Source organism: Streptomyces sp. NPDC058469 (genome assembly GCF_042721125.1).
Lineage (GTDB): Bacteria > Actinomycetota > Actinomycetes > Streptomycetales > Streptomycetaceae > Streptomyces.
In genome coordinates, this window is sequence record NZ_JBHXME010000070.1 from 1 (window position 1) to 50,353 (window position 50,353).

Annotated in this window: 47 protein-coding genes and 1 pseudogene; 21 read left to right on the forward strand and 27 right to left on the reverse strand. The window is 70.9% G+C overall.

Annotated elements, in window-relative coordinates; genetic code table 11:
• Positions 1-449: 449 nt before the first annotated feature.
• The 5 genes from ACFWP5_RS27230 to ACFWP5_RS27250 all read left to right on the forward strand — a co-directional run bounded on the left by ACFWP5_RS27230 (position 450) and on the right by ACFWP5_RS27250 (position 3,930).
• Positions 450-1,934, forward strand: a complete 1,485-nt coding sequence (locus ACFWP5_RS27230) for a toluene monooxygenase (protein ID WP_384161780.1) — start codon at positions 450-452, stop codon at positions 1,932-1,934.
• A 14-nt stretch (positions 1,935-1,948) separates the two neighbouring features.
• A complete protein-coding gene (locus ACFWP5_RS27235; protein WP_033279816.1) occupies positions 1,949-2,203 on the forward strand; it encodes a toluene-4-monooxygenase system B family protein in 255 nt (84 codons plus the stop codon).
• Entirely contained in the window at positions 2,196-2,546 is a 351-nt protein-coding gene (locus tag ACFWP5_RS27240) for a Rieske 2Fe-2S domain-containing protein (RefSeq protein WP_384161783.1), read from the forward strand. Before ACFWP5_RS27235 ends, ACFWP5_RS27240 begins: the two co-directional genes overlap by 8 nt.
• Positions 2,543-2,857, forward strand: a complete 315-nt coding sequence (locus ACFWP5_RS27245) for an MmoB/DmpM family protein (RefSeq protein WP_384161786.1) — start codon at positions 2,543-2,545, stop codon at positions 2,855-2,857. Before ACFWP5_RS27240 ends, ACFWP5_RS27245 begins: the two co-directional genes overlap by 4 nt.
• A gap of 65 nt (positions 2,858-2,922) precedes the next feature.
• On the forward strand, positions 2,923-3,930 hold the full coding sequence (locus ACFWP5_RS27250; protein ID WP_384161789.1) for a toluene hydroxylase: 1,008 nt from the start codon (positions 2,923-2,925) through the stop codon (positions 3,928-3,930).
• Between the two features lie 88 nt (positions 3,931-4,018).
• On the opposite strand, the gene ACFWP5_RS27255 is transcribed toward ACFWP5_RS27250, so the two are convergent.
• The 4 genes from ACFWP5_RS27255 to ACFWP5_RS27270 form a co-directional block, all read right to left on the reverse strand.
• Positions 4,019-4,570 carry a YciI family protein gene (locus tag ACFWP5_RS27255; RefSeq protein ID WP_384161791.1) on the reverse strand — a complete coding sequence of 184 codons (552 nt, stop codon included), beginning with the start codon at positions 4,568-4,570 and terminating at the stop codon, positions 4,019-4,021.
• An 83-nt stretch (positions 4,571-4,653) separates the two neighbouring features.
• Complete coding sequence (locus ACFWP5_RS27260; protein ID WP_384161794.1) at positions 4,654-5,658, reverse strand: alpha/beta fold hydrolase; 1,005 nt, start codon at positions 5,656-5,658, stop codon at positions 4,654-4,656.
• Between the two features lie 50 nt (positions 5,659-5,708).
• On the reverse strand, positions 5,709-6,353 hold the full coding sequence (locus tag ACFWP5_RS27265; RefSeq protein ID WP_384161797.1) for a molybdopterin-dependent oxidoreductase: 645 nt from the start codon (positions 6,351-6,353) through the stop codon (positions 5,709-5,711).
• A 253-nt stretch (positions 6,354-6,606) separates the two neighbouring features.
• The gene (locus tag ACFWP5_RS27270; protein ID WP_384161800.1) at positions 6,607-7,026 is read right to left on the reverse strand and encodes a molybdopterin-binding protein; all 420 of its coding nucleotides are present in this window, start codon (positions 7,024-7,026) and stop codon (positions 6,607-6,609) included.
• Positions 7,027-7,335: 309 nt separating this feature from the next.
• Between ACFWP5_RS27270 and ACFWP5_RS27275 the strand changes: the two genes are divergently transcribed.
• From ACFWP5_RS27275 to ACFWP5_RS27290, 4 genes are all read left to right on the forward strand, one after another.
• Positions 7,336-8,613 carry a methyltransferase domain-containing protein gene (locus ACFWP5_RS27275; RefSeq protein ID WP_384161803.1) on the forward strand — a complete coding sequence of 426 codons (1,278 nt, stop codon included), beginning with the start codon at positions 7,336-7,338 and terminating at the stop codon, positions 8,611-8,613.
• A gap of 162 nt (positions 8,614-8,775) precedes the next feature.
• Positions 8,776-9,465, forward strand: a complete 690-nt coding sequence (locus ACFWP5_RS27280) for a M24 family metallopeptidase (RefSeq protein ID WP_384161806.1) — start codon at positions 8,776-8,778, stop codon at positions 9,463-9,465.
• A gap of 93 nt (positions 9,466-9,558) precedes the next feature.
• Entirely contained in the window at positions 9,559-9,849 is a 291-nt protein-coding gene (locus ACFWP5_RS27285) for a hypothetical protein (RefSeq protein ID WP_384161809.1), read from the forward strand.
• A complete protein-coding gene (locus tag ACFWP5_RS27290) occupies positions 9,827-10,015 on the forward strand; it encodes a hypothetical protein (RefSeq protein WP_384161812.1) in 189 nt (62 codons plus the stop codon). The genes ACFWP5_RS27285 and ACFWP5_RS27290 overlap by 23 nt, the downstream gene beginning before the upstream one ends.
• A 16-nt stretch (positions 10,016-10,031) precedes the next feature.
• Here ACFWP5_RS27290 and ACFWP5_RS27295 read toward each other — a convergent pair.
• The 3 genes and pseudogenes from ACFWP5_RS27295 to ACFWP5_RS27305 form a co-directional block, all read right to left on the reverse strand.
• Positions 10,032-10,654, reverse strand: a pseudogene (locus ACFWP5_RS27295) (dihydrofolate reductase family protein).
• Between the two features lie 41 nt (positions 10,655-10,695).
• The gene (locus tag ACFWP5_RS27300; RefSeq protein ID WP_384161815.1) at positions 10,696-10,875 is read right to left on the reverse strand and encodes a hypothetical protein; all 180 of its coding nucleotides are present in this window, start codon (positions 10,873-10,875) and stop codon (positions 10,696-10,698) included.
• A 147-nt stretch (positions 10,876-11,022) separates the two neighbouring features.
• The gene (locus ACFWP5_RS27305; RefSeq protein WP_384161818.1) at positions 11,023-11,649 is read right to left on the reverse strand and encodes a response regulator transcription factor; all 627 of its coding nucleotides are present in this window, start codon (positions 11,647-11,649) and stop codon (positions 11,023-11,025) included.
• 500 nt (positions 11,650-12,149) lie between these two features.
• On the opposite strand from ACFWP5_RS27305, the gene ACFWP5_RS27310 reads away from it, so the two are divergent.
• Entirely contained in the window at positions 12,150-13,091 is a 942-nt protein-coding gene (locus tag ACFWP5_RS27310; RefSeq protein ID WP_384161821.1) for a hypothetical protein, read from the forward strand.
• An 87-nt stretch (positions 13,092-13,178) separates the two neighbouring features.
• Here the strand turns inward: ACFWP5_RS27310 and ACFWP5_RS27315 are convergent, their stop codons facing one another.
• The gene (locus tag ACFWP5_RS27315; RefSeq protein ID WP_384161824.1) at positions 13,179-16,040 is read right to left on the reverse strand and encodes an AAA family ATPase; all 2,862 of its coding nucleotides are present in this window, start codon (positions 16,038-16,040) and stop codon (positions 13,179-13,181) included.
• Positions 16,041-16,269: 229 nt separating this feature from the next.
• Between ACFWP5_RS27315 and ACFWP5_RS27320 the strand changes: the two genes are divergently transcribed.
• Both ACFWP5_RS27320 and ACFWP5_RS27325 read left to right on the forward strand, forming a co-directional pair.
• Positions 16,270-19,212 (forward strand): AAA family ATPase, encoded by a 2,943-nt coding sequence (locus ACFWP5_RS27320; protein WP_384161827.1) that lies wholly within the window; start codon positions 16,270-16,272, stop codon positions 19,210-19,212.
• Between the two features lie 92 nt (positions 19,213-19,304).
• Positions 19,305-19,808, forward strand: a complete 504-nt coding sequence (locus ACFWP5_RS27325; RefSeq protein ID WP_384161829.1) for a MarR family winged helix-turn-helix transcriptional regulator — start codon at positions 19,305-19,307, stop codon at positions 19,806-19,808.
• Positions 19,809-19,836: 28 nt separating this feature from the next.
• Here the strand turns inward: ACFWP5_RS27325 and ACFWP5_RS27330 are convergent, their stop codons facing one another.
• The 13 genes from ACFWP5_RS27330 to ACFWP5_RS27390 all read right to left on the reverse strand — a co-directional run bounded on the left by ACFWP5_RS27330 (position 19,837) and on the right by ACFWP5_RS27390 (position 33,772).
• Positions 19,837-20,967 (reverse strand): homoserine O-acetyltransferase, encoded by a 1,131-nt coding sequence (locus tag ACFWP5_RS27330; RefSeq protein ID WP_384161832.1) that lies wholly within the window; start codon positions 20,965-20,967, stop codon positions 19,837-19,839.
• Between the two features lie 11 nt (positions 20,968-20,978).
• Complete coding sequence (locus ACFWP5_RS27335) at positions 20,979-22,337, reverse strand: bifunctional o-acetylhomoserine/o-acetylserine sulfhydrylase (RefSeq protein WP_384161835.1); 1,359 nt, start codon at positions 22,335-22,337, stop codon at positions 20,979-20,981.
• Positions 22,338-22,643: 306 nt separating this feature from the next.
• Positions 22,644-23,201, reverse strand: a complete 558-nt coding sequence (ssuE, locus tag ACFWP5_RS27340) for an NADPH-dependent FMN reductase (RefSeq protein WP_384161838.1) — start codon at positions 23,199-23,201, stop codon at positions 22,644-22,646.
• 55 nt (positions 23,202-23,256) lie between these two features.
• Positions 23,257-24,006, reverse strand: coding sequence for an alpha/beta hydrolase (locus tag ACFWP5_RS27345; RefSeq protein ID WP_384161841.1), 750 nt, complete (start codon positions 24,004-24,006; stop codon positions 23,257-23,259).
• Between the two features lies 1 nt (position 24,007).
• Positions 24,008-25,042, reverse strand: coding sequence for an LLM class flavin-dependent oxidoreductase (locus tag ACFWP5_RS27350; RefSeq protein WP_384161844.1), 1,035 nt, complete (start codon positions 25,040-25,042; stop codon positions 24,008-24,010).
• Between the two features lie 15 nt (positions 25,043-25,057).
• On the reverse strand, positions 25,058-26,398 hold the full coding sequence (locus ACFWP5_RS27355) for an LLM class flavin-dependent oxidoreductase (protein ID WP_384161847.1): 1,341 nt from the start codon (positions 26,396-26,398) through the stop codon (positions 25,058-25,060).
• Positions 26,399-26,435: 37 nt separating this feature from the next.
• Entirely contained in the window at positions 26,436-27,287 is an 852-nt protein-coding gene (locus ACFWP5_RS27360; RefSeq protein WP_384161850.1) for an ABC transporter ATP-binding protein, read from the reverse strand.
• Positions 27,284-28,312: an ABC transporter ATP-binding protein gene (locus ACFWP5_RS27365; protein ID WP_384161853.1), complete on the reverse strand. Its 1,029-nt coding sequence runs from the start codon at positions 28,310-28,312 to the stop codon at positions 27,284-27,286. Before ACFWP5_RS27365 ends, ACFWP5_RS27360 begins: the two co-directional genes overlap by 4 nt.
• Positions 28,312-29,223, reverse strand: a complete 912-nt coding sequence (locus ACFWP5_RS27370; protein WP_384161856.1) for an ABC transporter permease — start codon at positions 29,221-29,223, stop codon at positions 28,312-28,314. Before ACFWP5_RS27370 ends, ACFWP5_RS27365 begins: the two co-directional genes overlap by 1 nt.
• Before the next feature lie 2 nt (positions 29,224-29,225).
• On the reverse strand, positions 29,226-30,257 hold the full coding sequence (locus ACFWP5_RS27375) for an ABC transporter permease (RefSeq protein WP_384161858.1): 1,032 nt from the start codon (positions 30,255-30,257) through the stop codon (positions 29,226-29,228).
• A gap of 45 nt (positions 30,258-30,302) precedes the next feature.
• Positions 30,303-31,862, reverse strand: a complete 1,560-nt coding sequence (locus ACFWP5_RS27380) for an ABC transporter substrate-binding protein (RefSeq protein WP_384161861.1) — start codon at positions 31,860-31,862, stop codon at positions 30,303-30,305.
• A 486-nt stretch (positions 31,863-32,348) separates the two neighbouring features.
• A complete protein-coding gene (locus ACFWP5_RS27385) occupies positions 32,349-33,218 on the reverse strand; it encodes a DsbA family protein (protein ID WP_384161913.1) in 870 nt (289 codons plus the stop codon).
• A 101-nt stretch (positions 33,219-33,319) separates the two neighbouring features.
• Positions 33,320-33,772 (reverse strand): RrF2 family transcriptional regulator, encoded by a 453-nt coding sequence (locus tag ACFWP5_RS27390; RefSeq protein WP_384161864.1) that lies wholly within the window; start codon positions 33,770-33,772, stop codon positions 33,320-33,322.
• A gap of 151 nt (positions 33,773-33,923) precedes the next feature.
• Between ACFWP5_RS27390 and ACFWP5_RS27395 the strand changes: the two genes are divergently transcribed.
• The 3 genes from ACFWP5_RS27395 to ACFWP5_RS27405 all read left to right on the forward strand — a co-directional run bounded on the left by ACFWP5_RS27395 (position 33,924) and on the right by ACFWP5_RS27405 (position 35,588).
• Positions 33,924-34,430: a cupin domain-containing protein gene (locus tag ACFWP5_RS27395; protein WP_384161867.1), complete on the forward strand. Its 507-nt coding sequence runs from the start codon at positions 33,924-33,926 to the stop codon at positions 34,428-34,430.
• A gap of 181 nt (positions 34,431-34,611) precedes the next feature.
• Complete coding sequence (locus ACFWP5_RS27400) at positions 34,612-35,229, forward strand: TOPRIM nucleotidyl transferase/hydrolase domain-containing protein (protein WP_384161870.1); 618 nt, start codon at positions 34,612-34,614, stop codon at positions 35,227-35,229.
• Positions 35,230-35,285: 56 nt separating this feature from the next.
• On the forward strand, positions 35,286-35,588 hold the full coding sequence (locus tag ACFWP5_RS27405) for a PadR family transcriptional regulator (protein WP_384161873.1): 303 nt from the start codon (positions 35,286-35,288) through the stop codon (positions 35,586-35,588).
• 441 nt (positions 35,589-36,029) lie between these two features.
• On the opposite strand, the gene ACFWP5_RS27410 is transcribed toward ACFWP5_RS27405, so the two are convergent.
• Positions 36,030-36,992, reverse strand: a complete 963-nt coding sequence (locus tag ACFWP5_RS27410; RefSeq protein ID WP_384161876.1) for an NAD(P)H-dependent flavin oxidoreductase — start codon at positions 36,990-36,992, stop codon at positions 36,030-36,032.
• Between the two features lie 89 nt (positions 36,993-37,081).
• Here ACFWP5_RS27410 and ACFWP5_RS27415 point away from each other — a divergent pair, with 89 nt between their 5' ends.
• Complete coding sequence (locus ACFWP5_RS27415) at positions 37,082-37,504, forward strand: ankyrin repeat domain-containing protein (protein WP_384161879.1); 423 nt, start codon at positions 37,082-37,084, stop codon at positions 37,502-37,504.
• 6 nt (positions 37,505-37,510) lie between these two features.
• Here the strand turns inward: ACFWP5_RS27415 and ACFWP5_RS27420 are convergent, their stop codons facing one another.
• The 3 genes from ACFWP5_RS27420 to ACFWP5_RS27430 are packed head-to-tail and all read right to left on the reverse strand — an operon-like array spanning position 37,511 to position 39,044.
• Positions 37,511-38,122 carry a hypothetical protein gene (locus ACFWP5_RS27420; RefSeq protein WP_384161882.1) on the reverse strand — a complete coding sequence of 204 codons (612 nt, stop codon included), beginning with the start codon at positions 38,120-38,122 and terminating at the stop codon, positions 37,511-37,513.
• Positions 38,109-38,609 (reverse strand): sigma-70 family RNA polymerase sigma factor, encoded by a 501-nt coding sequence (locus ACFWP5_RS27425; protein ID WP_384161886.1) that lies wholly within the window; start codon positions 38,607-38,609, stop codon positions 38,109-38,111. Before ACFWP5_RS27425 ends, ACFWP5_RS27420 begins: the two co-directional genes overlap by 14 nt.
• Before the next feature lie 42 nt (positions 38,610-38,651).
• The gene (locus ACFWP5_RS27430; protein WP_384161889.1) at positions 38,652-39,044 is read right to left on the reverse strand and encodes a hypothetical protein; all 393 of its coding nucleotides are present in this window, start codon (positions 39,042-39,044) and stop codon (positions 38,652-38,654) included.
• A gap of 287 nt (positions 39,045-39,331) precedes the next feature.
• Between ACFWP5_RS27430 and ACFWP5_RS27435 the strand changes: the two genes are divergently transcribed.
• Complete coding sequence (locus ACFWP5_RS27435) at positions 39,332-41,662, forward strand: FUSC family protein (RefSeq protein WP_384161892.1); 2,331 nt, start codon at positions 39,332-39,334, stop codon at positions 41,660-41,662.
• Here the strand turns inward: ACFWP5_RS27435 and ACFWP5_RS27440 are convergent.
• Entirely contained in the window at positions 41,650-42,261 is a 612-nt protein-coding gene (locus ACFWP5_RS27440; RefSeq protein ID WP_384161895.1) for an NADPH-dependent FMN reductase, read from the reverse strand. The two genes, ACFWP5_RS27435 and ACFWP5_RS27440, sit on opposite strands and share 13 nt — an antisense overlap.
• A 112-nt stretch (positions 42,262-42,373) precedes the next feature.
• On the opposite strand from ACFWP5_RS27440, the gene ACFWP5_RS27445 reads away from it, so the two are divergent.
• Positions 42,374-43,210 (forward strand): helix-turn-helix domain-containing protein, encoded by an 837-nt coding sequence (locus ACFWP5_RS27445; RefSeq protein ID WP_384161898.1) that lies wholly within the window; start codon positions 42,374-42,376, stop codon positions 43,208-43,210.
• 275 nt (positions 43,211-43,485) lie between these two features.
• Here the strand turns inward: ACFWP5_RS27445 and ACFWP5_RS27450 are convergent, their stop codons facing one another.
• A complete protein-coding gene (locus ACFWP5_RS27450) occupies positions 43,486-44,154 on the reverse strand; it encodes a helix-turn-helix domain-containing protein (protein ID WP_384161901.1) in 669 nt (222 codons plus the stop codon).
• A gap of 362 nt (positions 44,155-44,516) precedes the next feature.
• On the opposite strand from ACFWP5_RS27450, the gene ACFWP5_RS27455 reads away from it, so the two are divergent.
• From ACFWP5_RS27455 to ACFWP5_RS27465, 3 genes are all read left to right on the forward strand, one after another.
• Entirely contained in the window at positions 44,517-47,513 is a 2,997-nt protein-coding gene (locus ACFWP5_RS27455; RefSeq protein ID WP_384161904.1) for a helix-turn-helix transcriptional regulator, read from the forward strand.
• Between the two features lie 109 nt (positions 47,514-47,622).
• Entirely contained in the window at positions 47,623-47,829 is a 207-nt protein-coding gene (locus ACFWP5_RS27460; RefSeq protein ID WP_384161907.1) for a hypothetical protein, read from the forward strand.
• Positions 47,830-47,897: 68 nt separating this feature from the next.
• The coding region (locus ACFWP5_RS27465; RefSeq protein WP_384161910.1) for a carboxypeptidase regulatory-like domain-containing protein at positions 47,898-50,353 on the forward strand (2,456 nt) is incomplete at its 3' end.

Genomic DNA, 50,353 nt, shown 5'->3' on the forward strand with positions numbered 1-50,353 from the left:
GGCCGGCCTTCTTGTACGTGTACCCCGTTTTCCACCCCCGGCCCGGCCCCGCGGGACTCGCCCCCCCCCCCCCCCCCGCCGTCGAGACCGGCGGGCCGACCGCCTTCGCGACCGTGGGGCTCGTCGAGGACGAGCAGCCGACCAGCAGGGCGGCCACCGTGGTCGCGACGAGGGCCGACAGGGCGAACGGCCTCCGGGGAGGGCGTTCATGAGCTGAGGTCGTAGAAATGTTTGGGTGCACGCATGAGTAACGCGCCGGCCCTCGCCGGAGGTTGTCTTGAAGGCGCCGAGAGATTCCAAGTCGCTCTGTGCTGAACGATTATGACGTAGCGTCAGGGCAATGGGCGATTGTCGGACATGTGTCCCGTTCTGCTGGCAGTGGGTGGTATGCCGGTGGAAAATGCGGCTAAGAGGCGGCCCGCGCACCATTCCATCAGGATGTGATCCGCATGCTTCTCACGCAGGACGACTGGTACGAGACCTCGCGCGACCTCGACTGGACCTTCTCGTACGTGGACCGTGCCGCCGCCTTCCCCGCGGAGTGGACCGGCGCCGACGGCATCCCGGAGGACGCGTGGGACGCCTGGGAGGAGCCGTTCCGTGTCTCGTACCGGGACTACGTGCGCGTCCAGCGGGAGAAGGAGTCCGGGGTCAAGGCGGTGAGCAACGCCCTTCAGCGGGCGGGGAGTTACGACCAGTTACCCGCGTCCCATGTCGCCGCCTCGCAGATGCACATGGGACTGATCACGATGGTCGAGTACATGGCCGTCACCATGCAGAGCCGGTTCTGCCGCTTCGCCCCCTCCCCGAAATGGCGCAACCTCGGTGTCTTCGGGCTCCTCGACGAGACCCGGCACACCCAGCTCAGCCTGCGCTTCTCGCACGCCCTGCTGAAGCACGACACCCGCTTCGACTGGGCGCAGAAGGCGTACCACACCAACCAGTGGGCGGTCGTGGCGGCGAAGAGTCTGTTCGACGACATCATGCTGGGCGCCGACTGCGTCGAGGCGTGTCTCGCCTCCAACCTGACCCTCGAACACGGCTTCAGCAACATCCAGTTCGTCGCCCTCGCCTCCGACGCGATGGCGGCCGGCGACGTCAACTGGTCGAACCTGCTCTCCTCCATCCAGACCGACGAGGCCCGCCACGCCCAACAGGGCTTCCCCACCCTGGAAGTGGTGATGGCCCATGATCCGCAACGCGCGCAGCGGATCGTGGACGTGGCGTTCTGGCGCGCTTCCCGGATCTTCCAGACCCTCACCGGACCGGCGATGGACTACTACACGCCGCTCGACAAACGGAAGATGTCCTACAAGGAGTTCATGCTGGAATGGATCGTCGACCAGCACGAACGGGTGCTGGAGGACTACGGGTTGAAGCGCCCGTGGTACTGGGACGACTTCCTGTACTCCCTGGACAACGGCCAGCACGCGATGCAACTCGGGCTGTGGTTCTACCGGCCCACCCTCTTCTGGAACACCAGCGCCGGTGTCTCGAAGGACGAGCGGGTCTGGCTGAACGACAAGTACCCCCAGTGGGAGGAGAATTGGGGCGTCCTGTGGGACGAGATCATCCGCAACATCAACGCCGGACACATCGACCGCACCCTCCCCGAGACACTCCCGGCCCTGTGCAGCGTCACCCAACTGCCCCTCGGCACCGCCATGTCCCGCGAGCGGCTGCACCCCGTCTCCCTCGTCCGTGACGGCCGTATCCACCACTTCGACAGCGAGATCTCCAAGTGGTGCTTCGAGCAGGAACCCGAGCGGTACGCGGGCCACCGCACGGTCGTCGACCGGTTCATCGGCGGGGACATCCAGCCCATGGACCTGCCGGGCGCACTGGCGTGGATGGGCCTCACCCCGGACGTCATGGGCGACGACACGGACGGCTACCGCTGGGCCCGCGAGTACGCCAACGACCCCAAGGCATAAGGGGATTCACCCACATGGCACTGTTCCCCATCGTCGGCAGGCTGGTCGGCGACTTCATCCCGCACCTGGTGGCCGTCGACACCGACGACACCATGGACACCGTCGCGGAGAAGGTGGCCGTGCACAGCGTCGGGCGACGGGTGGCGGCTCCGCCCGGCGTCCCCTCGTACGACGTGTACCTCGACGACCGGAAGATCGACCCGTCGGTGACGCTCGGCGAACTGTCCCTGCTGCCCCTGCAATGGCTGGACGTGCGGTTCCGTGACTGAGGAGGCCCCCGACTATGTGCCGGTGGCTCCCCAAGACGCCCTGTGGGACGGCGAGATGGAGCCCTTCGAGGTCAACGGCACGGAGATCCTGCTGATCCGCGTCGAGGGCGACTACCTCGCCTACCGGGGCACCTGCCCGCACCAGCGGCAGTCCCTCGCCGAGGGCGATCTCGACGGCACCGTCCTGACCTGTGCCTTCCACCTGTGGGAGTTCGACGTACGCACCGGCCGGGGCATCAACCCGCGCGGCTCCTGCCTCGTACGCCACGACACCCGTATCGCCGACGGCCAGGTGTACGTCAGCCGCCGCCCGTCCGACGAAAGGCCGGCACCCACCCCATGACCGTCTACGAACTCGACAGCGACGCCCCGCTCGACCCCGTGCTCGTCGGCCCGGTGCTGCGCTCCGGGCCGCTGGCGGACGCCGTCATCGAGGCGGTGTCCGACGACAACCCCGACCGTGACGTGTACGTCGTGGACCGCGACGACTACGTACGCGTCCACACCCCGCACGAGTGCCGGCTGACCCGGCGCAGTCTGGAGGAACACCTCGGCGGGACCTTCCAACTCGCCGCCCTGGAGATCGAGATGCCCTCCTTCAAGGGGCGGATGCGCTCCCGGTCGCAGGAGTACGTGTGGTTCCACAGCGAGTGACGAAGCAGCAGCCAGTGACGAGGCAGCCAGAGGCAGGGCAGTCAGTGACAAGGTCAGGAGAAGCCATGGCACAGCAGCGCGACCGGCGGCGCGCGACCCGCCTGCGTACCTGGAGCGCCTTCGGCGACCTGGGCCGCCGCCCCGGCGAATACGAAGTCCTCACCCACGGCATGAACCACACCATGGGCGCCACCCCGCTGGAACTCCCGCCCGACGCGCACGGCAACCGCTGGCTGCGCGAACACCGCGACGGCATGGCGCTGACCGTCCCCGACTGGGACGCCTTCCGCGATCCCGACCGGGTGACGTACGGCAGCTATGTGGCCATGCAGGACGACCGTGAGACGTACGTCGAGGGCCTGCTCGAACGCTTCGACGAGGAACAGCACGACGAGCGCCTGACGGCCCGTCAACTCGACCTGCTGGCACTGGCCGTGACCCCGGCCCGCTACCTGGTCCACGGCCAGCAGATGCTCTCCGCCTACCTCCAACAACTCGCCCCCGGCAGCTACATCGCCACCTGCGCCGCCTTCCAGACCGCCGACCAGCTCCGCCGCGTCCAACTCCTCGCCTACCGCACCACCCAACTGGCCCGCACCCACCCCGACCGCGCCTTCGGCATCGCCGAACGCACGACCTGGGAGCACCAACCGGACTGGCAGCCGTTCCGCCGGTCCGTCGAGGAAGCACTGGTCGCCTACGACTGGGACGTGGCGCTGGTCGCCTTCCAAATCGTGGTCAAACCGGTCGCCGACGCCGTACTCCTGCACGGCCTTGCCCGCCGCCTCGACACCGTCGGCGTCCCCCTCGACTCCCTCATCACCGACGACCTGGGGCGGGACGCCCAACGCGCGGCCCGCTGGACCCGGGCCCTGTTGAAGTTCCTGACCGACGCCGACCCCGGAAACCGGGCCGTCCTTCAGGGCCACCTCGACACCTGGGCCGGGCACGGCACCGCCATGGCCGCCGCGGGTGCCCGACTGCTGGGCACGTCGGACATCGAGGCCACGGCACTGGACGCGTGGGACGAACTCCTGGCGGTTGGCGGACTTGCCCGCCCTCGGACGTCGTAGGCATGAACTCCGAGGGCTCCGGCGTCAGTTGACGAGGCGGCGGAGCTCGGCCCCGGTGCGTTCGACGAGGGCGGGGGTGTCCGGTGGATCAGGACGGGCGCCCGCCGAACTGCCAGTTGTGGACCTCGATGTCGGCGTACCGGTCCCGGGTCAGCACGGTGCGTGCCGTCTCCGGGTCCGGTGCGCGGAGCAGCGCCGCCGTGCCCAGCCAGGTGGTGCCGTCGTCGGACAACAGCGGCCCGTACGCGATCAGTTCGTGCCGGCCGGGCGACACCGTCAGGTCTGCGGCCTGCCCGGTGCCGAAGCCGAGCACCAGGTAGCGGTTGCCGCCGGTCCGGCCGCCGGGGAAGTCCCACATGGTGCGCCCCAGGGTGTTGCGCCACCGGCGCAGCAGCACGTCCCGGTAGACACCGGCCTGGTAGTTCGGCTCGTCGAAGGCGAACGCGCGGGCGGCGGCCGGATCGGGCAGGTCGAGGATGTGCACGCTGCCGGTGGGGGTGTCGCCGTCGTCGGCCAGGGTCGGGCCCCGGGCGATCATCTCCTTCGCGTACCGGTCCATGTAGGACCAGTGCTTTTCCACCAGTTCCTCGCGCAGTGTGAGGGAATCCGGCCGGTCGCGGTGGTAGCAGAGGAACTCCATGCCCGAAGGATCTCCTCGTGGAGGTGACCGGGTCGAGCGGGTTTCCCCGCCCGACCTCCGACCAGGTCACGTGGCTCAGATCATCACGACTGGCCAGACCCCGTTCCCGGCCCACCGCCGGCATTCCGCTCGCAGGTCGTGAGGAAGTCGACGAGCGCCGCGTTCACCTCGTCCGGGCGCTCCTGCTGGGTCCAGTGCCCGCAGCCGGGCAGCTCGATGGGCGCGCGCACCAGGTTGGGCATGAAGTTCGGCAGCTGGGCGATGATGTCGCGCGCGCCGGGGAACGCGGGCACGAGGTCGCGGTCGCCGAAGATGTACAGGGCGGGCCGGGTGACGACGGCGTTGTTCCACGGTGCCGTCAGGTCCCAGTTGCGGTCGAGGTTGCGGTACCAGTTCAGGGCGCCGGTGAAGCCCCTGGAGAAACTCTCGGTCAGCGCGTCGAGATCCTCCTCGGTGAGCCACTCCGGCAGCACCTCGGGGTCCTCCATGGCCACGAGCCAGCCCTTCTCGGGGTCGACCAGCGGCTGCATGATCTCGCCGGAGGGAGAGGCCGAACCGGAGGCGGAGTAGAGGAACTTGCGGAGTGTGGTGCGGGTGTCCCGGGCGAACTCGGCGTCGGCGACGCCCGGTTGGTTGAAGTAGTTCCAGTAGAAGCGGCCCTGGAATATCTCCTGCATCATGGCCATCGGACGCTGCGTCCCCCGGTACGGCGGCGGCACGCTCAGCCCGGCCACCCCGAGCACCAGGTCCGGCCGCAGCAGCGCGGTGTGCCACGCGACCGGCGCACCCCAGTCGTGCCCGACGACGTACGCCTTCTCCTCGCCCAACTCCTGGATCAGGCCCACGACATCACCGACCAGATGGAAGATGGTGTACGCGTCGACGTCGTCCGGATGATCGCTGCTGCCGTATCCCCGCTGGTCGGGGGCGACCACCCGGAACCCCGCGTCGGCCAGCGGGCCGATCTGGCGGTGCCAGGAATGCCATGACTCCGGGAAGCCGTGCAGGAGTATCACCAAGGGGCCTTGGCCCTGTTCGGCGATGTGCAGCCGGACGCCGTTCACGTCAACGAATCGATGCGTAACCATGCGGACGAGGCTACGTGTCGTGCTCGTCGAGCCGCGTCGCGGGTTTCGGCCTATCGGCCGGGAACCTGTGCACTCTCGTCGTCCTGCTCCTGGTAGGAGTAGCGCTGCTCTTTCCAGGGGTCGGCGATGTTGTGGTATCCCCGCTCCTCCCAGAACCCGCGCCGGTCCTCGGTGAGGTACTCGATGGCGCGCAGCCACTTGGGGCTCTTGTAGCCGTACAGCTGCGGCACCACCAGGCGCAGCGGGAAGCCGTGTTCGGCGGTGAGGGGCTCGCCGTTGTGATGGGTGGCCAGCAGGGTCTGCGGAGCGGTGAAGTCGGCGAGGCGGAGGTTGGTGGAGTAGCCGTACTCCGCCCAGGCCATGACGTGCGTGACCTCCGGCGCGGGCGGGACCAGGTCCAGGACGACGGTCGCGGGAATGCCGTACCACTCGTGGTCGGTGGAGGTCGGGCCGGACGCGCAGTGCAGGTCGGCGAGGACCGTGACATGGGGCAGGGGTGCCAGTTCGTCGAACGTCCAGCTGTGCTCGGCGCCGTCGGCAGTGGCGCCGTGGACGCGCAGGTTCCAGCGCTCGGGACGGAACCGGGGGACGGGCCCGTAGTGCGAGACCGGCCAACCGTGCACATGACGCTGGCCGGGTGGGACGGGGCGGGACGCGTCGGCGGCCTCGGCCGTACCTTGTCGGTCGCTTGCCACGGGTGACGCCCCTTCTCCGCTGGTCTCCTGGTTACGGCTACCTTCCCCGAGCAGCGTAGGCGCTCACGCGGGACGGCACCGATGCCGGGTCCCGGTGCGCGTCCGCGCGTCGTCCCTCACTGGATTTCCGGCTACGGCGTCCCCGCCCACCAGGTGGTTTCGCGGTGCCGACGCCCCGGCGCGGAGTGCGGCCCGGGCCCTGTGCGCGGGGCCCGGGCCGAGCAACACCCGACCTGACCGGGGTCGCCCCGCGTCAGACGGTCGCGAGGGACACCTCGGTCGACTTGATCAGCGCGACGATCGGCGTACCGGTCCTCAGGCCGAGGTCGCCGACCGCGTCCTTGGTGATCGCGGCGGTCAGCTCACCCCCGTCGACCGTGACCTTGACAACGGCCATCGCCCCGCCGGTGGCGACATCGCTGACCGTGCCGGGCAGCTGATTGCGGATGGACACCCCCTCCACCCGGCTCGTGGCGAGCGCGACCTCGGTGGACTTCATCATGGCGCGCACGGCCGTACCCTCGGCGAGCCCCAGCTCCTTCACGGCCTCCAGCGTGATCGCCGCGGTGAGGTCCTGGCCGCCGTCGAGGCGTACCTTCACGGTCGCCATCACCGCGCCGGGCGTGACGGCCGTGACGGTGCCGGGAATCTGGTTGCGGATGCTCAAGCTCATGACGGAACGCCTCACAGAGAAAAGGTCTGGATTGCCGGATTTATTGCGACTGTGAGTCCACAAGCTAGCCGCTCCGGCCGCGCCCGTCACAGACCCCGTCGCATCCGCCACCAGGGAGTCTCCTTCGTCCTGGCAAATCCGAGGAGCCCGCGGGCAGCGACGAAGACGGTGTTCCGTCGAAGGGGCTCGGGCATCCGAGGCGATAAGGAAAATCGGCTGGCAGATGCGAGGAGAACTCGGTCTATTGCCTCGTATCCGCGTTTCGATCCGACCGTCGTGCGGGTACGGTCGTGCGGGAGGTGGTGGCCCGTGATCCAGATCGTGGAGCACGCACCGCAGGAAGGTCCCTACGCCATCGGCGCCGCGCTGGAGGCGGCCGGGCTGGCGATGCGGGTCTGCCGGACCTGGGCGGGCGACCCGGTGCCGGACACGGCCGACGACCTGGTGGGCCTGGTGGTGATGGGCGGGGCGATGGCCGCCTACGAGGACTTCCCCAGCCGTAGCGCCGAACTCGCCCTGCTGCGGGCCGCATTGGCGGCCGAGGTCCCCGTACTGGGTGTGTGCCTCGGCGCGCAGCTACTGGCCGTCGCGGCTGGCGGTGTCGCCCGGCCGGGCAACGGCACGCAGGTCGGCTGGGCCGACGTACGGATGACGGATGCGGCGCGCGCCGACGCCCTGTTCGGCGCAGTTCCCGAGCGGCTGCGGGTGCTGCACTGGCACGGCGACACGATGGACCTGCCGGCCGGGGCGACCCTGCTGGCCTCCTGCGACCAGTACCCGGTGCAGGCGTACCGGATCGGTGGCTCGGCGTGGGGCATGCAGTTCCACCTGGAGGTGGACGAGGCGGCGGTCGGGGCCTTCGCCGACGCGTTCCCGGAGGAAGCGGCCACCGCTCCCGGAGTCGTGGAGTCCGCGTCCGCCGAACTCGCCGTGCTGGCCCGTCACCGTGACGGCGTGTTCGAGCGTTTCGCCGCCTTCGTCGCGGAGCGCGCCGAGCGGACGGCGACACGCGCCTTCTTCACCCGGCGGGCGGCCACTTGGGAGGAGCAGTTCGCGGGCGACGGACCCCGGTACGCGGCGGCCGTCGACCGGATGGAACTCTGCCCCGGCCAACGTGTGCTGGACCTGGGCTGCGGCACCGGCCGTGCGCTGCCCGCGCTGCGCGCACAGGTCGGCGACGCGGGCCTCGTCGTCGGCATCGACCTCACGCCCGCGATGCTCACCGCCGCGCTCCGCGAAGGCCGCGACAAGGACGGGTGCTTGCTCCTTGCCGACGCCTGCCGGCTGCCCCTGCCGACCGCAGCAGTGGACGCGGTCTTCAGCGCGGGCCTGGTCAACCACGTACCCGACCCGGCGACGGCCCTGCGCGAATGGGCCAGAGTCACCGCTCCGGGCGGCACCCTGCTCCTGTTCCACCCCTCCGGCCGCGCCGAACGCGTCGCCCGCCACGGCCGCCCCCTCGACCCGGACGACCCCCTCGCCGAGGAGAACCTCCGCCCCGCCCTGCGGACGGCCGGTTGGGACCTGTCCTGTTACGAGGACGCCCCGCACCACTTCCTGGCGCGCGCGTTGCGCATCGCCGGGTGAACCACCGAGGCGACGCACCCATGCCCCAGGGCGCGGGCGAAACCGACGGGACCCGCACACGCGGCACGGGAGTGAGCCGCCCGCGCCTCGCCCACGCCGTGAAGCGAGCCGGTCGTAGCGAATCACGTTGCCGCGAACGATCTAGCTGGCTAGGTTCGCCCCATGGCTGATGACGAACCCACGCGGGCCGCACGCCTGCTCGATGCCCAGGCCAAGGCCGCGCTGCTCTTCACGGAGGTCGAGGAGCGCGGGCTCGTGGCGCCCGGCGAGGGGGAGCGGGCCGTCAGCGACCGGGTTCGCGACCTCGCGAACGAGCTGTTCGGCACGACCCGGCACTGGCACAAGCGGATCGTCCGCTCGGGACCGAACACGCTCGCGCCGTACAAGGAGAACCCGCCGGACCGGGTGATCGGCGCGGACGACATCGTGTTCGCCGACTTCGGGCCGATCTTCGAGGAGTACGAGGCCGACTTCGGCCGGACCTTCGTCCTGGGCGACGACCCGGTCAAGCACCGGCTGCGCGACGATCTGCCCAAGGTGTTCGCGGCCGGTCGGCGCTTCTTCGAGAACACCCCGGACATCACCGGTGCGCGTCTGCACACCGAGGTCGCCCGCCTCGCCGACAAGGCGGGTTGGGAGCTGGGCGGTTGGCACGCAGGGCACCTGGTGGGGGAGTTCCCGCACGAGACGATCGAGGGCGCGCACGTCGAGTCGTACATCACCCCCGACAACGACACGCCACTGCGCCGCATCGACAAGGCCGGACGTACCTGCCACTGGATCCTGGAGATCCATCTCGTCGACCGCGAACGGGGATTCGGCGGTTTCCACGAGGAACTCCTCACCCTCTGACAGTGATCGCGTCCCGAACTCCGGCCGCAGTCCCCATAGTTGGTCTATGGGGACTGTGACGGCGCTGTACCGGTATCCGGTGAAGCCGAGGGGTTGGGTGAGGCCGTGATCGCCGTGGCGGTCACGGAGAACGGGCTCTCCGGGGACCGGGTGTACGCCGTCCTCGACGGGACGAGTGCGGTGGGCAGCGCCAAACACCCGCGCAAGTGGGGCGAGTTGCCGCGCTGCCGGAGCCGACTCGACGACTCCGGTGTGGTCCGGGTCGTCCTGCCGGACGGCACCGCTCTTCTCACGACGGGCGATGTCGCGCCTGCGGGTGGGGGAGGCGCTGTTCCGCGTGCTCGTGCCCACACCTCGCTGCGTGATCCCCGCCCTCGGCCATGACGAACTCCCGCCGGACCGGGGCCTCATGCGCGCGGTCGCCCGGGAGTGCCGCGTCCCGGTGTTCGACCTCGGCCGGCTCTCGTGCCGCGGTGTGTACCTGGACGTACTGGAGACGGGGACGGTGCGGGTGGGGGACCCGATCGCGCTGGAGGAGGCGGCCGCGTGACAACCCCCACGAGGGGTCAGTCCTCGGTCCTGCCGAGGCGGTACTTCAAGTGGGTGGCGAGGGGAGTCTCGACCACCCTGACGGGCTCGACGCGCTGCGGTCCCGCGCCCGGGCCTTCGAAGAGCCGCAGTCCCGCGCCGAGGAGAGCGGGCACCACATGCAGTTGGAGTTCGTCGATGAGACCCTCCCCGAGGTACTGCCGCACCGTGCTCGCACCGCCCGCGATGTCGACGTTCCGGTCACCGGCGACGGCCGTCGCCCGGTCGAGCGCCCTGTGGATGCCGTCGGTGACGAACGTGAAGGTGGTGCCGCCCTCTTTGACGAGGGTCGGCCGGGGGCGGTGGGTGAGGACGAAGACCGGGGTACGGAAGGGCGGGTTGTCGCCCCAGAACTCCTCCCCGTGTCGTACATCATCCGGCCCATCACCACCGCTCCGGTCGCGTCGAACCACTCCCGCATCAACTCGGAGTCACGGTTCTCCTCCCCACCGGTCATGCCCTGGCGCTCCCGCCAGCTCGCCAGATTGTGGATCCACTCGAACAGCGGCTCGGCGCCGTCGCCGCCGGGGTTGTCGATGGTCACGTCGGTGCCGGCGATGTAGCCGTCGAGGGAGATGGCGAGATCCGCGGTCACGGTCACGATGGTGCTCCTGAGTCGTGGAGGTACTGCTGCTTCCACTCTCACGTCGATCGGGAACCGGCGCATTCGACATGCCGCCCCTTGGGGGAGTGAGGTTCCGCCCGCTGCCCGACGGCGACGGCACCGTCGAAGCCCAACAGGCGGCCCGCGCCGGTGACTTCGACGATCACCGGGCGATCGGTTGCGGAGTCGGTGAGCGGTTCCTCGGTGCCTTCCGTCATGCCGGCGACTCGTCGGGGCGCCGGTTCAGTTCGCGCGGCGCCCAGGTGAGGGTGGTGCGGTCGCGGTCGATGGTCGCGCACGGCAGCAATGGGTCGCCCTGCCGCGCGAGTTGAGGCGGGTGCGGGCCAATTCCGTTGTCCAGGTCGTCAGATCAGTCCGGCCCGGATGGCGTAGGAGACGGCGTGGGCACGGTTGCGTGTCCGCATGCGCTTCATCGCGCCGTAGAGGATGTATCTCACCGTGCGTTCGGAATAGGCGAGTTCCGTCGCGATCTCGTCGCACTGTTTTCCCTCGGCGATCAGGCGCAGTACGGCCACCTCGCGCGTGCTCAGTGCGGCCCGGGCCCGGGAGGTCGCGACGAGCTGTTCCTTCGGCGCGGTGCCACGTGCCAGAGGGGTGGAGGGCGCGGTCCCGTCCTCGCCGGCCACGGCGCGTACCGTGCGGACGAAGACGTCCGGGCTGCAGAAGTCCCACCACACGACCGCGCGGACGCCCCGGTGCTGTGCCGTGGACACGTCGGCCTGCCACAGCTTGCTCACCACCACGAGGAAGCGTGCGCCGGGTTCGTCGCACAGTGTGTGGAGCAGGTCCAGGACGGAGGCGTCCGCCACGTCGACGGCGACCACGATCGCGTCGGCCTCCCGGATCCTGGCCCGGGGCACCTCGCGCAGTCGCGGCTCCATGGCGACGAAGCCGGCCAGTCCGGCACGGACGAGGGGAGCGGGTGCGTGGATCGCCACGCGCAGGCTCTTGTCGAGTACTTGCTGAGGCATGTGCCCCCCAACTCGCAACTGGGATCGTTCACCGGGTTCGGGAGGCCGATCGTGCCACTCGCGGAGGCCGCACTTCCGTGCCACGGGTCCGTCGCCCGTGAACCGAGGGAAATCTGGCGCGAGTTGTGCGACGGGTCCTCGCGCGTCCGTCGGCCGTACGTCCGGAGGCTGTGGGTCTCCTGTGGGGCGGCACCGGATGATTCGGCGGCGACAGCCGCTGCGACCTGGGACGGAAGATCCCACCAACTCCCTGTACGGAGCGGCAAGGTTGGCGGTTTCGCCTTCCGCCGGAAACGGGGGACGCGTGACTATGCCGTGGGAAGCGCGTTCCGGCGCGCTTCGGATGCCGGAGCGTGCGTCGGGTCGAACCGGAGCGGGCCCCGCCCGGTGCCTTGCGTCGCAGCGCACCCGGAGAAGGTTCCGCCCGCGCGCTACGGCTTCCGGTGTCACCGCAGAGCCGGTGACCGTTTCTGACAACTTCTAGCAACAAAGGTGGCCGCATGATCGCGTCCATTGTCCTGTCCGCGGTGTTCGGTCTGATCCTGCTCGGGGCTGTCGCCGCACTGGTCCGGCGCAGGCGCGTTTCCCGGTCCGGACAGGCCCGTACAGCGCCACCGGTCGCCACCCGCAAGGCACTTGAGACGGTCGCCCTGGGCCTGAGTGTCCTGGCCGCTGGGCGCACCCGCGAGGGCCGCCCGCTACCGGAGGCACATGTCCTCGTCCATTCCGGGCAGCGACTGACGTTACGGCTCGCCGGGGCCGACGCGCACCCGCCGACGCCCTGGACGGCGGACGTCTCCGAGAAGGAGTGGTGGGTGCAGACGGCGCTCCTGCGCCGCACCGGCAAGGGGTCGGACGGACCCACCCACCCGTACTCCCTGACCGTCACCCTCGGCCTCCACGGAGGCGAAAGAGTGCTGGTGGACCTGTCACGGCTGCGCGGGCCGATCGCCCTGACGGGAGATGACGACGATGTCCTGCGCCTGGCTCAGGCCCTCATCTCCGAAGTCGTCTCGGGGCCGGTCGGGACCCTCGCGACCGTCGTGCTGGTGGGTTCGGCGGCCACTCCCTCGGTGACCGACGGGCTGAGCGCGCGATCCGCCCGTCTGCACACCGCGGTCACCCGGGGCGAGGCACTGGCCGTCGGTGAGAACAAGTCGTCCGCGGGCGGCCACGGAGCATCGGCCCTGCAGACCCTGCTCCTGGGCGGGGACAGCGGCGCGGCCGGCGCCGGGACGCATGCCCGTCGGCTCTTCGTGGTGACCGCGGCCCAGTACCGCAACGAGAGATGGGGAGACACGCCGTTGCGCGGGACGGACGCGCTCCTGGTGCTCGGCTACATCCCCGCCCTGGAGTGGAACTTCCAGGTGAGGGCCGACGGCTCCCTGAACACCGGCCGGCTCGGTGTACTGATCGACACCCACGCCGCCCTCCTCGCCTGACCCGCGCGGCCAAGACGTGGACCTGGCCTCGGCGGGCGGGGTCCACGGGGCGACCGCCGGGGCGCGGCCACCCGCGAACACGTGAACTCACCGCAGACCCAACGGTGTTGCTCCGCCGGAACCCCCGGCCGCGCGGTCTGCCACCGTGACGCGGCGGGCAAGGCTGCCGTCCAGCCAGGCCGCGGCCAGTTCCGCCCGGGAGCGGCACCCGGTGCGCTGGAAGAGCTGAGTGAGCCGGCGCTCCACGGTCTTCTCGCTCCACGTGAGCCGCGCCGCGATCTGCCGGTTGGTGGCCCCCTCGCTGACCATCGTGGTCAGCTTGACGTCCTCCTCGCCGAACCCGTCGTAGGCCGGACGCGTCCTCGGCAGTCCGAGGGTCCGGCGCCGCGTCATATGACCGAGTGTCGTGCGGGTGGCTCGGCCGATCCCCAGAGACCGCGCGATCCGCGAAGCCTCGGCCTGCCACGGTTCGGACTCGTCGCCGATCTCCATCAGGCACAGGCAGCAGAGCAGGCCCAGGTAGGCGTCGCCCCGTCGGCGCACCGACCGGAGTGCGGCCAGCGCGCTGTCCGCGTCGCCGTGCACCAGGCCGCGGCCGAAGAGCATCGCCTCGCGGGTCATGGGAGAACCCACCACCGCGTGCAGCGCCTCCAGTTCGTCCAACGCCTCCGGCATGGCCTGCGGCAGGCCCGCCACCAGGGCGAAGGAGACGTACCGCAGGAGCACCTTCTCCGTGCCCGCGTGCAGACCGTGCTCGCGAGCCCGTCGTACGTCCCTGAGGGCCGCCGCCAGCGCCTCCTCCCGCTGCCCCGACCAGTACCGCAGGCCCAGCCTGGCCCAGGCGACCAGCGGGTGCGACACGGTGTCCGGAATCAGCTCCAGCCAGGTCCGGGCGAGCCCCAACTCCCCACGGGTGCAATGGATTTCGGCCGCGAGTGCCCGGGCGGGGTGTGCCGCGCCCGCCGTCGTACCGCGGGTCCGGCTGCGCGCCTCGATCCGGCGGGCGGACACCAGGGCCCGGTCCCAGTCGCCTTCGAGGTAGTCGCCGACCATGGCGTGGTACCAGGCGGCAGTGCTGTTCCCCGCCCCGGCGTACCGGTCACCGAGAACGGCGGCCAAGGCGCCGGCCAGGTCCGCGTGGACGGCCGCGGTCTGCAGCCGGTCCAGCTTCGGTGTGCTGTCCCCATCGGGCGGCAGGGTGCGCAGAGCGGCCGACAGGTCGGCGCGGCTGCCCGCTGCGGCGGAGAGCAGCCGCAGTTCCGTCGGGGACGGCAGTGACCCGGACTCCGTCCGCAGTTCGCCGGTCGACGGCCGGTCGGTCTCGCCTCCCGGCGGAGAAGTCACCGGACCGAGCCCGAACGGACCGGCCAGTGCCGCGAGTTGGGCCACGACAGGCTCCCGGCCCCCGACCTCGCGAGCCGGGGCTCCGGCATCCCGGACGGACGGCAACTGGTGCTCGTGCAGCGCCGCCAGCGCCCACACCCCGGTGACGAAGTCCAGGCAGTCCCCATCGGAGTCGGCCGGTGACGCGGCCAGGTGGGCGAACAGCGGTGCGCCCAGCGCCAGCGCACCGGTGTGGTCGGCGTGGCGCAGGCTCAACTCGGCGGACTCGCGCAGCACTTCGGACGTCCGGTGGTCCTGCGGCGGCAGGCGCCGCAGGGCCGAGGAGTAGGCGCGGACCGATCGGGGCCAGTCCGACCTGGCGTCCGTGCGCGCTGCCGCGAGCAGCACATCCACCGCGAGGGCGTCGTCCAGTTCGGCCCCGGCGGCCGTCACGTGTTCGGCCAGGCGGGGGTAGCAGCTGCCCGCCGTCTCCGCACCGAGCCGATCGGTCAACGACCTGGTGATCAGGGCGTGCAGCGACGACACGTCATGGTGGGTGGGCAGTGCGCGCAGCGCCGCCGCGAGTGCCGGAACAGCGAACGCGATCCGGCCGTCCCCGTCCACGGTCAGAATCCCGTCTTTCACCAGAGGGGTGAGCGCCCGGTCGACGAGGCCGGCCCGCCGCGGACCCCCCGGCTTCAGCCGGAGCAGCTCGTCCAGCCGTATCTCGGCGTGTTCCAGGTTGCGGGCCACCGCCGCCGCGGCGTCCAGGTCGACGGTGTCCGGCGGCGAACCCGGCCAGCAGAGGCGGCTCAACTCCGTTGCGTCGGTGGTGAGTCGTAGTGCTCTCTCCGGTTCGGTCAGGCAGACATGGCCGCCGAGTTCCAGGAGGTCGCCGTGTTCGCGCAGCGCGTCGAGCACCGACAGCACGGCCTCGGGGATGCCTGCCATCGGGCCCAGCGCGCCCAACACCGCTGTCACGAGGGCGGGTTCGACCGGGCGGCCGAGTTGCCCTACGACGAGGGCTTCGATGTCGGAGGGCCGCAGCGGCGGCAGTTCGAGCAGCCGGTCGGCCGCCGCCGTCAGTGGCGAGGCGCCTTCGGCTCCGGGGCGGATCGGCCGTCCGGCCATCACCATCGGTACGCCGGCCGGGCGGAAGACGCGCAGCAGCAGACCGAGGGCGGATGCCGTCGGCCGGGGCATCCGTTCGACGTCGTCGACCACCACCGCGAACGGGATGTGGGCCGCCGCGTCCGTGAGGATCTCGCTCAGCACGGACAGCAGGGCCAACTCGCCGTCCTGGCCGCTGGTTTGGAGCCGGATCCGGCGGACCGCACCGACGCGGACCGGGCTGCGACGGTCGTGGAACTTGGCGAGCACCGAGTGGACGCCGTCGGCCAGGGCGGCCGCACCGGGCGGGCTCTCACCGTCGTGACAGCGCAGCCGTAGGACCTTGGCGCCTTCCTCGGCCGCCATGTGCCGGGCCCGCTCGACCACGGTGGTCTTGCCCGACCCGGGTCCTCCGACGACCAGCAGGGTACGGGCCGAGGTGCCGGTGGACCGCAGTGTCTCCACGACGTCCCGGATCTCGCTGTCCCTGCCGATGACAGGTCCGCATTCCCGCACGTCCACCCCTTCCGGGTCCGGTACTTCGCGTGTGAACGGCGGGCAGGAGCCGGATGTTCGTGGCGGTGTGCGTCCCGTTCCTGCCGTCCGTCGGAAAGGGCGATGTGAATGTGATCATAATGTGGATGGGGGGCCGGATTCCGGCCACGGGGCCGATTGGAGACGCCAGGAGCATGCGGGCTCGTCACCGCTCGTCCGGCACGTGTCGTCGAAGAGAGTGCGGTGGACTGTGAGTGCTCCGTCCGACAACTCCTGGTTGGCCCACGGCGGTTTGGCTGCGGGCCCCGGGATCGGTCATCTGACCGGTCGTGAGCGGGAGTTGGACGAAGCCGGTGGCTGGCTGCGGGATCCCGGCGGGCCGCGTCTGGTGCTGGTCCGGGGTGAACTGGGCGTCGGCCGCACCGAGTTCGTGCACGCGCTCGGTGAACGGCTGCGCACGGAGGGGGTGTTGGTCCTCGCGGTGGGCTGTGTTCCGGGCGACGGCGCACAGCCGTTCCTGCTGGCGCTGCGGCTGGTGATGGTGTTGGAGGAACGCCGGTCCGCGGAAGCGCTGCGGGCGGCCGGGCGCGGTGACGGGACGGCGATGGCCGCACTGCTGCGCCTCGCTCTGGCGCGGTCCGCGTCCGTGGTCGTGGTGCTGGACGACCTCCAGCACGCCGACGCCCATTCGCTGGCCCTGCTCGGCGGAACCGACTTCGCACGGGTGCCGTCCGGTGTCCGAGTGGTGGCCTCGGCCGTGGGGCGCGGCGGGCGGGACACGGGCGGGGCGAGCGGGAGCACATCCGGTGCCCGGAGGGCCGTAGAAGAGGGCCGGACGTTACGGCAGCACGGTGCGGGCGCAACCGTGGAAGAGCTGGCGGACGCTCAGGGGGCCCGCTCGATCGTGTTGCCCCGCCTCGGGTCGGACCAGACCGGCGCCATGGTGGCGCGGCGGTTGGGGGCGACTCCCGACGCTGGTCTGGCCCGGCGCGTGCGCGCCCTCACACGGGGGCTGCCCGGGGCTGTCGACGCGCTGCTCACAGAGTGGTCGCGGCAAGGGGCGATCAGGGTGGCGGACGGCCATGCCTTCGTGGGGGTGCGGACGCCGACGCCGGTGTTGCCGGAGAGTGACCGGTTCGTACGGGCCCTGGACGGGCTGAGCGAGCCGTGTCGAACGGTGGCGGGGGCGCTGAGCGTTCTGTGGCCGCTGGGCGGACGCGCCGTAGAACTGATCGCGGAGTCGGCCGGGCTGTCCACCGACGAGGCACGCGGCGCCATCGGCGAACTGATCGACGCCGAGATCGTCGAAGAGTCGCCCGGGCCCGACGGTACGGCGGCAGGAGGCTGGACGTTCCGTGTTCCGCTGGCGGCACACGCCGTCCGTGAGCGGCTCGGGCCGCTGGAACGCAGCCGGTTGTCCGCCACGGCGGTGGAGACACTGTGGGCGGACGCGGACGCGGCGGTCACCGCGTTCGGGGCGAAACCACCGGCGACACCTCTGCTCGACGACCTGGACGCGGTGGCCTACCTGGCGGACCGGATCGCGGAAGCGGGGACCTTGGTCGAACGGGGCCGCGCGGTCGCGGAGTTGACGGGCGCCGCGGATCGTCTGCACCCCGATCCCGAGGGCAGGGGAATGCTTCGGTGGTGCCGGGCCGCCGCCCACCTCGTCGAGCGTCCCGCCGACCGCGTCCCGGCCCTGCAGCGGTACGCCGTCGCCGCCTATTTCGCCGGGGACTTCCGGACCGCGCGGACCATCGCCGAGTCGATCCTGCGGGACCGCCCGGACATCCTCGGACGGCTCGAACTGCAGGAGACCGCCAGCCTGTTCACGGTGGCGACGGCCAACGACCTGGACTGGCGGGCGCTTTCGCGACTGGCGACGGAACAGTGGTGGGACGAACTGCGGTTGCCCGTCCTGGCCGCCACCACCGGCCGGGCGCTGGCCCTGTGTCTCCTGGCGAGATGGCGCGAAGCGCTGGACCTCCTGGTACGGACGGAACCGGTGTGGAGCACCGACGTCCGCGCCGCCGCCAACCCCGACTGCTTCCGCGCCGCGGCGGAACTGGCGCTGGGCAGACCGGAGCGCTTCAGACGCTCACTGGCCATTCCGGAAGCGCCGCGCGTCGGCCCCGACCACGCGTACACACTGACCGTCGCCAAGTTCGACGAGTTGCTCAACGGCGGCGACCTGCACGCGGGGGAGTTGCTCCTGGCGGCTCAGGGCCTGGCCCCCGAACTGCTGCCCCGGCACAGTCAGTTCCTCCGGCACCACCTCCGGGGCGAGTGGGACAAGGCACTGGAACCGGCCCGCTGGATGCTGGCCAACAACGGGATCCATACGGCGGCGATCGACCACTATGTGGTTCCCGCACGAACCGCGGCGATCCTCCTCGCCCGGGGCCGCGTCACGAGCGCCCGCCGCCTGATCGACAGCGTGCGCGTCGAGGGGGAGGGCCCACCGGAGTACTCACTGGACGCCGGTCAAGCGGAGATACTGCGGAGCCTCGGCGATCCGACCGGTGCAGAGAGGACACTGCGGCGCGGCCTGGACGCGGCGGAGGTGCACGGGCAGATCGCCGGTACAGACGAACTCTGGGCCGCCCTCGCCGAGTTGCTCGCTGACTCGGGACGTACGGCCGAGGCGGTGACCTGCCTGGAACGCCTGGAACGGATCTCCGACCGGATGGGCACCGGCAGGACCCGGCTGAGGTACCTGACGGCGTCGGCCCGGGTCCTACGGCCGGACAGTCCCGTCACCGCCGGGGAGAACGTACGGGAGGCCGTGGGACTGGCACGCTCGCGCAGCCAGCCGTTCGAGACGTCGGTGACCCTCGTCGCCGCCGTCGACGTCGGTGGCGGCCCACCCGCACTGCTGCGCGAGGCGTACGAACTCTTCGGGGAGAGCGGTGCCGTACTGGAACGCTTCCACACCCGGGCCGCGATGCGCGCGGCCGGGATCACCGTGCCCGGCCGCAGACAAGCCACCGTCGAGAGCGAGCAGTTGCTCGCGACCCTGATCGCCGAAGGCCTGACCAACCGGCAGATCGCCACGGTGCTACGGCTCACCGAGGACGCGGTCGCCAACCGGCTGTCCCGGCTGTTCGCCCGCACCGGACTGCGGTCCCGCACGGAAGTCGTCACGGCTGTCCTCACCGGTTATGGCGCTCGCGGGCTCGTCATAGATGCGTAGGTTCTGTGCCGTGGCCGGGGCTTGTGGAGCGCCCGAGTCCGGCCCCGCCCATCTGGTTTGAACGTTCAAACGGGTGCGGTTAAAATGTGACCATGACGACGCCACGCTGGCTGGATGCCGAGGAGCGGCGAGCCTGGCTCGCCTACGTCGAGTTCTCCACCCTCCTCTCCGACCACCTGAACCGTCAGCTGCGGCGCGACGCGGGGATGACGCACTCCGACTACATCCTGCTCGCGCACCTCTCCTCGATTCCGCAGGGCACCCTGACCATGTCGGAGCTGGCCGAGCGCCTCAAGATCACCCGCAGCCGGCTGACCCACGCCGTGACCCGCCTCCAGGAGGCCGGCTACCTGGACCGCTACGAGGACCCCGAGAACCGGCGCAGCCAACTCGCCGCGCTCACCGCGCAGGGCCGCGAGTTCCTGGAGCGCGCGGCCCCCGGCCACGTCGAGGCCGTCCGCCGCGCGGTCTTCGACGCGCTGACACCCGAGCAGGTACGCCAGTTCGCGGAGATCGGCGAGGCGATCAACGCCGCGCTCCACCGCGAGGAGGACGCCGGGGACGACCAGGAGGCGTTGCCGTGGCGTCGGCGGTAGGGGCGCGGGCAGACGTGAACTCGCCCCGCTAACCGACCAGTTCGCGTACGAGCGCGGCCACCTGCTCCGTCTCGATCAGGAACCCGTCGTGGCCGTACGGCGACTCGATCAGACGGAGACGGTCCGCAGTAGGGATTCCGGCCGCCAACTCGGCCTGCTGGTACGGCGGATAGAGCCGGTCGGAGTCGACCCCGGCGACAAGGGTCCTGGCCGTCACCCGGCGCAGCGCGGCACGCGGGTCACCCCGGTCGCGGCCGATGTCGTGGCTGTTCATGGCCTCGCAGAGGGTGACGTAACTGCCCGCGTCGAAACGGCGGACCAACTTGGCGGCGTGATGGTCAAGATACGACTCGACCTGATACCGGCCGCCGCCCCACGGGTCCTCCGCCTCCTGTGCCGTACGGCCGAAACGGACCGCCAACTCCGGCTCGCTGCGGTAGGTGACGTGGGCCAGACGCCGGGCCAGGCCGAGTCCCGCGTGGGGGCCCCGGCCGGTGTCGTGATAGTCGCCGCCGTGCCAGTGCGGGTCTGAACGGATCGCGCGGAGCTGGATGTTGGTCCACGCGATCTGCTCGGCGCTGGCCGACGCGGTGGTGGCGAGCAGCAGGAGCGCGTCCGTCCGCTCCGGATATGCCACGGCCCACTCCAGTGCCCGCATCCCACCCATGGACCCACCGACCACCAACGCCCAACGCTCGACGCCCAGTTCATCCGCGAGGCCTGCCTCTACGGCAACCTGGTCGCGCTGTGTCAGGAACGGGAAGCCCCCGCCCCACCGCCGCCCGTCCGGGCGGAGCGAGGACGGCCCGGTACTGCCCTGACAGCCGCCGAGCACGTTCGGAGCGACGACGAACCACCGCTCAGTGTCGAGGACTTGACCGGGTCCGACGAGCGCGTCCCACCAGCCGGGAGTGGGGTGGCCGGGTCCCGCGGGCCCGGCCACATGACTGTCGCCGGTGAGCGCGTGCAGTACGAGCACGGCGTTCGAGCGGTCCGGTGCGAGCCGCCCCCAGGTCTCGAACGCCAGCCGCACACCGGGCAGTTCACCACCCGCCTCCAGGGCGAGGGGCTTCTCCCGGGCGTGCCACTGGCGGCGCCCGGGCGGATCCCCCTCCCGCCAGGCCCCGGAGGCCGCCGGAAGGGGGACCGCTGACGGCATCGGCACGGTGCTCAGGACGCGCCCTTGGCCGCGCGGAACCCGGCCTCCAGATCGGCCTTCAGATCAGCGAGGTTCTCGATGCCGACCGACAGACGCACCAGCCCCGGCGAGGTACCGGTCGCCGCCAACTGCGCCTCGTCCAGCTGACTGTGGGTCGTCGACGCGGGGTGGATGATCAGACTGCGTACGTCCCCGATGTTGGCGAGATGACTGAACAGCTCGACGGCGTCCACGAACCGCTTCCCTGCCTCGACCCCGTCCCGCAGCTCGAAGGCCAGCACCGCCCCGGCACCGCGCGGCAAGTAGCGCCGGCCCGCCTCGTACCAGCGGTTGGACTCCAGTCCCGGGTAGTGGACGGCGGCCACCTCGTCCCGCTGATCCAGCCACTCGGCCAGGGCCTGTGCGTTGGCCGAGTGCCGTTCGATGCGCAGGCTCAGCGTCTCCACGCCCTGGAGGAGCAGGAACACCGAGTGCGGCGAGATCGCCGGACCGAGGTCACGCAGCAACTGCACGCGCAGCTTGATGGCGAAGGCGCCGGGGCCGAGCGCCGGCCAGTAGCGCAGACCGTGGTAGCTGGGGTCCGGCTCGCTGAAGTCGGGGAAGCGCTCGGCGTGTGCGCCGAAGTCGAAGGTGCCGCCGTCGACCACGACACCGCCGATCGTGGTGCCGTGCCCGCCGAGGAACTTCGTCGCCGAGTGGACGACGATGTCGGCGCCGTGCTCGAACGGCCGCAGCAGATACGGCGTCGGCACGGTGTTGTCCACGATCAGCGGCACGCCCGCCTCGTGCGCGACGTCCGCCACCGCCCGGACATCGAGGACGTTGCCGCGCGGATTGCCGAGCGTCTCGGCGAACAGGGCCTTCGTGTTCGGCCGGATCGCCGCCCGCCACGCCTCGGCGTCGTCCGGGTCGTCCACGAACGACACCTCGATGCCGAACTTCGGCAGCGTGTGCCGGAAGAGGTTGTACGTCCCGCCGTACAGCGACGTACTGGAGACGAGATGGTCGCCCGCGGACGCCAGCGTCAGGATGGCGAGGGTCTCCGCGGCCTGCCCGGAGGCGACGGCGACAGCGGCGACTCCGCCTTCGAGGGCGGCGACGCGCTGCTCGAAGACGTCCTGGGTGGGATTGTGGATCCGGGTGTAGATGTTGCCGGGCTCGGCCAGCGAGAACAGGTCCGCGGCATGCTGGGTGTCACGGAAGACGAACGAGCTGGTCTGGTAGATCGGCGTCGCCCGCGCCCCGGTCGTCGGGTCCGGTACGGCACCGGCGTGGATCTGCTTGGTCTCGAACGACCAGGCCGAGGTGTCGGGACCTGGCTCGTCCTCGGGGGTGTGACCTGCGGTGACGGAGTCGATGGGCTGGCTCATGGCTCTCCCTTGTGCGGAGCATGCGGGGTGCGGGCGTGCGTGAAGAGGCCGCGGGGCCGCTGCCCGGACCGGAAGCGGGCAGGACGAAGGACGGCGCGGCGCGCTGGTGAGAAGGGGGATCGGATACCGGAGCGGAGCGTCAGCTCTCGGCCGAACACCCCGTGCTGGTGACACGCACGTAGTCGACGTGGCGGCGGGTCACGAGCACGGTCATGCAGTGAGAGAACCACAGCCCGTGCCGGAGAACCAGCGTGACGTGGGGAGTTGACACACGACTGCCACAACCACGCCGGCCCCCGGTGCCGTTCACCCCGTGGACGCGAGCAGCGCCGTACGACCGCCCAGCGCACTGGAGAAGTGATCCGTGACCTGCTCCAGCGCCGTGGCCGCGGCGGATGCGACGGTCAGCGTGCCGTCCTCGCCGACCGTGATGTCCTTGTCGAGCGTGAACCAGCCCGGCACGATGTGCGAGGGCCCCATGGAACTCAGCACCGGCCTCAACGCGTAGTCGATCGCCAGCACATGGGCCGTACTGCCACCCGTGGCCAGCGGCAGCACCGTCTTGCCGGTCAGCGCGTACTGCGGGAGCAGATCGAGGAGCGACTTCAACAGGCCCGAGTACGCGGCCTTGTAGACCGGCGTACCGATCACGATCCCGTCCGCCTGCTCGAACAACGCCGTGGCGGCGGTGATCGCCGGATGCCCGAAGTCGGCGCCCAGCAACGCCTGTGCGGGCAGGGTGCGCACCTCCAGCGGGGTCACGTCATGGCCCTGGCGGCGGAGCCGGTCATCCAGGTGACGCAGGAGGCGGGTGGTGCGGGAGGTGGGGGAGGGGCTGCCGGAGACGGACAGGATCGAGGCCATGACGGGACCTTTCGAGGTCGGGTTCAGACGGAGTACCGGGTGGGCGGAGGCGTGCTCACCAGGCGCTCGACCGCACCGTGATCAGCGGCCGCAGTTCGTTGCGCAGGGTCTCCAGGAAGGCGACGACCTCCGCAGCCACCGACCGGTGCTGGAGGTCGTTGAGAACATCGTGGTGAGCACCGTGCACGACCGAAAGCCGGGCCCGGGAAAGGGACTTGGCGGTGTGCGCGAGCGCCTCGTGGTCCGCGAGGGGGTCGGAGTCGCCGACGAGCAGCAGCACCGGCACGGCGGCCTCACTGTCGTAGGCGGCGGCGAGCACGGCCTCCGGGATCGCGTCGTCGAGCGAGCCGCGCCGCACCCCGGCGTCCTGGGTGAGGAGGCCCCGGTGGGCGGGGCAGGAGGTGCGGACGTCGAGTTCCTCGTCCCAGGTGCCGGCGGTGACGGCGGGGGCGCGGCCGGGCAGGCCCGCGAGGACCACGGCGTCGGGCCGAGTGCCTGCTTCCTGTCCGAGCAGCGCGGCCACGGCGGCGGCGCCCGAGTCGGCTCCGACGAGGACGAGGGGCCGTACGACTGCGTCGACTACGGCCGTGCCCTCGGCGGCCTCGGAGAGCCGGGCGGCGAGGGCGGTCAGGTTCTCGGTGTCGAGGTCGGGGGCGTCTATCACCCGGACCCGGTAGGCGTCGGCGGCGAGCCGCCTGCCGAAGCGGGTGTAGGTCGCCCGGGTCTCGCCGCGGCCGGGAACGACGAGGACCGTGCCCCGGACGCGCAGGCCCTCGGGGCCGAAGTAGTCGCTGTACTGGGTCATTTCACACTCCTGCGGATACGGTCGCGGCCGTCGGCGCGGGCTTCCAGCCCAGCGCGGGTGCCACTTCGGTCGCGATGAGTTCGAGGGCGCGGACGGCGGCGTCGTGGTCGGGGACTGCGGGGTTGAACTGCGTGATCAGGTCCGTCGCGACGGGCAGTACCTTCTCCTGCCCGAGCGCCGCGACGATCTCGTCGGGGTGGCCGTAGAAGGAGTGGAAGCGACGCAACGCCTCGTCCCGGTCGAGGCCCTTGGGGAACGCGCCGTGCTCCGCCATGCGCAGTGCCGCCCGGTGGACGTCGTCGCCGATCGCGGCGAGCGCCGTACGCCGGTCCTTGGCAGGGAACACGAACCGGGAGAGGCCGATGCGCGGGCGGTGCGGCTGGTCCCAGGCGGCCAAGTAGGCGTCTGCCCAGGGGCGTTGCACCTCGTCGGTGGGGGCGTCGAAGCCGTAGGCCGCGCGGTTGAGCAGTAAATTCGCACCGCTCCGCGCCGCGTACTGGGCGCCCTGCGCGCTGAACACCCCTTGCCAGACACGGTCGTTGAAGTCGCCGGGCCGGGGCTGGATGCGGAAGCCGGGTGTGCCCACCTCGCGACGGTCGAGGGCCTGGCGCACGATGTCGAGGTTCTCGCTGGTGAGTTCACGCTTGCGGGCCACGTCCTTGCCGAACGCCGCATACTCCACCTCGCTCGATCCGCTGCCCACGCCGAGTTCCACGCGGCCTTCGCTGAGCGTGTCGACGGTGGCGATGTCCTCGGCGAGCCGGACCGGATCCTCCAGGGGGAGGATGGTGATGGCGGTGCCAAGGCGGATGCGGGTGGTCCGTGCCGCCGCGTGGGCCAGGAAGGTCCACGGCGAGGACAGTCCACCGCCCCCGAGGGGGACGTGGTGCTGGGCCACCCAGCCGACGTCGAAGCCCAACTCGTCGGCCACGACGAAGAGTTCCTGGGCGTTGCGGTAGGTGCGGGCGATGTCGTCGTCGCGGCCCTGGACGTGGGTGAGGAAACCGAGCCGGAAGCGTGGTCTCTCGGTTGGCATGGGTTGCCGGCCCTCTCAGTCGTTCACGAGCTGGCGCTCGCGCTCGTGACGGTTGGCCGGGATCGGCAGGCCGAGGTTGCCGCGCAGGGTGTCGGACGTGTACTCGGTGCGGAACAGTCCGCGCTTCTGGAGGATCGGGACGACACCGTCCACGAAGTAGTTCAGTTCGTCCTCGGTGCGGAAGGCGAGGTTGATGCCGTCGAAGGCGCGGGCGTCGAACCACTGCTGGATGGTGTCGGCCACGGTCCGCGGGTCCCCGACGAACGGCGACTGGCGGAACTGGTTGATGGATTCGGCTACTTGACGCAGGGTCAGGTGCTCGGTCCTGGCTCGCTCGATGAGCTGCGTGGCACCCGTGCGCCCGCCCTTCTCGGCGAGATGGGCGACATCCGGGAACGGTGCGTCCAGGTCGTGCACGCTGAAGTCGTACGCCCCGAAGGACCGGCCCAGCAGCGCCAGGTTGCGGCCGAAGTCGTCGTCCTCCTCGAAGATCTCCCGCTCACGACGGCGCGCCGCCTCGTCGGTGGCGGCGACGACCGGGCCGCCGTGGATGAGGATCTTGACGTGCTCGGGGTCGCGGCCGTAGGCGGCGGTGCGCTTCTTGACGTCGGCGTAGTAGTCCCGCGCCGACTCCAGGGTGCCGCCGGGCGCGAAGATGCCCTCGGCGACCTGGGCGGCGAGATCACGGCCCTCCTCGGACACACCGGCCTGGAAGATCACCGGCTGGCCCTGCGGGGAGCGGGAGAGGTTCAGCGGGCCCGCGATCTTGAAGTGCTCGCCCGCGTGGTCGAGTTCGTGCAGCTTGGCCGGGTCGAGGAACACGCCCCGCTCGACGTCGGCCGGGAACGCGTCGTCCTCGTAGGAGTCCCACAGCCCCCGGGCGACCTGCACGAACTCCAGGGCACGGCCATAGCGGGTGGCGTAGTCGAGGTGCTCGTCGAGTCCGAAGTTCCGTGCGGTGCCGGTGTCGAAACTGGTCACGACGTTCCAGCCGGCCCGCCCGCCGCTGATGTGGTCGAGCGAGGCGAAGCGGCGGGCGAGGTTGAAGGGCGAGTTGTACGTCGAACTCGCGGTGCCCACCAGGCCGAGGTGCTTGGTGTGGGTGGCGACGGCCGACAACAGGGTCAGTGGCTCAAGGCGGTTGAGGTAGTGCGCCGGGTAGGTGGAGTTGATGAACTGGCTGTCGACGATGAACAGGGCGTCGAACAGGGCGTGTTCGGCCGCCTGTGCCAGCCGGATGTAGTAGTTGATGTCGATGCTGGCGTTCTTCGCGACGCGCGGGTCCTTCCACAGCCCGTGCTGGCCGGGACCGCCGACACCGTAGGGGTGGAGGGCGAGGTGGAGCGTGCGGGACATGGCTGTTCCTGTTCTGTCAGGGGGAGTTGAGGGGGTGTCAGGCGTGCAGGAGGGCGCGCAGGGCCTCCCGTTCGGCCCGGTCGGCCGCCGCGCCGTGCAGGGTGGGCGCGGACCGCACGAGCAGGCGCGTGTAGGGGTGCTGGGGCTGGTTGATGACGTCGGAGGTGGCGCCGACCTCGACCAACTCGCCCTGGTACAGCACGGCGATACGGTCGGCGACCCCGGCGACGGACCCGAGGTCGTGGGAGATGAAGACGAGGGCCACTCCGTCGGCGCGGAGTTCCTTGAGGATCTGCAGGATCTGCACGCGGTTGGCCGAGTCGAGCGCGCTGACCGGTTCGTCGAGGATGACGAGACGCGGCTCGGTCACCAACGCCCGCGCCACCGCCACCCGTTGACGCTGACCACCGGACAACTCGCCCGGCAACCGATCGAGTAGGCCGGGGGAGAGCCGTACCCGGTCGAGGAACGCGCGTACCCGCGCCGCCGCCTCCTGCCGGGACACGCCCTGGATGAGCAGGGGTTCGGCCAGCGACGCCTCGATGGTCACGTCCGGGTCGAGGCTGCGAAGGGGGTCCTGGAAGACGTACTGGATCACACCGCGCCGACGCAGCGCACGCCACTGACGATGGCCGTAGCCGCTGACCTCCTCGCCGTCGATCACGATGGATCCGGCCGAGGCGCGCACGAGGCCGAGCACGGTCCGCGCGAGCGTCGATTTGCCGGAGCCGGTCTCGCCGATGATGCCGACGGTCTCACCCGGCGCGATGCTCAGGGAGACCCGGTCCAGGGCCTGACGGCGGCGCCGGCGGAGGCCGTAGTGCACCTCCAAGTCGGTTACTTTCAGGACGGGTTGGGCGGGCTGCGGCGCCGGGTGGTCGGTGCTCACGCGTCCTCCTCTACGGCGTCTACGTCGTCCAGCTCTACAGCGGATACGGCGTCCGGGGCGTCGGTCCTCGCGGGCTCCACGACGTCTGTGCCGAGGAACTTGTCCAGGCCGTAGGTCTCGTGCTCGGCGATCAGCAGCCGGGTGTACTCGTGCTGCGGGTGGTGCAACACCTCGTGGGTGGGGCCCTGTTCGACCACCTCGCCCTGCCGCATGACGAGGACCTCGTCGCAGAGCTGGGCGACGACGGCCAGGTCGTGGGAGACCAGGACGAGAGCCAGGCCGGTGCGCTCGCGCAGGTCGGCCAGCAGGTCGAGGATCTCTGCCTGGACGGTGACGTCGAGCGCGGTGGTGGCCTCGTCGGCGATGAGGATGCGCGGGTCGGCGGCGATCGCGGCGGCGATGAGGACGCGTTGGAGCATGCCGCCGGAGAGCTCGTAGGTGTACTGGCTGTAGACAAGCTCCGGGTCGCGAAGATGCACCGCGTGGAGCAGTTCGATCGCCTGTCGGCGCGCCTCGCGTCGTTTGAGTCCCTTCTTGACCTTGAGGACTTCGGCGATCTGGGCGCCCACGCGGATCGAGGGGTTGAGATACGACGCCGGGTCCTGGAAGACCGCGCTGATCGTGGCGCCGCGCAGGGCCGTCCACTGCGCCGACGAGAGCCCGGAGATGTCGTGGCCGTCGATCTCGATCGAGCCGCCGGTGACCTCGAAGTGGGCGGGCAGGATGCCCAGTGTGGCCCGGCAGGTGAGGGTCTTGCCGCTGCCGGACTCGCCGACGATGCCGACGGCCTTGCCGGGTGTCAGCGTGAAGCTGACGCCGTGGACGATCTCCTGGCCGGCGGCCTGGTCGCTGATGCGTACGTCGCGCACGGACAGGACGGGCGCCGACGGGGCGGCCTGGCGGACGGGCTTGGTCGTGCCGGTCGCGCTGGTCGTGGCGGTCTCCTCGACCTCGGCGCTGTTGCTCTGTTCGGTCGTGCTGTTCTGCCCGGCCTTGGGCAGGACTTTCTCGGAGAGAGTTGCCATCACGCACCTCCGGCGTGAACGTGAGCGGCGTCGGTGTGGACTTCGGAGTTGGTGTCGGCGAGCCGATTGGCGCGCGCCTTGCGGTTGTTGACGAGGGCGCGGCCCGCCTCGCCCGAAACGTCACGGATGGCGTCGGCGAGGAGGTTGCAGGCCCAGACGGTGACCATGATCAGCAGGGCGGGGGTGAGCGGTGCCCACGGCTTCTGGGTGAGATAGCCGAGGTCTGAGGCGAGCAGGCCGCCCCAGGTGGGCGCGGGTGGCTGGACGCCGATGCCCAGGAAGGTCAGCGTGGAGACGATGACGAAGCCGACGCCGATGGTCTGGGCGAGCGCCACCGCGATCGGCGGGAGCACCTTGACCCAGACGTGCCGGCGGACGACCCACCCGATGGACGCGCCGGAGATCAACGCGGCCTCCACGTACGGCGATCGGGCCACCGCCAGCGTGGCGGCGCGGGCCACCCGGTAGAACAGCGGGGAGACCAGCACCCCCGTGACCAGCATCGCCTGCGTGATGCCGTTGCCGAGCAGTGCGACCACGGCGACGGCGAACAGCAGGAAGGGCAGGGCGACCAGCGTGTCGGTCAGCCGGAGGGTGACCCACTCGAAGACCCGGCCGAAGTAGACCGAGAGGATCCCGGGGATCGCCCCGACCCCCAGTGCCGTGAGGGCGACTTCGAGGGAGCCGAGCACGCTGACCCGGGAGCCGTCGAGGAGTCGGCTCAGCACGTCGCGGCCGAGGTAGTCGGTGCCGAGCCAGTGGGCTCCCGACGCGTCGGCGAGGGTGTCGGAGCTGGTGGCCAGCGGATCGTGGGGCGCGATGAACGGCCCGAGGACGGCGAGGAGGGCGATCACGGTCAGGATCACGAGGGCGATCCGGCCGGACGCGAGGGAGAGCACGCGGCGCACCATGGTCACACCCCCCGCTGGGACGCCGGCGTCACACGCGCCAGCACCAGGTTGACGATCAGGTTGAAGGCGACGACCAGGACGATCGACACCACGAGGACTCCTTGTACGGCCGGTACGTCACCGGCCTGGGCGGAGTCGTTGGCGAACCGGCCGAACCCCTGCAGCCCGAAGATCCACTCGGTGACGACGGAGGCGCCGACGAGGGTGGGGAACTTCAGACCGAGGGTGGCGAGCGCCGGGCCGAGGCCGTTGCGCAGCACATGGCCGAAGAAGATCCGGCGTGGGCTGAGTCCCCGTACGACCGCGCCCGTCACGTAGTTCTCGCGGTAGGCCGCGATGAGGCTGGTGCGCAGTTGGCGGGCGACATCGGCGACGACGTCGAAGCTCAACGCGACGGCGGGCAGGGTGATATGGGCGAGCCACGGCCCGACCCCCTGCGCCGCCGGGACGTATCCGGCGGACGGGAACACATGCAGCCCGACCGCGAACACCGCGACCAGCACGATGCCGACGACGAAGGCGGGCATCACCGAGATCACCGTGACGAAGCCCGTGATCGCGCGGTCGATCCAGGTCGTACGACGCAGCGCGGCGACCGTGCCGAGGGCGAAGCCCGCGACCACGCCGATGATCAGCGCGAAGACCGCCACCGACAGACTCACACCCAGGCCGAGGCCGATGAGGGTGGAGATGTCGGCGCCGTTGGTCCAACTAGTGCCGAGCTGCCCGTGCAGGACCCCGCCCAGCCAGTCCACGTACTGGACGAGGAAGGGCCGGTTGAGGCCCCAGTGTGCCTCAACTCTGGCTACCGCCTCGGGAGTTGCTTCCTCGCCCAGCTGGATCCGCGCCGGGCTGAGCCCGCTCAGTGACCGCAGCGCGAACGTCACGAACGTCGCGACCAGGAACACGGGCACGAAGATCGCGATCGACCGGGCGAGGGTGACCAGGACGCGGCCCACGGTGTGCCGCGTCCCGGTCGTGGCGACCCGGTGACGGACGTCGGGTGGTGTGGCCGGTGCCTCCGTCGTCGTCATGGCTTGCCCCCTCTCTGTAGTGGCTGTACGGAATGTGATGGAACGTCAGTTGGAGCCGATGGCCACGCCGGTCCAGTCGATGTGGGCCGGGTTCTTGGGCAGGGCGGAGATGGACTTGCTCTTGGCGATGAGGTTGGGCGAGGAGTACGTGAAGACCAGCGCCTTGCTCTGCAGACCGGCCCGGGTCGCCGCCTGGAGGACCTTCGCGTAGTCGGGCGAGTCCAGCGGGGTCTGGCGCACCTTGGCGACGGCCGCCTCGAAGCCCGAAGGTTCGTACGGCGAGCTGAGGTTGAGCGGGCCGTTCGGACCGAAGTGCGCGGTGAGGGTCTGTGCGGCGGAGTCACGCCCCGTCGTCCCGTAGATGGAGAGCGTCAGGTCCTTCGCGAAGAACGGGGTGGCCCAGTTCTTGTCGACCTTGATGTCGACCGTGATGCCGACCTTCGCCAACTGCGCCTGGACGACCTCCGCTTGGGGATCCTCGGCCGGGATGACGAGATCGAGCTTGATCTGGCCCGCCTTGTAACCGGCCTCGGAGAGCAGCTGCTTCGACTTGGCCGGGTCGTAGGCGTAGTCGTTCGCGGACTGCGGGTCGTAGGCCACATAGCCCTTGGGGAACGGCTGGTTGGTCGCCGAGCCGTAGCCGAAGGTCAGTTTGTCGACGAACTCCTGGCGGTTGATCGCGTAGCGGACCGCGTCGACGACCTTCTCGTTGTTGAACGGCGCCTTGTTGACGTTCAGGCTGATGTTGTTGGCGTTGAAGCCGGGCTGGACGAAGACGTCGAGTCCGGCCTTCTTGGCCGCTTCGGCCTGACTGGGCGCGATGTCGGCGAAGTTGTAGACGCCGGTCTGGAGTCCGGAGACGACCGTCGCCGCGTCGGGGGCCGAGGTCAGCTCGACGTTGTCGATGTGGATGTCCTTGGCGTCCCAGTAGTCCGGGTTCTTCTTCAGCAGAACCTTGGTGCCCGGCACGAGCTGGGTGACGGTGAACGGGCCCGCGCCGACCGGGCTCTGGTCCAGCTTGGTGGGGGACTGGGCCGCCTTCGGACTGGCGATCTGGAGGACGCGCTCGCCGAGGAGTTGGGGGATCTGGTAGTCGACCTGGCTGAGGTGGAGCACCGCGTCCAGTCCGTTGGCGTCCACCGACTTGATGGAGGTGAGGTCGCCGAACAACGCGGAGTTCTTCTGCTTCTGGGCGCGCACGATGGCGGCCTTCACGGCTGACGCGTCGACCGGCGCACCGTCGCTGAACTTCAGGTTCGGGCGCAGATGGAACGTGATCTGATCGCCCTTGGCGTTGTACTCCCAGCTCTTGGCCAGGTCGGGCACAGCCTTGCCGGTCGCGTCCGTGCGGGTCAACGAGGCGTAGACCAGGGCGAGTTCACGGAACTGGGCGCCACTGCCGCTGACGACCGGGTCCCAGTGGGCGGGGAAGTAGGAAGAGGCCCACTTCAGCGTGGCGCCGCCGCCGGCCGTCGAGGCGTCGCCGCCGCAGGCGCTGAGGGCGGGGACGAGCACGGTGGCGAGGGCGGTACCCAGGGCGGCGGCGCGCAGCCGGCCGGGGCGGAAGGCCGCCCGACGGCTGCGGGGCGTGAGTCGTCCGGACATCTTCATTTCTTTCTTCGAGGGCTCCCGGCCGCGCCGGGGCAGCGGAAAGGAAGCGAGGGCGGCACACCCGGGGGCCGCACACCACGCAGACCGGGACGACGGACATGCCGGTGCGGCTTCGATGCGCACGGAGACATGCCGCGCCCAGGGCAGGAGGCGTCGGCGGATCACGGGGAGAGCCCGGGACACGGAGGGAGGCAGAGGAGGCGACGAAACGCGAAGGGGGGCGCGAGAAGACGGCGCTGGGCGGCGAGTCGGCGGAGTGCCGGTGGCTACGGGAGCGGGGTCAGGCGCCTGTGGGCCGGGATCGGCGGGTCAGCGACAGAGAGCGCTGCAGGTGCGCCGCAGGTCCACGTAGCGGCACACCACACCGGGGTGCGTCGTGAGCATGCTGCACATCCTGGGGCCAGCCGTCCGAGGCTGTCAATGGACACCAATTGGTGTCTCATTGGGCGGGACGGTCTCTGACCGCTGATCAGAGCCCTGTCAGGGTCCGGAGGAAGGGGCGGGGGCTACGGCGGGATGTGCCGCGGCCTCCTCCGGGTCCAGCCACAGCGGCCCGTTGCCGGTGTCGACCCGGACGGCACCGGCCGGAGGCCACGGGCTGCCGTCGGCCAACACCATGCGCTCGCGTTCGGTCAGGGTCCGGTACCGCGCGAGCGCGTCCGCCGGCTCCAGCGCCGTCGGCGCGGGCAGCAGCCCGGGGCTGAGTTCGGCGACGGCCGACACGTACTCCTCGTACGGCCGCCAGCCGGGTACGGCGCGCTGACCGGTGGAGGTGCGCAGGAGCAACGTCGGCAGCGCGTAGCGGTGTTGGCCGTCGGGGGTCTCCTTGGCGGCACCCGGATGGGGCGAACCGTCGGCACGAACCGACAGCACGTCCTCGACCGGCCTGCGCGCCTCGGCACGGTCGACCCGCACACTCTCCAGTACGCCGGCCGACGCCGCGTCGGTCGCGAGCCGGCCGACATCGAGACCGGGCACGCCCGACACCACGGCCAGCGCCGACTCGGGGGAGTCCGCGGGCTCCCCGAGCACGAACACGCTCTCCCGCAGCCGCCGTAGCACCCGGTTCGCCACGTCGGCACCCTGCGCCTCGGCCGCCTTGGCGACCAGGGAAGCCGGCCAGGAACTCGCGGCCACGCGGCTCAGGCGACGTGCCCGCGGGGCGTGGGTGTGGGCACTGATGTCCTCGACGTAGCGTGCGTACCAGGCGGTTTCCGCGGCGGGGTCGGGTGCGGGGTCGTCGTCGTGGTCGAAGAGAATGCAGTACGCGCGGCGCCACTGAACCTGTCCGGCGAAGGCCGCGCGCAGCCGGCGGAAGACGGGTTCGGATCCCCAGGCCCAGGGACACAAGGGGTCGGTGTACTCGACGACTTCGAGGAGTCCGGTGGCTTCGTGGACTTCGACGGATTCGGAGTCTTCGGAGGCTTCGGCGGGGTGTTGGTCCGGGGCCGTCACGCGGCTCCCTGGCGGGTCAACTGCTCGTTCGCCGCGTGTTGTCGGTCGGCGGTGGCGGGCAGCAGCGTGGCCAGGGTCGTGCCGCTCAGGACGGCGGCGGCCTCGGCCTCGATCCGGCGCCACACCCCGGGCAGACCGGAGGCGGGACCGGGGTAGTCGAGCCCGGCCAGCGGTTCACCGCGCAGGGTGATCAACTCGCCGTCCACGGCCCGGGCGACATCCAGGAGCGTGATCTCGTCGGCGGGCCGGCCCAGCCAGTACCCGCCTTCGCAACCACGCTGGCTGCGGACCAGGCCGGCTCTGCGCAACTCGCCCACCACGGACTTCAGGAACCGGAACGGGATCTGCTGCGAGGAGGCGATCGCCTCGCACGTGAGCGGACGGGCAGGTTCGCAGGCGAGCTCCAGCAGAGCCCGCGTGGCGTAGTCCGCCTTCGCGGAGATATGCATGCGCACATAATGCCCGACGCGGGCCCGGCAACGAGAGGTTCCGCCGCTTCCCCTCCCACCTCTCCTCATACATTGCGGGAACATTGCCGCAGGTGAAGCACAATGGACACCTCTTGACATCCTTTTCCGGACGGCTCTAGCGTCCCCAACCATGAGCGAGCCGTTGACAACCCCCGGCGAAGGTTTCCACCCCCATCTCCACGACGCCGCAGGGCAGTCCACAGCCTCCCTGCGCAGCCGCCTGCACCACATCCGCGCCGACGCCCTCGACGGCGACACGGCACAGAGCGGTGGCATGCGCAGATTCGCCGCGGTGAGCGGCAGGACGGTCGGCTCCGAGAAGCTGTGGATGGGCCAGACCCACGTAGCCCCCTCCACCGCCTCCTCCGACCACCACCACGGCGAATCCGAGACCGCCATCTATGTGGTGAGCGGACACCCCGAGTTCGTCTTCCTCGACGACACCGGCTCGGAACCCGAAGAGGTACGTCTGCGCACCTCCCCCGGGGACTACATCTTCGTCCCGCCGTTCGTACCGCACCGGGAGGAGAACCCGGACCCCGCGGACGAGGCCGTGGTGGTGATCGCGCGCAGCACACAGGAGGCGATCGTGGTGAACCTTCCGGGACTGTACGTGCTGGAGGCGGGGGAGGACTGAGGTGTCGCCGGGCCCGTGGAGGTGGGGGCCGGCGGGTGAGGCCTTGCGGCTCATCCGGCGGTCCTGACGTCATGAACTCGCCGTATTCGTGCAGCAGTTGCGGGCACAGCCACCGACACCGGAGCGACGTACCGATGGAAAATGTCTCGCGATGCGGTCGGGACAGGCTGAGACTCGTGTCATGACTGACATGGAGGCGTTCCGGGACGCGGTCACCGCGTGGGCGACGGGTGGCCCCGGCGACTCCGCGCGCGAAGCGGCCGCACGGTTGCCCGTCAGGACGGCCGTCCTGCTCGAAGGACCCAGCGACGTCGCGGCGGTCGAGGCGCTGGCGGAGAGCCGCGGCCGGAACCTGGCGGCCGGAGGGGTCTGCGTCCTGTCGATCGGCGGAGCGATGAGCGTCGGGCACTACGCCCGGCTCCTCGGTCCACCCGGACTGGGCCTGCGCCTCACGGGACTGTGCGACGAGGCGGAACGCCCCTACTACGCCCGCGGCTTCTCACGCGCCGGCGCGGCGGAGCAGAGCTTTTACGTCTGCGCGGCGGACCTGGAGGACGAGCTGATCCGCGTACTGGGCGTGACACGGGTCGAGGAACTCGTCCGGGCCGAAGGCGACCAGCGTGCCCTGAACACCTTCCTGCGCCAGCCCGCCCAGCGAGGCCGTGACCCGCAGCAGCAGTTCAGACGCTTCCTGGGCACGAAGAAGGGCCGCAAAATCCACTACGGCCGCGTCCTCACCGAGGCCCTCGACCCCGAACGCGTCCCGGCACCGCTGGCCGGGCTGCTCGCCGGCGTCTGACGGGATGACGTCACGCGCTCTGGACAAGCCATGTTCGGGCTGTGGAAAGTACGAGTATGGGCACGCCGCGTGTGACCTCACAGACCCAGCAGGTGCTGCGCGTTCTGCTGGAGGAGCCCGGCAGGCAGCGATACGGCCTTGAGGTGTGTGAGCTGGCGGGGCTGCCGTCGGGCACGGTCTATCCGATCCTGGCGCGACTGGAACAGGTCGGCTGGGTGAACAGTGTCTGGGAGGACCCGGTCGTACATGTGCGGGGTGGGCGCCCTCGCCGCCGTCTCTACTCGATCACAGTGGGCGGCGCGAAAGAGGCTCGCGCCGCCCTGGCGAGCGCCTGCCGAGCCCGCGGGCAGCGCGCCTAGGAAGGCATACGTCGCGTCCGACGCGGACAGTCAGATTCCCTACCCTCACGACCCGGACCTTCGCGGTGCCCACGATGAACGGACATGAGTCGACGGGGATCCAAATCCTCGCCCGCAAACCCGTTGTGCCGTGAACACACCCCACCCGCCACTCGTAGCGGTACTTCAGCGAATCCGTCTCCGCCTGCTCGATGTCGGCGATCGTCAGTTCCGGCATGCGCGGTTGGGCCAGTGTCACCTCGGCCGGGGTCGGCGACCAGGACCAGCGACGAGCAGGCGATCAACTGCCGGGTGTGCTCGGTGAGTTCGGTCGTCTGCTTCCGTACGGCCGTGTCACGCGGGAGTCCGTAGACCTGGCGCGGTGCCGCCTGGTCGCGCATGGCGTCGAGGCGGAGCGAGTCGAATGCGCTGCCGACAAGGGATGTCCTCACCCTTCGCCCCTCACCCCTTGCCTGCGCGGGCGAGCGCGTCCTCGGCCTGCGTGGCAAGGGTGTTGACGAGGTCGGCGGCGGACGGCAGGTCGTCGATAAGGTCGACTGCTTCGCCGGCCCAGATGGGCAGTGCGGGTATGTCGCCGCGGGAGAGGGCGAGTTGGTAATCCTCTCTGGCGTGGGGGTCGCCGGCGAGTTCGGTCTCTCGGCCGCGCCATGCGTCGAGGAAGGGATGGCCGAGCGTGCGGGCGGTGTATTTCGACGGCCAACTGGAGCCTCGGGCGATGTCGAGGACGCGGTTCCGCTCGGTGTCTTCGCCGTGCCCCTGAACGATGGCTGTGGCGGTCGCGGGGGTGATCAGGGCTTCGGTCGTGGCCTGGAAACGGGTGCCGATGAGTGCTCCGGCAGCCCCGAGGGTGAGCGCGGCGGCCACCCCGCGGCCGTCGGCGATTCCGCCGGCCGCGAGCACGGGTACGGGAGCCGTCAGATCCACGACGACCGGCACGAACGGCAGTGTGGAACGGCCGTGCCGGGCTCCGTGCCCGCCGCTCTCGGATCCCTGCGCCACGATGACGTCGGCGCCCAGGTCGACCGCGCGCCTCGCTTCTTCGAGATCGGTGACCTGAATGATCAATGCCGTACCGGCCCGGCGGATGCGTTCGGCGAACGGGCTCGGGTCCCCGAACGACAGCATCACCGCGGCAGGGTTGTGTTCCAACGCGTGCTCGACCGCGCCGACATCGATCTGCCAGGTGAGGAAGCCGATGCCCCACGGCTTCGTGGTGTGCTGGGCGATGATGGCCAACTCGCGGGCCAGCCAGTCGCGTTCACCGTTGCCGCTGCCCAGCAACCCCAGCCCGCCACCGCGGGAGACGGCTGCGGTCAGCGCACCACCGGCCGATCCACCCATCGGCGCCGACGCGATCGGGTGGTGCACACCGAACAACTTCGTGAACGCCGTCGACAGTGTCATGGCCGCCATCATCACCCTTGCCGCCGTACGAGGTGAAGCGCCGCGGATATGAGTGGCTCCGCCGCGCGGCCCGACCCTAATCTCGGGCCATGAACCAGCGGCGGCAGAAGAAGCTCTCCAGACGTCTCTTCGGAGCAATTCAGGTAGGGGACACCGCCGTTGTGACTGCGGTACTGCGCGCCGGAGCCGACCCGGAGCGGGCCGACAGCGAAGGCACCACACCTCTCTACGCGGCCTCGGTGAACGGACGAGCCTCGATCGCCGGGCTGCTCCTGTCGGCCGGTGCCTCTCCCGACACCGAGAGCGGCGGAATCGGCGCGGAGGGCACGCCGTTGTGCGCGGCCGCGTGTTGGGGGCACGCCGACACCGTGCGCGAGTTGCTGGCCCACGGCGCCGATCCGAACCTACGGGAAGATCACGGCACAGGCTGGTCGCCCCTGGAATGGGCGCGCAGAGGTCCCCATCCCGAGACGGTCGCCCACCTCACCGCAGCGGGCGCAAGCGGGCGCTAGCGGGGGCTAGCCAGGGCTGCGGACGACGATCGACACGTACTGGGTGAGGTGGTGGGACGGGGAGGAAGTCCGGCAACTGGCCCACAACGTGGGCTTGTTGATCGCGGGGCTGGTCGGGATCCTGACCCTGGCCTCGAAGGATCCGGTGGGGAGTGCGTTGACCGAGGCCAATTGATATTTTCCGGCAGTCGTGGCGGTTGTCTGCGGCTGCCCCGGTGATTTCTTCTGTTCCTCCATCGAGAGACTCAGCTTCGCACCGCGATCCCAGCGGATCCCGAGGGTCACCGCCTTCCCGGGGGCGCAGCCCGTGCCCGTGAGCGTGACGGTGCCGCCCGGTACGGTCTCGGTCGGTGAGGCGAGCAGGGGTTCGGCGGGGCCGGTGGGCGTGGGCGGGTGGGTGTGGGGCGCCGTCGGGCCGGGTGTGCTGGTTGCGGATCGTTCCCATGCGACCAGGGGGAAGATTGCCAGCACCGCGGCGGCTACGGCGGTGACGGTCGCGACCTCGCGTACTGTGCGGCGGCGCCGGGCGCGACGCCGTAGGTCCGCGAGGGGTGGCTGCCGTGCGGACCGGGTGCCCTCCTCGACGAGTTGTCGTAGACCGTGTTCAGGGTCGGCCATGGTGGGACAGAGCTCCTTCCGGGTCGGCGGCGAGGTGGCGGGCGAGGTTCGCGCGGGCGCGTGCGAGCCTGCCGCGCACGGTGCTCACCGGCAGGCCCAGTTGCTCGGCGACCTGCTCGATCGGCAGATCCAGTACGTCGTGCAGCAACAGCACAGGGCGCTGGTTGACCGGTACCCGCCGCAGCATCTCGGCGATCTCGACCGTCTGCGGGGTGAGTTGGGGCAGCGGGCGCTGGGCACCCAGGCGCAGCAGCGCCGCGGCGCGTCGGCGCAACCGCCGGATCTCGCTGACCGCGAGGTTGATCGCCACCCGGCGCACCCACAGTTCCGGCACGTCGTAGGCCTGGATCCGGGGCCAGCGGTCCAGGGCCCGGATGAACGCCTCCTGCACGACGTCCTCGGCCTGTTCGAGACTGCCGGTGACCGAGAACAGCTGACCGACCAGCCGCGCGTACGCCGACTGGTAGAACTCCTCGAAGTCCGTCACGCCGGTCCGCCGTCCTCGGCCACCGTCACTGTCACGTTCCACTCAGTTCGTGCCCACCGGTGCCGCCGCCACGCGCTTCTCGGCGGGCGTCAGCGCCAGCCAGGCCAGTTGTGCGGCGGTGGCCCTGCCCTGCGCCTTCAACTCCCCGACCAACTTGTCGGCTTCGGCGACCTGGGCCCTGGTCGGGCCGGCGGTCGTCCCCTTGATCTCCATCTGGATCCTGAGGAGCTGCCGGTTCTCCTCGGAGGATCGGTCCTTGGCCTTGTCATGGGAGGTTGTCTTCTGTTGCGTGGCCTCCTTGACCACTGTCTGGGCGTGTTCGACGGTCCGCGATGCGGTTCCGTGGCCGGACGAGGCCGGTGCCGTCGTGGCCAACACGGCGCACAGGCAGGCGGCGGCGCCGAGAGCGGCGAATCCCAACGTGCGGTGCTGCATTGTCCATCCTCACGTTCGTCGTGGAGGGAAGGTCAGAGAGGCTGACCCGTCGGGGCGGGCCCGACCGCCGTCCCACCACCCCCACGCCCCGGACCGTCACGCGGCGCACACTGCGCGGGCCTTCGTCATCGAACCGTGACCCATCCCACCGCCGCGCAAGGTCCGGCGCCCGGACTCGGCCCCGTTCCCGCCCGGCGCGACGGCGCGATGTGCGGGCACCGTGAATGTCGGATACTCGTGATCGGCGGGGCACGTGGGTGTTGGGCCGACAGGAGGTGCGCGGGCGCATGGAGAAACCTCGGCGCGTCCTGGGCGGGCGGATCCCCACCTGGTTGCACGATCATGATCCGGGACTCGCGGCGACCCGCCGGGCCGCGCGCACCGCGCTGGTGATGCCCGCCCTGTTCGCCCTGTGCGGTCAGGTGCTGGATTCCGCGACGATGGCGACCTACGCGGCGTTCGGCTCGTTCTCGATGCTCCTGCTGGTGGAGTTCACCGGCCCGATGGTGCAGCGCCTGCGCGCCCACGTGGGGCTGGCCGTGGCCTGGGCGGTACTCATCTGCCTCGGCACGCTGGTGGCCCGCACGACCTGGCTCGCGATCACCGCCATGGTCGTGGTGGGTTTCCTGATCCTCTTCTCCGGCGTGGTCAGCTCCGTCCTCGCGGGCGCGACGACCGCACTGCTGCTTGCCTTCATCCTCCCGGTGACCTCGCCCGCCCCGCTGTCACAGCTCCCTGACCGGCTCGCCGGAGCGGGCCTCGCGGCGGCGGCGGCCATGCTCGCGGTCTCCTTGCTGTGGCCCCGGCCCGCCGCGGACCCGCTCAGCGCACCCGCCGCCCGGGTCTGCCGCGCGGCCGCGGCGCAACTGCGTACCGACGCCTCATGGCTGTCCGGTGGCTCGGACGCGCCCACCATCCGGCAGTGCGAGGTCACCGCCGGCCAGGCCGCCGCGGCGGCGGCGGACCTGCGCACCGCCTTCGACGCCACGCTCTACCGGCCCACAGGCCTGTCCGCCGGCTCCCGCGCACTGGTCCGGCTGGTCGACGAACTGACCTGGCTGAGCGCCATCGTGGCCGACAGCGGTCCCCCAGGGGAGGACCCCCGGGCCTGCGACGCCGACGCGCACGCCGTACGGCGTGCGGCGGCCACGGCCCTGGACGAGGCCGCCGACATCCTCGACGCCCCGCGCAACGCGCCCGACGCGCTCCGTGCCGCCCTGGCGAACCTGCGTACGGCCATGGACGGCATGGAAGCCCGCGCCACCCACCGACTGCCCGTGCACCAGCCGAAACCCGGCACGGAGTCGGAGGTCCGCGCCTTCATCGCCACCCTCGACCTGTCCTTCCGCGCCCAGGAACTGGGGTTCGCCACCCTCCAGATCGCCGGAAACGTGGATCTGGCCGCGGCCGCCGAGCGCCGCAGCTGGCCCGAGCGGCTGCTGGGCACGGAACCCGGCGCACTGACACAGCCGCTGGCCTCCGCCGTCGAGCGCGCCGCCGCACATCTGGAACCGCGTTCGGTCTGGCTGCACAACAGTCTCCGGGGCGCGCTCGGCCTCGGCATCGCCGTGGCACTGGCGAACGCGACGAGTGTCCAGCACTCGTTCTGGGTCCTGCTGGGAACCCTGTCGGTGCTGCGTTCCAACGCGCTCAACACCGGGCAGAACGCGCTCCGGGCCCTGGGCGGCACGCTGGTCGGTTCGCTCATCGGGACCGGACTGCTCCAGCTCATCGGCAACCACAGCACCGTGCTCTGGTTCCTGCTCCCCGTCGCCGTACTCATCGCCGGCATCGCCCCCGCCGCCATCTCGTTCGCGGCCGGCCAGGCGGCCTTCACCGTCACCCTCGTCATCCTGTTCAACATCGGCCAGGACCCCGACTGGCACATCGTGCTGCTGCGGATCGAGGACATCGCCCTCGGCTGCGGGGTGAGCGTGCTGGTGGGCCTGTTCTTCTGGCCGCGTGGCGCCGCGGCCGCCGTCGACCGGGCGCTGTCGGCGGCGTACGCCGAAAGTGCCCGCTACCTGGCCGACACGGTGGAGTACGCGGCGAGTCGTTGCAGCATCGGCTGCATTCCGACCGACGCCCCGGTGGAGGCGGGCCGGCAGGCGGCCGCCGCGGCCCGCCGGCTCGACGACGCCTTCCGCAGCTACCTCGCCGAACGCGGCGCCAAGCCGGTGCGCCTGTCCGACATGACCACCCTGGTCACCGGGGTCGTAGGACTGCGCCTCGCCTCGGACGCGGTACTGGAACTGTGGCAACGCAACGGCGGTGAGGAACGGATCGAACCCGACCGTTCCGAGGCCCGGCTCACGCTGCTCGACACCGTCGGCCGGTTGGCCGACTGGTACCGGGACCTGGCCGCGGGACTCGGCCGGCACACCGCCGTGCCCGCTCCGCTGTCCCGCGACCCCGACGAGGAGGCACGCCTGGTCCACTCCCTGCGCCGCGACCTGCGCGGCGACGACGGACACGCCACGGCGACAGCGGTCCGCATCATCTGGACCGCAGACCACCTCAACGCGGCCCGCCGCCTCCAGCCCAGCCTGGCGGCCGCGGCGAAGCCGAGCCCCGCGCCGGCCTCAGGGGAACTGCCGGACCGACCTCACCCCGGGTAGGGAACGGCATCGCGCGCAGACCGGAGTGCGATCGCCCACCAGGCCAACTGGTCGAGCACTGTCCGGGCGTAGGCAGCGGACTCAGGATCGAGCGGACGACCCTCCTTCCACGACGTGAAGTAGTTCGGGAAGGCGAGACCGTCGCGAACCGTCACCGCGTGCAGTTCGGTCAGCACGTTCTCCAGGTGCAGCACCGCGTGCCGGCCACCCGCGGCACCCCCGTAGCTGACGAAGGCGACCGGCTTGGCCGTCCATTGTGTGAAGTGCCAGTCGATGGCCGCCTTCAACGACGCGGGATAGCTGTGGTTGTACTCCGGTGTGACCACGATGAAAGCGTCGGCGTTCGTCAGCGCCGACGTCAGCGCAGCCATCCCGGCCGGGCGAGGGTAGTCGTCGCGGGCGAGCCTCGGCGAGGCCGCGGGCAGCGCCAACGGGACGTCGATCTCGGCCAGATCGACGACGTCCACATCGAAGACACCGTGCGAACCGGCCTGTTCCGCGACCCAGGAGGCCACGACCGGGCCGAACCGCCCTTCGCGGACGCTTCCGACGACGATGACGAGTTGATGTCTGTTCTCCATGTGAGGCTTGTTCTCCATGCCCACCACGGTCGGACAGCACCGCGCTCCCAGCCAGACCGGGCTCAGGCTGGCCCCCGCAGGGCCACGCTGAGCACTCCGCGGTCAGCGGGCATCGCCGTATGCTCACGGCATGGGTTCGCCGTTGGGGGATTTCATCCGGACCACGCGAGACAGCGTTCAGCCGCGATCGCTGGGACTGCCCGATCGCGGCCGCCGCCGGTCACCGGGTCTGCGGCGCTCGGATCTCGCCGCGCGGGCCGGCATCAGCGTCGAGTACCTGACCCGCATCGAACAGGGCCGCGACCGCAATCCCTCGGTGGCGGTGGTACACGCCCTGGCCGACGCGCTCGGCCTCGACTCGTCGGAGCGCGACCATCTCCGCCACCTCACGAAGATCACCGGCGGCGAATGCTCCGCCCACCTTCACCCCGGGCCGCCGCCCCGCGAGGTCCGTCCGTCCATCCTGCGGACGCTCCGTCTCCTCGAACCCGGAATCGCCCTGGTCACCAACCGACTTGGGGATGTCCTCGCCCACACCAGTGGCTACGAGTCGCTGGTAGGCGGGACCGGACTGCTCGACACCGACACACCGAACCTCACGCACTACGTCTTCACCGACCCCCGCGCACGGACGTTCTTCACGGACTGGGACGACATCGCGGACGAGCAGGCCTTCGACCTGTGGCTCGGACCGACCGTGGGGAACTCCGAGTGGTTCACCACGGAACTCGCATCCGTCGCCGGCCCCGACTTCACGCGCCGCCTGAACCGGCATGTGGTTCCGCGACGGGGGACCCTCCGCCTCGACCACCCGTCCGGGTGTGCACTCCACCTGCTCCGCGAGACGCTCGAACTCCCGGCGGATGCCCAGCAGTTGGTCGTCCTATTGCCCGCGGACGACAGCACGGCCCAGGCCCTCGACGAACTCCGTCGCCGTTCGCACGGTCGGCTCCGGGCCATCTCCTGACACCCCCGGACCACGGTGCCCACCGGTGCATCGGTCAGCAACTCGCGCGCCTGGAACGATAGATCGTGCTTCCGGCGCTGCTGCGCCGTTTTCCCGGGCTGCGTCTCGCCGTCGACTTCGACAGCGTCGAGTACCGGGACGACGCGCTGGCGTTGGGCGTGGCTCGGCTGCCGGTGGCCTGGTAGCGGGACCTACGACGGCGGGGCGGGGTGTCCCCGGACACACCGCCCCGCTGCTTCGCTCAGCCGCCCGCGTGGGCAGCAGTCCGTGCCGGATCAGGACCGCGTGCACGGTCGACAAGGCCGGTACGTCGGTCGCCCCCCGCCGAACGAGTTCGTTGTGGATACGCCGGGCACCCCATCGGGGGTACCCGTCGCGGATGCGCACGACGAGTGACTCGATGTCCTGCGCGGTACGGGCCGGGGAGTTCTTCGGCCGGCGTGAGCGGGGCACCGGCCGGCGGGTCCCTCGGCGCGGTAGCGGGCGAGGTGGACGTAGAACGTCTTGCGGGAGATCCCGTGGCGGCGACAGACCTCCGCGACGGTCAGACGGTCGCGCTCGGGGGCCGGCAGGACCTCGATCCACTGATCGGACAGAGCCATCACCTCTTCCACGGCCTGCGGTCGTTCACGCCTGCTCGACGTTCTCCGGGGGTCGACCCGGGCGCCTGGGTGTTCCGGCGTCGGTTCGCCCGGCTGCTCCTGCGGGGCCACGGTCACGGGGCCCGGGACGAAGAGGCAGGCGACGAACATGACGGCCAGGGCCGCCACGACGGCCAGGTAGGCGTGCTGGAAGCCGGAGTGGGGTTCGCCGTCGGCGTTCTGCGTCAGCAGTGCCACGACGGCGATGTGGATCGACGCGCCCAACTGGTTGAGCATGTACAGCACCGAGCTGCCCTGCGGTACGAGGCGTCCGGGCAGTGTCCGGTACACCGATCCGATCACCGGCGCCCCGGCCGATCCGGTCCCGATGCCGATGTCGAGGGTGAACGCGGCGAGCAGCGGCGAGAGTTGACCGGTCTGGGCGTCGAACCGGCTGAACGCGACCGAACTCGGCAGCGCGATCGCGGCGCCGGTCAGGGCGAGGTTGCGCGAGCCCCTCCGCAGACCGGCTGGGACACGGCGACGACACGTGTTTGACGATCCGTCAATAGGTGACGCTGCCTCAGAATCGTTTGGAACAGTCGTAGTTGGCCTACCTGGGCGCGGTCGCCACGGCGATCGTGGCATGCTGCGGTGCCGGGGCCCGCACGGGTGGTCGGCGCTCGGGTCGCGCAGTCACTGGGCGGGATGGGGAAGGCGGTCGGATGGAGCGCTCTGCGGAGGACGGCCTCCCGCGCGTGCTGCCCGGCGTCAGCGCTCCGCGTTTCGTCGGCCGAGCGGCCGAACTGCACCGGCTGACAGACGCCTTGGCCCGGCCGTCGGCGGCGGTCCTCGTCGAGGGTGAGGCCGGAATCGGCAAGAGCCGACTCGTCCAGGAGGCACTGGACGAGCCCGGTATCGCCGCCCGTCGTCCGCTGGCCGCCATGTGCCCCCCGTTCCGGGAGGCCCTTACTCTGGGCCCGGTTGTCGATGCCGCCCGTGATGCGCGGCCCGATGTGGCGGAGCTGGCCCTCACCCCTCTCGCCGGGGTGCTGCGGCCGCTGTTCCCCGAGTGGACGCAGGACCTGCCGCCGGCCCCTGAGACGCTGTCGGACGCGGGCGCTGCCCGGCACCGGCTCTTCCGCGCTCTCGCCGAGCTTCTGGAGGCCATGGGCGTCGGCGTGCTGGTCCTGGAGGACGTCCACTGGGCCGACGAAGCCACCCTGGACTTCCTGCTGTTCCTCGCCTCCCGTCGTTCCCGCCGGATGAGCCTGGTGCTGACCTACCGTCCCGAGGACGTGGCGCCGGAGTCCTTGCTGATGCGGCTGACCTCCCGGCCTCCGGCCGGCACCGGGTACGTACGGATCTGTCTTGGCGCGCTGGACGTGCCGCAGACCGCCGAGTTGATGTCGTCGATGCTGGACGGGGAACACGTCTCCGAGGCATTCGCGTCGTTCCTCCAGGAACGGACCGACGGTGTGCCGCTGGCGATCGAGGAGTCCGTCCGACTGCTGCGCGACCGGGCCGATCTGGTCCGGCGCAACGGTGAGTGGGTGCGCAGGACGCTGGACGACATCGCTGTGCCGCCCACCATCCGGGACGCGGTCGCCGAGCGCGCCTCGCGACTCACCCCGGTCGCGCAACGCGTGCTGCAGGCCGCCTCCGTGCTCGCCGAACCGGTTGGTCCGGCCGTCCTGGCGACGGTGAGCGGGCTCCCGGATAACGTTGTCGGCCAGGCCGTGGACGCCGCCGTACGCAGCGGACTGCTCGGCGAGGACCGTGCCGGCCGGGTCAGTTTCCGGCACGCGCTGGCCGCCCGTGCGGTTTACGACATGACACCCGCGCCCGACCGCCGAGCCCTGCACCGAGAGGCGGGCCGCTCACTGCGGGCCGTGACACCGCAGCCGGTGGCCCGCCTCGCCCACCACTACCGAGAGGCCGGCGACACCGGGCAGTGGCGTCAGTACGCCGAACGGACCGCAGACCTCGCCCTGGCCTCCGGGGACCATCGCACCGCCGTCGGACTGCTGCACGAGTTGCTCACCGAGAGCGATCCGCCCGCCGCCTCGGTGGCCCGGTGGGCACAGAAGATGCCGGTCCTGGCCTTCAACGGGCTCGTCGGCCGCGGCGATCTGACCCGCGCGCTGCGCAGGGTGCTGGACACAGAGGCGCTCGCCCCGCACGACCGCGCGGCCGTCCGCACCCAGCTGGGGCGGATGCTGCTGCACGCAGGCGAGTACGCGGCCGGCGCGGCGGAACTGGAGAGGGCACTGCCGGATCTGGCCGACGAACCGTTCCAGGCCGCCTGGGCGATGAACACCCTCGGCAGCCCGCCGAGCACCCTGATGACCGCCGGGGAGCACCGCCGTTGGCTGGACCGGGCGGCCGACGCGGCCCGGCTGCCGATGACGGCGGACCAGCGGCTGGCTCTCGTCGTGGACCGGGCGACCGCCTTGCTGGACATGGGCGACGAGGCCGGCTGGGCCGTGGCCGCGGAACTCCCCGACACCGCGGCGACCCCGGAAGGAATGATGCAGCTGGCCCGCAGCGGACTCAACATCGGTAACGGGGCCATGCGCTGGGGCCGCTACGACGAGGCCAGACAGCTGCTGACGACTGCGCTGGCCAGGGCCGAACAACACCGGTACCAGCGGCTCCACGACATGATCCTGGTGACGCTGGTGCACCTGGACTGGTTCACCGGTGCCTGGGACGGACTCGCCGAGCGCGCCGCCGCCCTGGCCGTGGTGGACGCGGAACCCGTGCTTCAGCTGGACGCCCTGCTGATCATGGCGCTGCTGGAGGGGGCGGTCGGCGGCAGCGGAGCGGATCCCGGCCCCGCGGCGGTGACCGAAGGCGGGATCGGGACCGTCGAGGAGCGTCTGCGCCAGGTGCTCGACGCGGGGCTGCGACGCGGCATCGTAGATCTGCCGCTGGAGCCCGCGGCCGCCCTGGCGCGGATCCGGCTCGCCGAGGGTTCGGCCGCCGAAGCGCTGGAGCTGACGGAGGGACCGGCCGACGTCGTGACCCGCAAGAACATCTGGCTGTGGGCCACCGAGTTCGCACCGGTGCGCACCGGTGCGCTTCTCGCGGTCCAACGGGCGGACCAGGCACGGCAGTTCGTCGCGGACCTGGCCGAAGGGCTCGATGGCAAGAACCTGCCGGCAGCGGACGCCGCCCTGGAGACGTGTCGCGGCATGCTGGCACAAGGAGAGGGCCGCAGCGTCGAGGCAGCCGCCGCGTTCGGCCGGGCCGTCACCGCCTGGCAGCGCCTGCCCCGGCCGTATGAGGCACTGCTGGCGGCCGAACGCCGGGCAGGCTGCCTGCTGGCAGCGGGGGACCGGGACACCGGACTGACCGAACTCGCCCGCGCGCACGCCGGATTCACGGCTCTGGGAGCCCGGACCGACGCCGACCGGGTACACCTCGCCCTCCGTGCGGCCGGGGCGCCGGTACGACAGGTGTGGCGCGGCGGGCGGCGCGGCTACGGCGACCAACTGTCCCCGCGCGAGCTGGAAGTGGCCCGGCTGCTGCTCACCGGTCTGACCAACCCAGCCATCGCACGAGCACTCTCCCGATCCCCGAAGACCGTTGCCGCGCAACTGAACTCCGCGATGCGCAAATACGGAGTGACCTCGCGCACCGCACTCGCGGTCACCCTGACACAGGCCGGAATCACCCCGTCCGAAGGCCACGTCACCGGCGCGCGCTCCGATCTTTAGGTCATCCGCCCCATCGCGAAGCCACGCGGCAGCCATCGATACTCAGTGCGCGCAGGATCCGAGAGCCCGCCTTCACCTGGACATGACCGGAGAGGCATCCATCCGTCGGATGAGCAGCAAACCCCCCGAACCGAAGTCCGGCGCACCGAGCGCCCGTACGGACATCTCCGCCACCGGAGCGCAGCACACCGAAGTGCCGCCCACCGGAGAGCGACACCCCGAACCGACGCCCGCCGCACCGGGCGTACCCGCCGACGACACGACGGCAGACCCCGCCTGCGCGGACGACTCGTACAGCGGTTACGAACCCCTCTGATCTCGGCCCGATCGGGTCCTGAACGCGACGAAAAGGGTGCCCCCTTGCTGTCCTCAAGACGTGCGCGCGTGCGCGCTCCCCTCTCCCTTCTCATAGCCGGCTGTCTCGGCGCCGGAGTCCTCGCCGCGATACAACCGGCCGCCGCCGCGGCCACCCCCACAGCCTCGGCCTCCTCGTCCGACGCCGACTCCGCCAAGTCCTCCGACCTGCTCAACGCCGTGCCGCAGGACAACGTCCCGCAGAACTACGTACCGGCCGGCTGCAACAACCCGAGCCTCAAGGACGGCGTGGCCCAGTGCTTCGCCGACGTGCGCACCAACTCCGACCACATCGTCCGGCCGCAGGCGAGCGCGCCCCCGTCCGCGGCGTTGGGCCCGGCCGACATCCAGGCGGCCTACGGTCTTCCCGCCGGAGGCGAGGGCAGGACGGTCGCGATCGTCGACGCGTACGGCGACTCCCACGCCGAGGCGGACCTGGCCGCGTACCGCGCGTACTACGGGCTGCCCGAGTGCACCACCGCCAACTCCTGCTTCCGCAAGGTCGATCAGAGCGGTGGCACGGACTATCCCGCCGACAACGAGGGCTGGGCACTGGAGACCGCGCTCGACCTCGACGCCGTGTCCTCCGCCTGTCCGGCGTGCAACATCCTTCTGGTACAGGGTGATTCGGCGAGCCTGGATGCCCTGGGCACCGCGGTCGACACCGCCGTACGCCTGGGCGCCAAGTACGTCTCCAATTCCTACGGACTGCCCAGCGAGAGCGCCTCCGAGACCACGTACGACCACCACTACGACCACCCCGGGGTGGCCGTAGTCGCCTCCACCGGCGACACCGGCCATGTCCAGAACTGGCCCGCCACCAACCCGGATGTGGTGGCCGCCGGCGGCACCCGGCTGACCCGCACCGAGGACACCGAGCGCGGCTGGACGGAGTCCGCCTGGTCCTCCGGCGGATCGGGCTGCTCGCTGTACGAGGCACAGCCCGCCTATCAGCGGGGGCTCGCCACCGGCTGCGACACCCGGGCGACGGCTGACGTCGCCGCGGTCGCCGACCCCGCGACCGGCCTCGCCGTGTACGACACGGTGGGCAGGGACGGCTGGCTGCAGGTCGGCGGCACCAGCCTCTCCGCGCCGCTGATCACGGCGATGTACGCGCTGGCGGGCACCCCCGTCGAGGGCACCTACCCGGTGACCTACCCGTACATCAACGCCTCCGGGCTGACCGATGTGACCGAAGGTTCCAACGACGACTGCGGCACGGTGGTGTGCACCGCCGGCGCGGGCTGGGACGGACCGACCGGTCTCGGTACCCCGGTCGGCGTGTCCGCGCTCGCCTTCGGCGTCCATGGAACGCTGTCCGGACACGTCACCGACAGCGAGTCCGGCGCCCCGCTGGCCGGTGCGGCGCTGGCCGTCTCCGAAGTAGCGACAGGCGGCCGGGAGTACCGCGTCACCACCGACGCCGAAGGCGCGTACAGCCTCCCCGTGGCGGTGGGCGACTACCGGATCACCGCCACCGACTTCGGCTACCAGGAGAACACCAGCTCCGGAGTGAGCGTCGCGGAGAACCAGAACACCACCGCAGACCTGACCCTGGTGAAACTGCCCACCCGCACCGTGTCCGGCACGGTGAAGGACGGCAGCGGGCATGGCTGGCCCCTGTACTCGAAGATCACCATCGACGGCTATCCGAACGGCGCCGTCTACACCGACGCCTACACCGGCAAGTACAGCGTGGAGCTCCCGGAGAAGGCCACCTACGCCGTCCATGTGGCCCCGGTCTACCCCGGCTACCGGAGTACGGACCTGAGTGTCCCGGTGGGCACGGCCGACGTACGTACCGACGTCGCGCCGGACGTGGACCTGACGGCCTGCGTCGCCCCCGGCCACGCCTACCCGGGCGCGGCCGACTTCGGAGGCTGGACCGGCACCACGCCGGAGCACGGCTGGACGGTCGTCGATCACGGGACAGATGGCGCCACCTGGGATTTCGCCGACAGTTTTCTGTCCAACTACACGGGCGGAACCGGGAACTGGGCCGCCGCCGACCCCTGGGGCCGCGGTGGTGTCCACGAGGACACCGAACTCGTGTCGCCCACCTTCAGCCTTGCGGGCCAGAACGCACCCGTTCTCGGCTTCGACGCCCTCTACGCCCCCAGCAAGGACTCGGTGGCCGACGTCGACCTGAGCCTCGACTCGGGCGCGACATGGACCACGGTGTGGCACCGGGACACGGCCGAGTACCTGGGCCACGTCGAGGTTCCCCTGGCCCAGGCAGCGAACGCGAAGCACGTGAAGGTGCGCTTCCACTACTCCGGCAGCGGGCTGTCGATCTGGCAGCTCGACACCGTCACCGTCGGCTCCTGCGCAGCGGTGAGCGGAGGCATCGTCGCCGGAAAGGTCGTCGACGGCAACACGGGCGACGCCATCACACCCGCCACCATCACCGACACCGCCGACGGCTACGCGACGGCGACCCAGCGCACCATGAACGCGTGGCCGCCAAGGACCTGGCCGTCGAGGAG

What these genes read in the sequence shown, in the direction of transcription:
- ACFWP5_RS27230 (WP_384161780.1), top strand. Translation starts at nt 450, where the DNA reads ATGCTTCTCACGCAGGACGACTGGTACGAGACCTCGCGCGACCTCGAC.
- ACFWP5_RS27235 (WP_033279816.1), top strand. Translation starts at nt 1,949, where the DNA reads ATGGCACTGTTCCCCATCGTCGGCAGGCTGGTCGGCGACTTCATCCCG.
- ACFWP5_RS27245 (WP_384161786.1), top strand. Translation starts at nt 2,543, where the DNA reads ATGACCGTCTACGAACTCGACAGCGACGCCCCGCTCGACCCCGTGCTC.
- ACFWP5_RS27250 (WP_384161789.1), top strand. Translation starts at nt 2,923, where the DNA reads ATGGCACAGCAGCGCGACCGGCGGCGCGCGACCCGCCTGCGTACCTGG.
- ACFWP5_RS27255 (WP_384161791.1), bottom strand. Translation starts at nt 4,570, where the DNA reads ATGGAGTTCCTCTGCTACCACCGCGACCGGCCGGATTCCCTCACACTG.
- ACFWP5_RS27260 (WP_384161794.1), bottom strand. Translation starts at nt 5,658, where the DNA reads ATGGTTACGCATCGATTCGTTGACGTGAACGGCGTCCGGCTGCACATC.
- ACFWP5_RS27270 (WP_384161800.1), bottom strand. Translation starts at nt 7,026, where the DNA reads ATGAGCTTGAGCATCCGCAACCAGATTCCCGGCACCGTCACGGCCGTC.
- ACFWP5_RS27280 (WP_384161806.1), top strand. Translation starts at nt 8,776, where the DNA reads ATGGCTGATGACGAACCCACGCGGGCCGCACGCCTGCTCGATGCCCAG.
- ACFWP5_RS27300 (WP_384161815.1), bottom strand. Translation starts at nt 10,875, where the DNA reads ATGACGGAAGGCACCGAGGAACCGCTCACCGACTCCGCAACCGATCGC.
- ACFWP5_RS27305 (WP_384161818.1), bottom strand. Translation starts at nt 11,649, where the DNA reads ATGCCTCAGCAAGTACTCGACAAGAGCCTGCGCGTGGCGATCCACGCA.
- ACFWP5_RS27310 (WP_384161821.1), top strand. Translation starts at nt 12,150, where the DNA reads ATGATCGCGTCCATTGTCCTGTCCGCGGTGTTCGGTCTGATCCTGCTC.
- ACFWP5_RS27325 (WP_384161829.1), top strand. Translation starts at nt 19,305, where the DNA reads ATGACGACGCCACGCTGGCTGGATGCCGAGGAGCGGCGAGCCTGGCTC.
- ACFWP5_RS27330 (WP_384161832.1), bottom strand. Translation starts at nt 20,967, where the DNA reads ATGCCGTCAGCGGTCCCCCTTCCGGCGGCCTCCGGGGCCTGGCGGGAG.
- ACFWP5_RS27335 (WP_384161835.1), bottom strand. Translation starts at nt 22,337, where the DNA reads ATGAGCCAGCCCATCGACTCCGTCACCGCAGGTCACACCCCCGAGGAC.
- ssuE (WP_384161838.1), bottom strand. Translation starts at nt 23,201, where the DNA reads ATGGCCTCGATCCTGTCCGTCTCCGGCAGCCCCTCCCCCACCTCCCGC.
- ACFWP5_RS27345 (WP_384161841.1), bottom strand. Translation starts at nt 24,006, where the DNA reads ATGACCCAGTACAGCGACTACTTCGGCCCCGAGGGCCTGCGCGTCCGG.
- ACFWP5_RS27350 (WP_384161844.1), bottom strand. Translation starts at nt 25,042, where the DNA reads ATGCCAACCGAGAGACCACGCTTCCGGCTCGGTTTCCTCACCCACGTC.
- ACFWP5_RS27355 (WP_384161847.1), bottom strand. Translation starts at nt 26,398, where the DNA reads ATGTCCCGCACGCTCCACCTCGCCCTCCACCCCTACGGTGTCGGCGGT.
- ACFWP5_RS27365 (WP_384161853.1), bottom strand. Translation starts at nt 28,312, where the DNA reads ATGGCAACTCTCTCCGAGAAAGTCCTGCCCAAGGCCGGGCAGAACAGC.
- ACFWP5_RS27370 (WP_384161856.1), bottom strand. Translation starts at nt 29,223, where the DNA reads ATGGTGCGCCGCGTGCTCTCCCTCGCGTCCGGCCGGATCGCCCTCGTG.
- ACFWP5_RS27375 (WP_384161858.1), bottom strand. Translation starts at nt 30,257, where the DNA reads ATGACGACGACGGAGGCACCGGCCACACCACCCGACGTCCGTCACCGG.
- ACFWP5_RS27380 (WP_384161861.1), bottom strand. Translation starts at nt 31,862, where the DNA reads ATGTCCGGACGACTCACGCCCCGCAGCCGTCGGGCGGCCTTCCGCCCC.
- ACFWP5_RS27390 (WP_384161864.1), bottom strand. Translation starts at nt 33,772, where the DNA reads ATGCATATCTCCGCGAAGGCGGACTACGCCACGCGGGCTCTGCTGGAG.
- ACFWP5_RS27395 (WP_384161867.1), top strand. Translation starts at nt 33,924, where the DNA reads ATGAGCGAGCCGTTGACAACCCCCGGCGAAGGTTTCCACCCCCATCTC.
- ACFWP5_RS27400 (WP_384161870.1), top strand. Translation starts at nt 34,612, where the DNA reads ATGACTGACATGGAGGCGTTCCGGGACGCGGTCACCGCGTGGGCGACG.
- ACFWP5_RS27405 (WP_384161873.1), top strand. Translation starts at nt 35,286, where the DNA reads ATGGGCACGCCGCGTGTGACCTCACAGACCCAGCAGGTGCTGCGCGTT.
- ACFWP5_RS27410 (WP_384161876.1), bottom strand. Translation starts at nt 36,992, where the DNA reads ATGACACTGTCGACGGCGTTCACGAAGTTGTTCGGTGTGCACCACCCG.
- ACFWP5_RS27415 (WP_384161879.1), top strand. Translation starts at nt 37,082, where the DNA reads ATGAACCAGCGGCGGCAGAAGAAGCTCTCCAGACGTCTCTTCGGAGCA.
- ACFWP5_RS27420 (WP_384161882.1), bottom strand. Translation starts at nt 38,122, where the DNA reads ATGGCCGACCCTGAACACGGTCTACGACAACTCGTCGAGGAGGGCACC.
- ACFWP5_RS27430 (WP_384161889.1), bottom strand. Translation starts at nt 39,044, where the DNA reads ATGCAGCACCGCACGTTGGGATTCGCCGCTCTCGGCGCCGCCGCCTGC.
- ACFWP5_RS27435 (WP_384161892.1), top strand. Translation starts at nt 39,332, where the DNA reads ATGGAGAAACCTCGGCGCGTCCTGGGCGGGCGGATCCCCACCTGGTTG.
- ACFWP5_RS27440 (WP_384161895.1), bottom strand. Translation starts at nt 42,261, where the DNA reads ATGGAGAACAAGCCTCACATGGAGAACAGACATCAACTCGTCATCGTC.
- ACFWP5_RS27445 (WP_384161898.1), top strand. Translation starts at nt 42,374, where the DNA reads ATGGGTTCGCCGTTGGGGGATTTCATCCGGACCACGCGAGACAGCGTT.
- ACFWP5_RS27455 (WP_384161904.1), top strand. Translation starts at nt 44,517, where the DNA reads ATGGAGCGCTCTGCGGAGGACGGCCTCCCGCGCGTGCTGCCCGGCGTC.
- ACFWP5_RS27460 (WP_384161907.1), top strand. Translation starts at nt 47,623, where the DNA reads ATGAGCAGCAAACCCCCCGAACCGAAGTCCGGCGCACCGAGCGCCCGT.